Source organism: Catenibacillus scindens (genome assembly GCF_014202115.1).
Classification (GTDB): domain Bacteria; phylum Bacillota; class Clostridia; order Lachnospirales; family Lachnospiraceae; genus Catenibacillus; species Catenibacillus scindens.
Window position 1 is genome coordinate 57,672 of the sequence record NZ_JACHFW010000005.1, and the last position, 57,671, is coordinate 115,342.

Below are 57,671 nucleotides of genomic sequence, written 5' to 3' on the forward strand. Positions count from 1 at the left end.
TATAGAAATCATCAAGTTTTTCATTCTGACGGTCAATGGCCAGTGTATATTGAGTCAGATCATTGGTGCCGATACTGAAAAAGTCCACTTCCTTAGCCAGAAGGTCACTGATCATGGCGGCTGCAGGTGTCTCGATCATAATACCCTGCTCTACCTCACCGAAAGCAATCTTCTGATAGCGAAGTTCATCTTTAACTTCCTCCACGATCTTCTTAATTTGAAGCACTTCCTCCACGGAAGTAATCATTGGATACATAATAGCTACCTTGCCGTAGGCGCTGGCCCGGAATATGGCCCTAAGCTGGGTTTTAAAAATCTCCGGCTGGGTCAGGCAGATACGGATCGCCCGGTATCCCATAGCCGGGTTGTCTTCTTTGCCCAGATTAAAATAATCGGCCTGCTTATCCGCGCCAATATCCAGGGTACGGATGATGACTCGCTTTCCGGCCATAGTCTCAGCCACCGTCTTATATACTTTAAACTGCTCCTCCTCTGTGGGGAAAGTCTCTTTATCAAGATAAATAAATTCACTGCGGAACAGGCCGATACCGCCGGCATCATTTTGCATAACCATGCCAAGGTCTTTCAGATCGCCGATGTTAGCGTAAAGCATAATCTTCTGTCCGTCAATGGTGACATTTTCCCGGCCTTTTAATATCTGAAGAAGATTACGTTTTTCCACATCTTCCTCAAGTTTGGCTTTTTTCTGAGCCAGAGTTTCCTCGTCCGGCTCCACATAAATGCGGCCCTCATAGCCGTCCACAACAGCCATCTTGCCTTCTACCTCATCTAAAGGCATATCTGTGCCGATAAGGGCGGGAATATTCATGGTCTTTGCCAGAATAGCCGTATGGGAATTAGTTGAACCGTGGAGGGTGACAAAGGCAAGGACTTTCTCCTTATCCAACTGAACAGTCTCACTGGGCGCCAGATCGTCAGCGGCAATGATCACCGGCTCTGTGGCATGGAGGGCGTCCTGATGGTTTCCGTGAAGAATAGACAAAAGTCTCTCGGAAACATCCTTCACATCCGCCGCACGTCCCCGCATATACTCATCGTCCATGGAAGCGAAAATGGTCTGGAAATTGCCACTGGTCTCTGCTACAGCAAACTCCGCGTTGACAGACTGTGTCTTAATAATATTCTCAATAGATTCCACATAATCCAGATCTTCCAGCATCATCTGATGAACTTCAAAAATAGCCGCGCTGGCTTCTCCCACTTCTTTTACCGCCTTGTCATAAAGCTTTCCAAGCTGGTCAGCGGCTACATCTTTCGCCTGATGGAAACGTGCAATCTCCCCGTCCACGTCATCCACTCTGGTGCGCTTTACCTGCTGCTCTTCTTTATGATAAACACAGACTTTTCCAATAGCGATTCCTCCAAATACACTTTTTCCCTGGTAAATATCCATATGTTTCACTCCTTTACCTTCGCGCTAGTAATTCACATTAACAATCCAGACATCCGGCATGAACTGAACTGTTACGTTTCATATTAGTTATTTTATCCTACGGGCTATTGTTCGTCAATGGTAGATTTAATCCTGTCTGAGTATTTCTTTTTTAAGACGAATAATGATCTTTTTTTCCAGCCGGGAAATGTAGGACTGGGAAATTCCTAGCAGATCCGCTACCTCTTTTTGGGTTCGCTCACGCCCGTCTTTTGTGCCAATGCCGTATCTGAGCATAATGATGGTCTGCTCCCGCTCCGACAATGTCTCCAGCGCTTTTTTCAACAACATCCGGTCCACTTCGTCCTCCAGTTCTCTGGACACTTCATTTTCCTCTGTTCCCAAAATGTCCGACAAAAGCAGCTCGTTTCCGTCCCAGTCCACATTGAGAGGCTCGTCTATAGATACTTCCATGCGGGTTTTATTATTTCGCCTTAAATACATTAAAATCTCATTCTCGATACACCGGGATGCATAGGTTGCCAGTTTAATATTTTTCCCTGGGTTAAAAGAATTTATGGCTTTGATCAGTCCGATGGTGCCTATGGAGATCAGATCTTCCACCCCAACTCCTGTATTATCAAATTTTTTCGCGATATACACTACAAGCCTGAGATTATGTTCAATAAGAAGGCGCTTTCCCTGCTGCTCCCTGCTTGTACCGATCATCTCTATGGCCTGCTGCTCCGCCTCCCCCTCCAGAGGAACCGGAAGCACCTGGGCTCCGCCAATATAATAAATCTCCCCGCTTTTTGGATATAAAATACTATAAAAACCATGGAGCATTTTTGAGTGAAGCCTTTTGGATAAGTTAACATTTTTTAACATTTCAAATCCTCCTGCCTTTTTTCTTTCTTTTTCCGGAGGAAAGGGGTACCGCGCTGGCAATCACATCTCTGTGAAGGATCGCGCGGTACTGCCCTGATTTCTGAAAATGTCCGGGATAAATCCCGATAACGGCATTTTTATACTGCCATTGCCGGCCATTGCCGCGGATGGTCATGACATCCACGATCACGGCCTGAAGGGTTCCCCGCTCACATCCCACAGAGTGAAAAGGGACATACAGAAATGTTCCGGCCTTTTCTTTTGTAAAGTCCCGGCCATATTGATCCTCAAAGACCGTTTTTTCCACAATGGTCACTGGCCGCCGAGCCTTTGGCTCATAAAGCCGGTTTCCAGTATCCAAAAGGGCACGCACATGCACTTTTTTATCACCAAATTCCAGACACAGATCATATAAATGATCTGAAATTCCCTTCCACATATTTTTGTGCCTGATCAATGCCAGGCCGCAGAGAAAGGACGCCGCCGCCGAGAGGACTAACAATCCCCATGACCGGGCCATTCCCCCGATACCGGACGCCGGCTGTTTTTCTATTAATATCGGACTGTTGGATATTTGAAGATTTTCAAGGAATAAAAATACTCCTGCGGTAAACAGAGCAGCTCCGTAAAGGACAGCCACATTTTTCATCAGGAGGTATTTATTATGTATGCCAAATGCAAGAAATATCATCAGCATACACATAAGAACGTAAGAAATGATCATACTTGCAATATTTTGTAAAAAAACCCCCAGCCCGGATAAACCAAAAGCCGGGACGTCCACGACCTCCGCCGTGATCAAAGTCCATCCGCAGCAGTAAGCGCTCCCCGCGCCGGCCGCCATAAACAATCTGAAACAGGTTGTAGGCTGACCAAGCCACAGACTGACAAAAAGCAGAAGAAAACTGTTCATCATCAAATTCTCGATAAACAGAAGATCCAGATAAATATTGATCCTCCGACCACCTCCCCGATGTCCCGGCTTATTGTATGAAAACAGTATACTCCATTTTTTTAAATTAAGGTGTCAAATACAGGGATGAAATCACTCACATCTTATCTCCAATTTTCCCTAAAATTTCTATGACGCCTTTATTCCCCGCTGTGTCCGGCGGATGACTTTATCCGAAAATGATCTGACGCAGTATATGACCAGCATAATAATGCCGGCGGGGATCGCCAGAATCCCAATAAGCCAGATCAGCATCCACGCAATAACATTACAGCATATTTTTCGAAGCTGCCACATTCTCTTCGCCATACCAAAACCTCCCATCTGTTTATAAATTTATTGTAGCAAAGGTTATTTTAAGTCTCTATCGTTTTAACTTACATTTAAAAGAATAACCTTACAAAATTGCAACACTCCCCCGATTATGCTATACTAAAGCCTGGACATCCGATTCAAGTCTTTTGATCCCGGCATAAAGTTGTAACCCAAGGAGGTCTTTCCATATGAAAAAAATGTTATCACGGACGCTGTCCGCAGCCTTTCTTCTTATGTTTATTCTGTCCGTCCCGGCTTTTGCCGCGTCCTCAGATAACGCTAAAATCCCGGCGCAGGAAACCATGGCAAAAGAACAGACGGACACTGATGATAATTCCATCTCACCTTTAGTCATCGCCGTCATATTTATCCTTCCGGTAGTATCTGTCGGCCTGACCATCGGAACTGCAGTCATTGTCCTGCGCCTCCATAAGCCCTCTCCTCCCGCCCCCGAAGATCAGAGGGAGCCGGAAAATGGCGATCTTCCTACAGACGTATCGCGCAAAAACTAAAAGCACTGCCGTCCCATCAAGGCGAAAAAAACCGGCGCATAAATGTGCGCCGGTTTTTCACATGTATATGATCATTGCGTGAGATCAAAAATTGTACAGATTCAGCCCCGTCATTTCAGACGGCGGACTGAATTTATTTTTTCTGTAAGAAACTTGGAATCTGGATCGTATTGCCTGTAGGTGTCTCTTTTCTCGGAGCAAAACTGGGCTGTACCGGATGGGCTTTGCTGGCACCGCTTCTGAAAGATGAAGAGGATGCTCCCGAAAATCCTGGCTTATCAGCTTTCTTTGCATAAGAAGCTCCCTGTCCCGCGCTGGCCACTTCCTCAAGACCTGTGGCAATAACCGTGATCTTGGCAGTATCCGGCGTGGAATCATCATACATAGCGCCGAAAATAATATTGGCAGACTCGCCGGCCAGCTCCTCAACATAAGTTGCAGCCTCGTTAGCCTCAATGAGGCCGATATCGCCGGAAATATTGATAATGATATCTGTTGCGCCCTCAATCGTTGTCTCAAGAAGAGGACTTGTGATGGCCTGTTTTACAGCGTCAATGGCCTTATCATCACCGTGGCCCTCACCGATACCAATATGGGCGATACCTTTGTCTTTCATTACAGTCTGGATATCTGCGAAGTCCAGATTGATCAGTCCAGGAAGATTAATAAGGTCGGTAATACCCTGAACGCCCTGCTGAAGCACTTCGTCAGCTTTCTTTAAAGCTTCCGGCATACTTGTTCTGCGGTCAACAATCTCCAGTAACTTATCGTTTGGAATTACAATCAACGTATCTACATTAGCTTTAAGGTTCTCAATCCCCTGAAGAGCGTTGTTCATACGCTGTTTTGCCTCAAAACGGAAAGGTTTTGTCACTACACCTACAGTGAGGATACCCATCTCTTTGGCAATCCCGGCGATTACCGGAGCCGCGCCGGTTCCTGTTCCGCCGCCCATGCCACAGGTAACGAAAACCATATCGGCACCTTTCATAAGCTCGGCAAGATCCTCCTGATTTTCCTCGGCAGCCTTTGCGCCAACTTCAGGTTTTGCCCCGGCGCCCAGACCTTTAGTCAGTTTCTCGCCAATCTGAACAAGCTGTCCGGCCTTACATAACTGCAATGCCTGCTTATCTGTATTGATCCCGATAAATTCAACACCAACAATATTTTCATCGACCATTCTGTTTACTGCGTTATTTCCGGCTCCGCCCACGCCGATGACAAGAATTTTAGCGGCGGCGTCCATTTCGTTTGTTTTTATCTCAAGCAAGAGTACATCCTCCTTTAATATTAATCTTCTGGTTAAGTCTTCTATACTATATAATATATTTTTTTTTTTGATTTTTCAACTACTATTTATGATTCTTTTGAAAATTGTTACAAGTTACCATCTATCTTTCTGTAAAGATCACTGATGTCTGTGAGGAATCATAATTTTCAAGATGGAGCACCCCCTGTCTCCCCTCCAGATTTGACCACAGATTATTTACTTCAGCCATCTTATCCTCCATGTTGGACCCGGTTCCCAGCATGACCTGAATCTGACCAATTTGTAACGACAATGTCCCGTCCGTGGAAAAATCTATCGAATCTGCCGTAAGACTGTACTTTTGAAGGAGAAGGGTAATGTTAAGCAGCATATCGTATACACCGTTATCGGTAACCGTAAGCACCTGATTCAGCGCCGGAGCTTCGTACTCCAGGCCGGTAATCAGCGGAATATCTTCCGGCGGGTTTTCACTGATATCACAGACAACGCCTCCTGTGTCGATATAAATGTAACTGCCATTATCTTCAATACATCCAATGACAACTTTCTCAACAACCTCTACGTTGATTGTTCCCGCTCCGCCGATCTCCATGTAAAGAGCATCAATAAAGGGCATACTCTCCACATTAATATTTCTGTTTCTGAGATAGAAAATAATTGTATTATGATATTGCTCATCATATTGGATCAGATCAAGGATCTGCTCCTGTGTATACCGGCTATTGCCGGACACATTGACATTTTTCAGACGGAAGCCAAAAATGAAAATGAGAGCCATCACCGCCACCGCTGCCAGAAAGATAATCAATCCTTTAAGAAATCTTCTTATCTTCTCTTTTCTTCGTTCCAGCCGAATCTTGCGCCCCCGCAAAGCCGCAGGGCTTAAACTGCGTTCTTCTCTTTTCTTTTCTTTTTGTTTTCTGCTTTGTTCCCTTGCTCTGTTTTCCATGGAATATCACCTGAATTTGTAACTATTCAGCCATGTATCTTAAAATTCCCGCAGCTAACGCGGCTGAATAGTTATCTAAATTTTATATCCTGCTGATCCTGGCTCCCAACTGTCCGAGATCTTTACAAATATCTTCGTACCCCCGCTCAATAAAGGATGTACCTGCCACCTGGGTTTCTCCCTGAGCCATCAGCCCGGCAATGACCAGAGCCGCTCCACCCCGAAGATCCTGGGCTTCTACGTCAGCACCGCAAAGTGTCTGGCGGCCCTGAATAAAAGCTTTGTTTTTGTGAATCTGGATTTTTGCCCCCATCTTTTTTAATTGTGGGACGATTTTAAAGCGATCCTCAAAAATATCCTCCCGGATCTCACTGTCCCCCATAGCCGCCGTCAGACAGACCATCATCTGGGACTGCATATCTGTGGGAAATCCGGGAAAAGGCCGGGTGTGTATCGTATCCGGCGCAAGCATTGCCTGGGGAGCGATGACCTGCACACGGGAGGGGCGCACAATAATACCGCATCCCATATCCGCCAGCACATCCAGCACTGAACAGATGTCCCGCTCCCTCACACCGGCCACAGTCACATTTCCGCCGGTGGCCGCGGCCGCTGTCAAATATGTTCCGGCCACGATCCGGTCTGACATGATCCTGTATGAGACATTTTTTAGTCTTTTCACCGGATAGACAGTGATACATCCGGTTCCCATGCCGTGGATGGAGGCCCCCATTTCATTGAGAAAATGACACAGATCCACCACTTCCGGCTCTTTTGCCGCGTTTTCGATCACCGTTGTCCCCTGAGCAAGGACCGATGCCAGTATAACATTTTCCGTAGCGCCCACACTGGGATAAGGAAATTTAATATGAGTTCCCCGGATCTGAGCGCTCTGACATTCCAATCCCGCTTCTGTGGTCTTTACAGATATGTTCATCCGGGCCAGGGCATCCAGATGAAGATCTACCGGGCGTTTTCCTATGGAACATCCGCCGGGCCACGGAAGGCTGACCCTCCCCAGACGTCCTAAAAGGGCACCTAAAAGTGTCAGGGACGAGCGCATGGCCCTGCTGTCTTCCTGTGAAATTTTCCCGGTAATAGCCGACGATGTATCAATGACTGCGCACTCCCTCCCCAGACTGGTACGGCACCCCATATTTTCAAGTATTTTCAGCATATTATAAACATCCGCGATGCGCGGACAATTATAAAGCTTTGTCACACCGGGGGCCAGAAGGCAGGCTGACAGTATGGGCAGCGCGGCATTCTTTGATCCCTGGATCGAAACTTCTCCGTCAAGGCAGCACCCTCCGCAAATCTGAAAGGATGCCATACAAACACCTCCACAGGCTATGCTGTAATAACAGTTTATGCCGGCGTCTCCTTTTGTGTGCATAAGGCTACCGTTCCAGACGGATCTGACGCGAGACGCTTAAAACCAGGCCGATCTCACACAGCAAGATAGCCACAGATGTACCTCCATAACTGATAAAAGGCAATGTAATACCTGTGTTGGGTATAAAGTTTGTGGCAACGGCGATATTAATAAACGCCTGAATCCCGATCTGGGTCATAACGCCCACAACCAGGAGGGCTCCAAAAAGATCCGGCGCGTTGTTGGCAATAATCATACAGCGCCACAGCAAAATAATAAAAAGCAGGATCACAGCCGCCGCCCCGAAAAGTCCAAGCTCCTCGCAGATAATACCAAAGATCATGTCGTTGTGAGCTTCAGGAAGATAATCCAGCTTTTGGATACTCTGTCCAAGCCCTTTTCCGAAAATGCCGCCGGAGCCGATGGCGTACAATGACTGGCGGATCTGATAGGCGCTATCGTCAGTCTCAACGTTGAGCCATGCCGTAATACGGCCCACACGGTAGGGGAACATGAGAAGCCCTCCCACCATACCTGCCACGCAGACGCCAATAATTGCCAGGAAAGGTTTATATCGGTCGCTGGCCACAAAGAGGATAATAAAAGTGATTCCCAGCAAAATAATAGCTGTACTTAAATTGGTCATAACAACCACACCGATCATGGGCACAGCCATGATCAAAATCTTTCCGATCCCTGCCAGACTGTGAAGACTCTTTACCGTCCGGCTGCACACGTAGGCCAAAAACAGGATCAGAGCCACTTTGGAAATCTCCGACGGCTGAAACTGCAAAGGCCCGATGACGATCCAACGACTCTGGCCGTGAGTCTCGGCGCCGCTGCCGATAAAGGGGGTCAGAGCCTGGATGATCAACATGACAATATAGGCAAAAAAGGCAAATCTGGAAAAAAAGTGATAGTCGATCCGGCTGATGATCACCGCGCATATCAGGCCCAGAGCCGCGAATATTCCCTGGCGCACAACATAATAGAAGGAATCCCCGTTATTTTCCACGGAAGATGTATAAGCTGTCGTGCTGTAGATCATCACAAGGCCAAAACAAACTAAAAATAAAACAACAAAAAAGAGGCTGTAATCAAAAAACCGCTCCGGCTTGCCCTGTTTTCTTTTTTCTCCCCCGCTTCTGGCCCACAGGCTTTTTTTTCGCTTCATTATAAATCACTCCCTGAGCTTTTTGCTGCGGACAGCCAAACTTCTTAGCCCTGTTTTAGAAAACGGCCAAACCAGACAGTCCGGTTTAGTCTTCCAACTGGTTAACATAGTCTTTAAAGAGGCGCCCCCGTTCCTCATAGTTTTTAAACATTCCCCAACTGGCGCAGGCCGGGGACAAAAGCACGGCGTCTCCGGGTCTTGCCCGGCCGGCACAGATCTTTACAGCCTCCTCCAGAGAATCCGCTTTGACGATCTGGTCAAAGCCATGTTTTCTCGCACAGGCTTCGATCTTATCTGCGGTCTGTCCGAGAAGGACAAGGAGATGGACCTTATCCCCGAAAGACTCTATCCACTGGTCATACTCTGACTGCTTGTCATACCCGCCGCCAATGAGAAGTGTGGGGCGCACCATAGCCTCCACCGCCTTGATAGCCGCGTCAGGATTAGTTCCCTTTGAGTCGTTATAATAGGCAACGCCCTTCTTCTCCGCCACAAATTCAATGCGGTGTTCCACCGCCTTAAATTGGGTGAGGACTTTAAAAATAACGTCCTGGGGAACTCCAAGGCTTGCAGTGATAGCCACGGCAGCCATAACATTTTCCATATTGTGCAGACCCAGTATATTTAAGTCACTGTCATAGCAGATGTGGCTCTTCTCACCGTTGTGAGCGTAAATGATCTCATGATTTTTAAAATAATAGCCCTCGGTAAGTTCCCGGCGTCCGGAAAAAAAGATCACTTTTGCCTTTGTATCCCCCGCCATGGTCCGGGTCACATCATCATCATAATTTAAGACCACAAAATCGTCTTCTGTGGCATTTTCAAAAATACGCTTTTTTGTCTCTATGTAGCATTCCATGGTGTGGTGCCGGTTCAGATGATCCGGCGTTATATTTAATACAGCGCTGACATGGGGATGGAAGTTCTCAATGGTTTCTAACTGGAAACTGGAAATTTCCGCCACCGTCACACTGTCATCCTTTGTCTCAAGAACCCTCTGTGTGTAGGAGTTTCCAATATTTCCCACAACAAATACTGACGGCCGCCATGCTTCCATGATCTGTCCGGTGAGAGCTGTAGTCGTTGTCTTTCCGTTAGTCCCAGTGATAGCCGCCACAATACCCTTCCCGTAATGCCAGGCCAGTTCAATCTCACCCCAGATCTTTATACCCCTGCTCGCCATTGCCTTCACAAAAGGCGCGTCCACAGGAACCCCTGGGCTTAACACCGCCAGATCAAGGGTTGCCATCACTTCCGGTAAAAGTTCTCCGGTGATCACCTTTACATTGTCCACCGGTCTGTCAAGCCGGGATAAAATTTCTTCTTCTTTCAACGCTTCGTTGCTGTCATACAAAACCACTTTGGCGCCAACAGCGCCAAGAAGCTCTGTGGCCCCGATGCCGCTGATGCCTGTACCGGCAACAAGTACCGTTTTATTTTTTAAATCCATGATCCTTTCCTCCGATGTAATCCATTACAGCGCCAAAAATCCAATCAGGCACAAAACCGCGGTGACAATAGCAAACACTGCCACTACCTTTGTCTCCGCCCATCCACACAGTTCAAAATGATGATGGATGGGAGCCATTTTGAAAATACGTTTTCCATGGGTCGCCTTAAAATAAGTCACCTGCAAAATGTCTGACAAAATCTCTACAAGGTATACAAGACCCACGATAGCAATGAAAATGGGCATATTCAGCATAAACGCCATAGACGCCACAAAACCGCCCAAGGCCAGGGAGCCGGTATCTCCCATAAAAACCCGTGCCGGGTAAGAGTTAAATAAAAGGAAACCGAGCAAAGCACCCATAACCGCCCCGGCCACCGGATGAAGTCCACTTCTGCAAGCCACGGCAACCACCATGAAAAAGGCGGCCACAAGGACAGTTACATTGGACAGCAGGCCGTCCAGACCATCGGTGAGATTGGTGCCGTTGACAGTGCCCAGCATGATGATGAGAAAAGCCGGGATAAAAAGCCACAGCGGCAAATGGAGATAAATGCCATTTTCAAAGCCGCCGGTAAAAGGAATCAGCATGGCTGTCCCGGCGTCGCTGTAGCGGATCAGGTAAAATCCAAAAACCGCCGTGACAGCAATCTGAGCAATCAGCTTCTGTAACTCTGTCAAACCGAGATTTCTCTTTTTTACTACTTTAATATAATCATCTACAAATCCAATGATTCCAAAACCGAGAGTCGTAAACATAACCGGAACGATCTTCGGGTAATCCTTAATAAAAAACAGTGAGGCCACCATGGCGGCAAGGAGAAAGATAATACCGCCCATCGTCGGCGTTCCCGATTTTTTCTGATGTTCCTTAGGTCCGTCCTCCCGAATATACTGTCCAAATTTAAGTTTATGCAGCCATGGAATGATCACCGGCCCCAAAATGGCGCTGATGGCGAAGGCAATTAAAATTGGCAGCAAAATGGAATATTTCAGATCAGAAAACATGTATCTTACCTCTCTTATTTGTTTTTTCCCTTATCTGTCTCAGGGTACTTGGATCTTAGCGTCTTCCTGTCAGGCTATAACCTGACATAAAGATACGCCGTCCTGAATAGTCACAATTATAGTACAAATCCGTACACTTGTAAAGGCGGGGCTTACGTCTCCCATTCCGCTGCCTCCGCCGTTTTTTCAATATTCAAATAAGGCAGCACATTTTCAAAAATCTCCTTCATCACCGGCGCGGCAATAGTTCCGCCATAATAAGTCCCTACAGGCTCGTCAATAAAGATCAGGCCGATGACCTTAGGATCATCTGCCGGCGAAAAACCCAGAAAGGAAGCGATATACTTTCCTGAATTTCTCGGAAGCTTCTGGGATGTGGCCGTCTTTCCGCCAATGCGGTAGCCTTCAATATACGCCTTGTTTCCCGTACCTTCAGCCACCACTTTTTCCAGCATCATTTTTAACGTCTCACATGTAGCTGGCGACAGGCCGCTGGCTTTTGTCTCATAATCAAACACTTCCACCTGGGTCAGATCAGCGCTCGCGGCTTTTACTCCAAAGTGTGGCGTCACCAAAGTGCCTCCATTGATCACCGCGCTCACCGCCCGCAAAAGCTGAAGGGGCGTGATCTGAAAGGACTGGCCGAAAGAAATGGTGGCCAGTTCCACTTCCCCCACATTGTTTATATCATGCATGATAGACGATGATTCTCCGGGGAGATCCACCCCGGTTTTTTCAAATAATCCCAGATTGTTAAAATACTTATACAGTCCGTCGATCCCCACTCTGGCCCCTACATCCATAAACACAGGATTGCATGAATTCATAAATCCCTGTAAAAATGTCTCTGTGCCGTGGCCGGCTGTTTTATGACATCGTATCCGGCGGTCTTTTACAACGCGAAAACCCGGACAGACAAACGTATCATTTAAGCTGACTACCTGTTCTTCCAGGGCTGCCGTCGCAGTGATGATCTTAAACGTCGACCCCGGCTCATAAGTGTCATTAATGCTCGTATTACGCCACATCTGGTTTAACTTGTCGTTGTCACTAAGTTGTGCCAGGTTTTCATCTGCTGTCACAGCCGCGGTAAATGTGTAAGGTTCATTAAGATCAAACTCCGGAGCATTGACCATCGCATAGATTTCCCCGTTTTGGGGATCCATCAGTATAATGGACACGCCTTTGGCCTCTTTTTGCTCCAGCATCCGGTCAGCCACCTGTTGGGCGTAAGCCTGAATATTGTAGTCAATACTTGTATACAGATCCAGGCCATCCACCGGATCTACCCGCTTTTCGGCTGTATTGTCCACTTCCAGGCCGCGGACGTCTGTCGTGGTCAGGATCAGCCCCTCTGTTCCCTGAAGATACTGGTCATACTTGACCTCCAGACCGATGATGCCCTGATTATCGCTTCCCGTAAACCCCAAAACTTTCGAGGCCAGGGTGCCGTAGGGATAATATCTGGAATAATCTTCATCCACATTGACGCCATCCAGCTTATAGCTGCGGATACGGTCGCCAAGAGCTTTAGGCACATTAGAGAGAATGCGTTCAATAGAACTGACCTTTTCCACCCGTTTGCGAACAGTCTCTTCATCCAGGTCAAGTTCCTGGGACAGCACCTTGATCACTTTCTCAGGGTCTGTGATTTGATTGTGGATCACAGTGATGGTACACACCGACTGATTGTCTGCCAGTATTACCCCATTTCGGTCAAAGATCCTCCCCCGGGCCGCCTTAATGGTCCGCTCCCGCTCATGAAGATCATTAGCTCTCTGCTCATAGTAACCGGACTGGGGGATCATAAGAAATATGAGCCATATCAGCAGGGCCGCGGCAGTCACTATAAATACCCACATACATATCCGGACCTTTTTCCGGTGATAATAATGCACCCAGGATTCCCACCTTTTACAGTGTGCTTATGGAATTATTTTATGACTGGCCACCTTTGGCTATGCATACATTTCATAACAGTTCATTGGGATTCCTATTGGGCCTCACCTCCTGACTGGGAGTCTTCCTCAGACTGGGATTCTCCATCCGATTGTGATTCCCCGTCAGACTGGGATTCTTCTTCCGCCTGAGATTCGGATTCCGCCTGAGCGGCCGCCTCCCTCTCTTTCTCAATAGTATCCGCTCCCGGCCTTACATCAGTGCGCTCATAAACATTGTTGCGCACGCCAATATATTCATAGAGAATACTATCTTTTTCCTCGTCAGACAGATGTTTCCATACATCGGAAGCTTCCTCATCGTTTTCCACCTGGGAAATTTCACTGTCCTGAGAAGTTTCATTCTGAGAATCGCTTTCCCCGGTCTGAGTCTCTGATGTTTCACTCTCTGACGTCTCACTTTCTGCCGTCTCTGATTCCTGGGTTGTAGTTTCTGTACCGGTGTCTATATTTGGAAAAATCTGAAGATATGGAAGCATTCTCTCATAAATTTTTCGTGTCATAATAGTCGCCAGATAACTTGCCGCCTGATCTTCAAGCTGAGGTTCATCCACTACAACATAGACAACCACTTCCGGATCTTCGGCCGGAGCGCAGCTTATAAAAGAAACGGTACATTTTTCATCGGAAATCGGTTTTTTCTCCGCTGTTCCAGTCTTCCCGGCAATAGTGTATCCCTCGATATATGCCTGGTATCCACTTCCCTGAACCCAGTTGCCGTCCGCGTCTGTGGTACCTACAGTTTTTAACAGGGCATCCCGTATAAAGGCGCTTGTACTCTCTGAAATGGTGGTGCGCACCAGTTCCGCCTCCACAGTCTCCACTGTACTTCCTGACTCTGTTGTAATGGAGCGAACCATGTGAGGCTCATAGTAATACCCCCCGTTAATCACCGAGCAGAAAGCCGCGGTAAGCTGAAGAGCCGTACAGTTAAATCCCTGGCCAAAGGCGTTTGTTGCAAGCTCCACAGGTCCCATAGTGTCTTCATAGTACAACAGTGTGCTGGCGCTGGCTTCACCGGTGAGATCCACATTGGTCAGTTGGCCGAAATTAAAAATGGACTGATAATTAATAAAGTTCTTTGCCCCCAGCTTGTCTACAATCTGCATAAGGGCATCGTTGCAGGATTGCATCAGCGTCTCTTCAAGGGTCAGAGTACCATGGCCGCTTTCCTCGTTGCACCATACATAGGTCCCGTCCTCAAAGACCTGTCCGCCGTCACAGTAAAATGTATCTGAAGCTTTTACCGTATCCTCGTCCAGAGCCGCAGCCACAGTAAAAACCTTGGCTGTAGAACCCGGCTCGTAGGTGTCGGATATAGCAAAATTTCTCCATAGTTCATTATAAATAGTCATCTGCTCTTCATCAGTGTAGGCGCTCAGTTCCTCATCAGTATAATAATTGCTCAGATCTCTTGGCTCATTAAGATTAAACACCGGATAGCTAGCCATGGCCAAAATCTCCCCATTATCCGGGTCCATAACGATCACTGATGTATTTTTAGAGGGGATAACCTCATTTAATTGCCAGATTTCATCTTCAATAATCCGCTGGATATTGACATCCAGTGTGGTCTGGATATTCTCTCCGTTGACCGGAGCGATCGTTGTGCGCTCCAGGCTTGTATCCTCGGTAAGGTAGCCGTACTCCCGGCCATTCACCCCGTTTAAAGTATCATTATAATACTGCTCTAACCCGTAAGTTCCCTCATTTCCCGCCACTGTAAAACCGATGACGTCGCAGGCAAGGGTGTTGTAGGGATAGCGGCGGATATAATCATCCTCAAACCAGATTCCCTTGACATACTGGCTGACTTCCTGATCCCCCTCATCCTCTGAATTGATAAATGCATAGTAAGGCTCCAGTTCCTCATAGGTAAGCTGGCGGGATATGATCTGATATCTGCTCTCTGGATTTTCATCAACAATCGTCTCAAGTTCATCCCTGTCCAGGCCAAAATACTGTTCCAGAACATCCAGAGTCGTGTCCACACAGTCCCCCACCTCTTCCACCCGGGAATTAGTCAGAACATAGACATCAAGAATGAGATTATATACTTTCTCGCTGGTGGCCAGGATCGTGCCGTTTCTGTCGGTAATATCCCCTCTTCTGTAGGGAATGGTCGTGCTGCTGTAATTTAACTGGGACAAAACCTGACGGCTGTACTGGGTACTGCTGGTAGCGTTAATATAAGCCACCCGCACAATAAGTGTTCCCAGCAAAATAACCATGCCTCCGAAGGCAAATGCCAGTTTAATCCTGTTATTCATGACAAAACGGCGGGGCGGACGTTTTCTTCTCCGTCTCACTTTTCTGTTTCCCTTTGGCCTGTCTATGGGTACAATATTTCCTGACGGCGCAACCTTTCCCGGCCGTCTATTTGCCGGGCGCCGGCCCCTCCTGTCTTTTTCCATAAAATGCCTCCATTTCCGGGTTTCCCCTATATGGAAAACGAGGTTGCCGCATATCCATGCAACAGCCCCGTCATTATCATCTTTCATTAGTAATTTTGCCGCGCTGCAGGCGGCATAAAACGTTCACTGCCAGATCAGTTGCCGGACTGAGGGATCTCTTTATACTGCTTTACATAATCGTCACTTGTACCGGAATAATAAATGATCTGGTCCTTTGTAGGATAGTGCATCCCAAGTTCTTCGGTAGCCAGCTCATAGACTTTCTCCAGATCTATGGCATTATTCAGCCGTTCCCTGGTCGCCTGATTGGCGTCCGTAAGCGTCGTCAGTTCACTTTTAAGCCCTGAAATGTTGCTGTTAAGAGAGGTAAGACGGCTCTGAAGATTTAAATAATAAACACACATGAGCAGTGTCACCACTACAGCAGCACCTAAAAACAGCGTATATTTTAAGTCAATCTTAATTACCCTGGCCTGATTGCGCACTGCAATCTGCCGATTGTGGTCCTGCTGCGCCCTGCGGCGCCGCTCTGCCTGCTCCCTGCGGGCCCGCTCTCTTTTCCGTCGCTGATCTTCATAAGGAGCCGGCTCTAATTTGCGTACTGTATTCCCATCCACATATCCCATATTATACGTTCTTCCTGACGGGCGCTGTCTGCGCACCGTCTGTCTGTTCTGTGGCATGCCTGTCACTCCTTTTTTTAATATTCCCCGCGTTTAAGCCTGGGTCTTTTTTACAAAGACACGCAGCTTAGCGCTTTTGGACCGGGGATTTTGCTCCATCTCTTCCTCCGATGGAATAATCGGTTTACGGGTGATCACTTTTCCCTTTGATTTTTTCCCACACATACATACCGGAAAATTAGGTGGACATTCGCAAGGATTTTCATTCTTCTTAAAGATGGTCTTAACAATCCGGTCCTCAAGGGAATGAAAGGTAATAATACAAATGCGTCCGTCTTCCTTTAAAATGTCGATCATATCATTAAGGCTGTCTTGCAGCACGGAAAGTTCCTGGTTCAGCTCAATACGTATGGCCTGAAAAGTCCGCTTTGCCGGGTGGCCGCCTGTCGCCCGCATCTTCATAGGAATAGCCCCTTTTATGATCTCCGACAGTTCAAAGGTCGTCTCAATAGTTTTCATCTGCCGCGCGCGGCAAATGTGTTTCGCAATATTTTTCGCGAACTTGTCCTCACCAAAATCCCGAATGATCCGGTATAATTCCTGTTCACTGTAGCCATTGACAATATCTCTGGCAGTCATCTCCTGCCGCTGATCCATGCGCATATCCAACGGGGCGTCTTCCCTGTAAGAAAATCCCCGGTCCGCGTTATCAAACTGATAAGATGAAACTCCCAGATCCAGCAGGATACCATCCACTTTGTCAATTTCCATCTGCCACAGAAGGTCCTTCATATGGCAGTAGTTACTCCGCACAACAGTCACTTTCGGGCCAAATTCCGCCAGCCGCTTTCTGCTGGCCTCAATCGCCGCCGCGTCCTGATCAATCCCGATCAATCTGCCCTTGGGTCCAAGCTGCCTGCAAATATGCCAGGCGTGTCCGCCGCCGCCCAGTGTACCGTCCACGTATATTCCATCGCTCTTTATATCCAGATTTTTGATCACTTCATCCAACATAATGGATACATGCTTAAATTCGGTCTCCATCAACGTGCCTCCACATTAGAATGTAATTCCAATATCTTCCATATGTTCCGCAATATTGTCCATATCTTCAATATCCACATCACTGATCTTTTCCCAGTTACTGCGGCTCCATATCTCGATACGGCTGGATACGCCTACAAGCACTGCATCCTTCTCAAGTCCCGCAAATTCCCTAAGAACGGCGGGAATCAGAATTCTTCCCTGCTTGTCTACTTCACAGGAAGCAGCGCCTGCAAGGAAAAAGCGGGAAAACTGGCGGGCATCTTTTTTGGTCAGTGGGAGTTCTTTTAATTTATCGGTGAACGCTGTCCATTCTTCCATGGGATATACAAACAAACATCCGTCAAGCCCTTTGGTCACTACAAACTCATCACCTAAGGCCTCACGGAACTTTGAGGGGACGATCAGACGCCCCTTGGAATCAATTGTATGATTGTATTCTCCGATAAACATACTCCATCACCTACCCGGGAAAAGGAAGTGAAAACCACCTTCATTCCATTTTCCACCACTCTCTACCACTTTTCACCACTTATGGTACTATTGTATATTAATCCAGGAATTTTATCAATAGAAAAATTGTTAAAAAATTTTAAAATTCCCTGAGTTTATCACGGTTTGCGGGATTTTTCCCATGAATTACCATCACACTGAATCGAAGAAAATCACAGTCATTTCCCACTTGATATTCATTTTTCCCCTTATTTTTGTTTTGATAATGCACCACTTTTTTATAATCCTCAAATTTCTCTCTGTTTTTTCCCATTTCACATGATTTTATGGGATGAATCCCCACCAGTCTCCGGTGTGAATGCGGCCATGCGCCAAGGTGTGAAACACTCTTGTCAACCGCCGCTCTTTTGTGTTACAATGTCTCTCTGGAATGAATATATTATGATGAAGGCGCAAAAGCTCTTTTGACGCCTATGATATACAGATCGCGACCTGCTATCGCACTCTCACGTCTTCGCTCCGCTTCAGCCGGCGCTGGGCAGGCGTCGCTGACGCCTGGTATCATCATATTATATAATAGGAAGAAAATAGTAGCCCTGAGGGTGGATTTATACCTGGAAAGGATGAAAAGATTATGAAATTAGGAATCGTAGGATTGCCCAATGTGGGGAAAAGCACACTTTTTAACTCCCTGACAAAAGCCGGTGCTGAATCTGCCAATTACCCCTTTTGTACGATTGACCCAAATATCGGCATTGTCACTGTCCCAGATCACCGTCTAAACGACCTGGCCGGACTTTATGACTCAGCTAAGATCGTCCCAGCCGCCATCGAATTTGTGGATATCGCCGGTCTTGTGAAGGGCGCCTCCAAAGGTGAAGGTCTTGGAAACCAGTTTTTAAGCAATATCCGCGAAGTGGACGCCATTGTTCATGTAGTCCGCTGCTTTGAGAATTCCAACATTATCCATGTGGACGGCTCCATCAATCCTCTGAGAGATATTGAGACAATCAATCTCGAACTTGTCTTTGCCGATATGGAAGTCATGGAGCGGCGCTACTCTAAAGTATCCAGAGCCGCTAAAAACGATAAGAGCCAGGCTAAAGAAGCAGATCTTGTCAAACGTATCATTGACCACCTTGAGAACGGACAACTGGCAAGAAGTTTTGTTCCCGGAGACGAGGACGAGAAAGCCCTCCTTGAAAGTTTTAATCTTTTAACATACAAGCCGGTGATCTACGCCGCCAACGTCAGCGATGACGATCTGGCCGACGATGGTGCTTCCAATCCTTTTGTGGCCCAGGTCCGTGAATATGCGGCCAAAGAAGGGTCCGAAGTGTTTGTCATCTGCGCCCAGATCGAACAGGAAATTGCAGAGCTGGATGATGACGAGAAAAAAATGTTCCTTGAAGAGCTTGGGCTTAAAGAATCGGGCCTGGAGAAACTTATCAAGGCCAGCTACAGCCTTCTGGGGCTGATCAGCTACCTCACCGCCGGCCCCACAGAGACCCGGGCCTGGACCATCAAAAAGGGAACAAAAGCTCCTCAGGCTGCCGGAAAGATTCACTCTGACTTTGAACGGGGCTTTATTAAGGCTGAGGTTGTCAGCTACGAAGATCTCATGGCCTGCCAGAGCTATACTGTCGCTAAAGAAAAGGGGCTTGTACGCATGGAAGGCAAAGATTATGTTGTCAAAGACGGCGATGTGGTGTTATTCCGTTTTAATGTATAAACTGTAATTTAAGCGCGCTGGCTCGTCCCGGTGTCCGGACAAACTGCCGCAAAGTTCTCCGTAAAATATAAAAAAAGCCCCGGCAAATGCGCCAAGGGCTTTTTTTATTTGCGCGATATGTTCAAAGGGGCGCTGTGTGCCAGCGGCAAGCGTTTTGCAAAGGCCAAAAAGCAGCGAAATGAGCGGGGGGATCACATAATCGGATAAGTGAGGACACTTTTGAGGACAGATTTTTTTATGAACTTTTTAGACTTTTTTCTTAATTTTTGATATGATAAGTTTCGACATTAACTTTTTTGGAGGCCGTAAACCCATGAGCGAATTTTCTTCCTACCTGAAAGAATATATTGCCCTACATAATATTAACGTGTCCACAATGGTAAAATACTGTAACATGGATCGAGGGACCATGTACAAATATATTAACGGCAAGCTTTTGCCTCCCAGCCTTGAGCTGATACAGCGCATGGCTGAATATATGCAGCTCTCCCCAGCGGAACAGGGAATATTTTTTGAAAATTACCATATCAGCAAAGTAGGCCGCTATACTTATCTTCGCAGAAAAAAAGCGGAACAATTTCTGACGGAATTTCTGGACAGCACTGTGCATCTGTCCATGAAAAATATGTCTGCGATACCGGCTGCCCCGTCGGCGTCCGTCACGGCGCCGGACGGCTACGTTTCCTGCCTAGCCTTAAATTCCAGCAGCGCTCTCAATGGCCAGGTATGTCAGATACTGCAAAACGAGATGGGTACTAAAAATCCGTGTCTGGCCTTGTTCTTACAGCCGGAATACAGTTTCATTATGCAGTACATGGCCGCTCATATTGAAACCTATAAGTCTATGGAAATCACTCATATTTTTTGTCTGGATCAGGTCCATTCTGTCCAGAGCGGTCATACTTTTGAAAATATGGACTATTTAAAGAAAATTCTTCCTCTGTATTTTGGCTCTTTAAACTATCGTCCATATTATTATTATGAAAACATCCGCTCCCATTTTAACAGCTTCAACTTTTTCCCCTGCCTCATCCTTACAACACACGAAGCTGTCACCTGCACATCGGATTTTTCCCAGGGAATTTATTACAGCGAACCATCCGTAGTTCAATTGTTCTGGAACTTTTTCAACTACTACAAGAGCAAATGCGCCCCCCTATTATCCCCCGCTGCATCTATCCTGGCTGAATGCCACACTCTGATCCCGATGATCAGCAATATCCGCAGCTATTCCATACAAGGAGAACCTTGTGTAGTTCCCGTATTTCCGGAAAATTTACTGGAGAAATATGTACGGAAAAATATTGAACACCGGGATGAGCTGATCCAGGCCATATCCCTGTATCTTCGCTCCAGCAATGAAACTCTGTATAAATGCAAGTGCCAGATCTACTGTACCCTGGACGGGCTTCGCACATTTCTGGAAACCGGATTTCTTGACGAACTTCCTGCAGAAATCAGACAGCCCTTTGATATGGCAGACCGCCTTACTTTAGTCAAGCAGATCTACAAGGCGGCCCAGGCCGGCTGCTACTATCTTCTGAATGATATTCTCTCAAAAGTACCGGTTACTCTCCACATGAGCATCAACCCTCACGGCGGTTATTTTCTTCTGAAAAATAATCAGGGGCAAACCATCTACCTGTTAATCCAGGAGCCATGGCTGATCGAGACGTTCTATGATTATGTCAGCGAACTCCCGCCGACACATACCTATACCACAGAAGATTCCTGCCGGATGATCTGGGATCTTATCCGGGAATTTTCGGACCGTAACAGTTCAGTTATCAGGGATAGTGCGGACTGATCTGTTGCTTCATCTCCTCACCGAATTAAAAAACGCCCGGTTGTTTGCCGGCCCCACGGTCTGAGTATTTCAGACAGTGGAGGCCGGTATTTTTTACCGAGCGTTTTATATCAAAATTGACAAAATCCTTATACAAAGGGACGTGCCACACCCTTAATACTGCCGTGGAAACTTGTGATCACAGGACTTACAATGACTTGATTGTTTGGCTCGCACCAGGACTCAATCACCTGATTATTGCCAAGATAGATCGCCACATGGATCACCGCCCCGGTGGAAGCGTTCTGATAAAAGATCAGGTCGCCCCGCTGTCTCTGGGAATAGGGCACTTTCATAAATTGTGAGGAAGCCCACATGCTGGCCGACTCGTATTCATATCCCGGCTGGGAATGGCGGATGGGATTAATAGGGCTCACATCCATCCCGGCAGCATACAGGGCCTGCATAACAAGGCCGGAGCAGTCTACGCCTGTGCCGGGAGCCCCGGAAGCGCCCACCACATAAGGCGTGCCAAGATACTCGTAAGCTCTGGCAATCATAGCTTCAATACAATCGCTGCGGCCGCTGAGCGGGGTGATCTGATTGGGCGATACATAGGCACCCATATAATACCAATCATCCTTAGAAAATCCCATGGCCAGCCATGTCTCAAGATCCACAACGCCTGTCTGAGGCAGTCCTTTGGCTCTCTGGAAGCTCTGGACCGCAGACTGTACAGCATATGTATACCGGCAGGCAGTAACCATTCCTTTATACCGTCCGCCATTGACCCCAAGTCTCTCAATGACTTTGGCAACTTTCAGTCCCATATGGCCGATGGACAGATTGTAGTCGGCAGTGCCAATATTTGGCGTATCGTTACTGATCTGATAATACTGAGCCGGGTTTTGATAAAGCCGGTCGGAAGCGTCAATACTTCCCCGGGTAATGCCATATCTGGCACATAATTCCGTAAACTCCGGAGATTCCACAAATCCTTTTAAAATATAATCTTTCGGATATCCCTGATCTAAAAGAGCTACCCATTCTCCCAGTCCTTCAGCGTCCGGTTCCCGGTCCAGGAGAGTCCGGTAAAGAACAGACGCATAGTCGCTGCTGGACAAATTTTTCCCGGTAAATTCAGGGCTGTCCACAAAACCTTTGACAACATGGGCCGCAGTCTGGTTCTTATCCGTCAGCACTTTTGTCCATGATTCCCGTCCGTCCACATCAAAAGGACGCCCCAGAACCAGTTCATATAAGCGCATGACAAACCGTGCCACCTCCGGGTGCTTGTCCACGGCTGTTGTCAGGGGAATCTCTCCCACCAAAATGCCGCTCTGTTCACACAAACCTCTAAATTCCTGGGACTGTACAAACTGTGAGCAGACCATCAGGCGTCCAAAGCCTTCCTCGATAACGCCAATCCAGTCGGATTTCCCCTCTGCGTCCGGTTCGCGGCCAAGGATGGTTCTGTACAAAACAGTGATATATTCATCGTCGCTGAGTTGGTTATCCTTAAACTCATCGCTCCACAAAAAGCCGTAGACTAGATCAGCGCCGGTCTGTCCCCCGTTTTTAAGCTGATTACACCAGGCCAGAAAGCCCTCCTGATCCGGCTCTCTTCCAAGGGTAAGCTCATAGAGACGAGTGACAAAATTTCCAATAAGTTCATCTTCGCCGCCAACACCGAAAGTGCCATAATCAAAGCCGTCATCAGGAACCTCACTTTGAACTTCCGTCTGAGTCTGCTGATCCTGCACGCCCTCCATCGCCTGGGGAACGGTTACCTTCTGAGCCGTTGTCTCCGGCGCTGTTGTCTCTGGAACTGTTGTCTCCGGCGCTGTCATCTCTGGCGCCGACGTCTCTGGAACTGTTGTCTCCGGCACTGTCGTCTCTGGCGCCGACGTCTCAGGTACTGTAGTTTGCGGTACAGTTGTCTCAGGTGCCATGGTTTCAGGTACTGTCGTCTCCGGCGCCTGGCTTATTTCCAGCGTCTGCCCATTTACCTGAACCGGGACTTCAGAGGCATATACGCCGGGAAGTCCGGTCATGGACACGGATAATGTGAGCATAGCAGACATAAGCATTACAGATTTTTTCATTTTCCTTTTTCTTCCTTTCCCTGGAACTCCCTTCCTTGTGTATCTGCAGCGATCAGCCCGCCAAAAGCAGGTAGATTGAAGGCTGCGGATATCTGCTGCAAATATTGTCCAGTTTCTTCTTCTACCATTATATCATGGTATTTTTCTTTCTCAATGTATTTTCCTCAAGAGGACATTTTTGAGGAGAAAAAGCTGATTCATTTTCATAACATCAGTCTTTTGTCTCAAGAACTATGGCGATGCCCTCTCTGACAGTCAGCACTGCCCTGGCCCCGGTGATCTCATTGCTGACACACAGACTTTCCCCCTGATAAACCCGGTGGTCTTTTAAAGGATATTTCACGCCTTCCAAAGTAACCCCTTCCAGTGTCTGAGTCAGAGGGATCAGGGACAGATAATGGCCAAACTGCCCCTCCCTATCAATAGCCATAGAACCGGAGAGAAGAAAGATAAGATTATTCTTGTCCTGAATATAAGCAGGTATTCCCGCTTTAAACGGCTGCAAAAGCATGGAAATATTAGCCAGAACATGATCCAGCCGCGTTCCGGTGGCCCCCAGTATCCATATCTGAGATGTGTCGGGACATTCCCGGCACTTTGCTATGGCAAGTTTGAGGGCGATATCTGTATCCGTGTAATCTTTTTCCGGGTTAAACCGATGGATTACCGGGCCATCGGGCATTTCTCTGTAAAGCTTCAGAATCTCTGGCTCCACAGTGTCAAAATCTCCCACAATATCTGTCAAAGGCGACGCAGCCAGCCTGAAAGCCGTTTCCAGACCACCATCTACAGCGATAATCTTATCAAAACAATGCTTTTTCAAAAATCCTGCGGCAAATTCTTCGTCTACAAAGCCGCCGGAAAGCAGCAAGATTTTCATAAGCTTTCTCCTCTTTCCATTGTCTATCCTTACTATTCATGAAAGTGAACAGTAACAGTTTATCTCTTATATGTTTCAAAAATGTTTAAAAATCCTTTCACATTGTCTGAAAGAACTCCTTTAAATACCTGTGACCCAGCCACGATCACATTAGCCCCGGCCTCAATGATCTCCCTCACATTATCAAGGGTAACTCCGCCGTCCACTTCAATATCTGTGTCCAGCCCCCGCTCCTCTATTTTCCGGCGCAGTGTCCGGATTTTTTCTGTCACAAAAGGAATATATTTCTGTCCTCCAAAACCGGGATTCACACTCATAAGAAGGACCATGTCCACATCATTCAGGACATAATCCAGAGCCGACAGAGACGTGGCCGGATTGAGAACGACGCCGGCCTTTGCCCCGGCATCTTTGATGGCTTGGATTGTTCTGTGAAGATGGCGGCAGGCTTCCACATGTACCGTGATAATATCCGCGCCGGCTTCCCTGAAATCCTTTACATAGCGTGCCGGCTCATCAATCATGAGATGAACGTCAAAAACCCGGTCTGTACAGGGCCGGATTGAGCGGATCACCGGAAGCCCCAGAGAGATGTTTGGCACAAAAGTGCCATCCATCACATCAATATGGACGTACTGGGCGCCAGCCCGGTCCAGGGCCATAACATCTCTCCCAAGGTTGGCGAAATCTGCGGACAAAATTGAAGGTGCCAGTTTGAGCATAATCGTATCCTCCCTTATATTTTATAGGAAACGTCATAATAATTTTTATTATGACGTTTCCCGCGCCGATTTTTGCTGCGCAAAGCGCAGATCTTTCCTTGCAAAAATCGTGCGCATCCCCCGGAGGGTTTATAGTAAACGACAAATATATTTGTCGTTTACTATAAAGCCAGCGGTATCAGTAACGCCGCTGGCTTTTAATTTCATTATAGAACGCCACATAATCCTCGTATCTGCTGCGGCTGATCTTTCCCTGATCCAAAGCGGCTTTTACCGCGCAGTCCGGCTCGTGGATATGGACACAGCCGTTAAATCTGCACTGATCTTCATAGGGAACAAATTCCGCGAAATAATTTTTCAGATCATTGGCTTCAATATCATTAATATATAAAGACGTAAATCCGGGGGTATCCATCACATAGGTCGCCCCTTCCAGATGAAAGAGCTGGGAGTGGCGGGTAGTATGACGTCCCCGCTGGATCTTGTGGCTGATATCGCCAGTGGCCATTGCCGCCTCCGGTTTGAGAAGGTTCATCATGGAAGATTTCCCCACCCCGGAAGGGCCGGCCAGCACAGTCGTCTTGTCTTTGAGTATGTTTCGGATGGTTTCAATGCCCCTGTCCCGCTCCACACTGGTAAAGACAAGACGGCTGCCGCAGTTTTTATAAATTTCTCCCAGCCGGGCAACCTCGCTGTCATCACTGATGTCCGTCTTGTTAAAACAGATCACCGTATCCACATTCTGACGCTCCATAGTGATCAGAAAACGGTCCAGCATATTTAAGTTCGGGGCCGGGCTGGTCACCGCGAAAACGATCATGGCCTGATCCACATTGGCCACTGCCGGCCGGATCAGGGCATTCTTTCTCGGCAATATTTTAATCACATTGCCCTCCCGGTCCCCCTCATGGGTAATCTCATATTCCACCATATCTCCCACCAGAGGTTTGATCTTTTCATTTCTGAAAATACCTTTGGCCTTGCAGGCATAAACGCCTTTATCGGGATCGTGGACGTAGTAGAAGCCGGCAATCCCCTTAATGATCTTTCCCTGCATATGTCCCTCTTTCATCTGGATCAGTTATTAACCACCGCGCCACTGCTAACAGCGGCGCCGTTAATGTAAAGCTGCCATGTGGCCGGGGCCCCGTCGCTGCTGGTGACTAAATACTGGCTTTGCCAGTCTCCAGGCCCCATGGTCAGATCTCCCGTTGTCCACACCAAAGTCCCGCTGGCATTGTAGACATCCACCCGGACTGTGGCCTTCTCATTTTCCCCAAGTCCGCCGATAGGATTGCTCAGGCTGCTGAAATCCACTGTCCCTGTGTAGGTCTGCTGAGTACTGGACTGGGACTCCTCAGTGGCCTGAGTCTCCGGCCCCAGGCTGACAACAAGATCCACATAAGTGCCTTCCGCCACAGTGGAACCCTGGGTCACACTTGCCCGGATCACCCGGCCCTCAGCCATGGAATCGCTATGTTCATAAGTTACATTGCCAGAGTTTAAGTTGTACTGAGAGAGGGTTGACTGGGCATCTTCCAGAGTCATCCCCTCCACCATAGGCATCTGTGTGGTTGTCTGGGCCGCGCCCTGGCTGAAATAAATCATCACGCCCTGTCCGCTCTCCACTGTTGAGCCTGCCGGCGGATCGGTGCGGGTCACAAGATTTTCCTCCACAGTATCGCTGTTTTCATAATCAATGCCGGATATCTGGATACCTGCTGCATTGAACGCGTTCAGGGCCTGATCGTAGGTGTAATTAGTCACATCGGGGACAACCAGTTCTTCCCTTGTGTTGATCCACACGTCAATGGTATCCCCCCGGTTCACCGTCGTTCCCGCGTCGGGATTCTGATCATAAATCTGATTTGTTTCCACGTCGCTGTTTTCGCCCTGCTGGATACTTAAATACAGCCCGTAATCCCGGAGTATAGACTGGGCTTCCTCCTGGGTCCGTCCATAGAGATCCGGAACAGGGACAGTTTCCTCACTCTCGGTCTGACTTTCCGTCTCCGTCTGGGACTCGGTGGAGGCTGCGGTATCACTTACACTTTCAATAACCGTCTCGCTGTCACTCTGTCCGGCGCCGGAGAACAGGCCGGCGGCCCTGCCGATTATAAAGAAAATCACTACCACAAGAATAATGGCGCCCACAATTCCAAGGACCATCATCAATTTTTCCAGCGCCGGGTTGACGCTGTCATCATCCTCATCATCATTCCGGGACGATCCCCGACGGCTGGTATTGGTTCCGTTTGTGGAGCGGCTGACCTGGGATCGTCCGTTTTGGGACGACTCTTCCGTACGTCCACCGCTGCCGGACGTACTTGTGCTTCTCCCCGAAGATAGGGATGTACCCTGGACGCTGCTTCTGCCCGGTGCCGAACTTCCCCCGGATGACGGCGTTCGTGTCCCGTGGATTCCCGCATTATCTAATAGAACCGTCTGCTCATTGGCAATGGCTGACGGATTGTTCAGATGGACATATTCCCCGTCAGGATGGGTCAGAACCTTGCGCAGATCCGCAATCAGATCTCTGGCTGTGGCGTAGCGGCGCTCCGGCTTTTTTTGGGTACACTTTAAAATAATCTTCTCAAAGCTCCGGGGAATGGAGGGTTCTAACTTTCTCGGCGGAACCATCTCCCCCTGAATATGGAGGAGCGCCACGGCTACGTTTGTCTCTCCCTCAAAGGGAACCCGTCCGGTGAGCATCTCATACATGGTAATGCCCAGGGAATAAATATCACTTTTCGCGTCGGAATAGCCGCCTCTGGCCTGCTCCGGCGAAATGTAGTGGACACTTCCTGCGGCGTTGGTCGTCACAGTGGTAGAATCCGCCATCTTTGCAATGCCGAAATCTGTCACCTTCACCTTGCCGTCCCTGGACATAATAATATTCTGGGGTTTTATATCCCGGTGTATAATCCGGTTATCATGAGCAGCCTGGAGACCGGAAGCGATCTGTACAGAGATGTTGAGAGCCTCCTTAATGTCCAGCTTGCCTTTCATTTCAATATATTTTTTCAAGGTGATTCCCTGAACAAGCTCCATAACAATATAGTGGATACCGTTCTCCTCACCGACGTCATAAACATTTACAATATTGGGATGGGACAGACCGGCCGCGGCCTGAGCCTCTACCCTGAACTTTTTAACAAAAGTCTCATCTACACTAAATTCCTGTTTTAAGACTTTGACAGCAACCAGGCGGTTTAATTTATGGTCTTTCGCTTTATATACATCAGCCATACCGCCGGAACCGATCTTCTCAAGGATTTCATACCGGTCTGCCAAATACATACCTGGAACTACCATCAGTCCACCTCCTCATTAAAGGGATCTATCACAATGGCTGTAATATTATCAAGTCCGCCATTGGCTTTCGCTTCATCAATAAGCGCATCTGTCACTTTTTCCATGGGCGTATTTGTAATGATCTCAAGCAGGCCCGGATCATCTACCATATTGGATAATCCGTCGGAACACATGAGTATCCGGTCTCCCGGCTGCAGATCGACTTCAAAAAAATCCACACGAATATCCCAGGAAGCCCCGATGGCCCTGGTAATTATATTTTTGTCGGGATGATGCCGCGCCTCATCCGTTGTAATCTCACCGGCCCGCACCATAGCGCCCACATAAGAATGGTCCTCAGTCACCTGATGGATCTCACTGTCCACAAGATAGAGGCGGCTGTCTCCCACATTGGCCACATACAGCGTCTGGTCCATAATAAAAGCGGCCACAAAAGTAGTGCCCATGCCGCTTAACTCGGAATGCTGGCGGGCTTTCTCCAGGACAAGCTCGTTAATATAATGAATGCCATCATCCACCACCCTTATCGGTGTGTCCGGGGGCGCCTTCATCATATAATCAATGAAATTTTCCACAGACATTCGGGAAGCGTAATCTCCGGCTTTATGGCCGCCCATACCGTCAGCTACAATAAACAGGTTGGGAAGCTGGCCTACAGGCTCTTTGGAAAAATACATAAAATCCTGATTCATCTTACGCACAGAACCGATATCTGATCTGCCAAATACCCTCATTCTATTCCTCACTTTCCAGCGCATCTATGTAATTCTTTCTCAATTGGCCGCACGCGGCCTGGATATCTCTGCCCATTTCTCTTCTTATAGTAACATTTTCGCCGTATTTTTCAAGTTTATTTTTAAAATTCATTACTGCGCTGGCCTCAGACTGGCAAAAATCCCTCTCTTTTATGGGATTTACCGGGATCAGGTTAATGTGGGCATTGATCCCCTTCAAAAGGGCCGCGAGGGCCTTAGCGTCCGTCTCGCTGTCGTTGACTCCTTTCACCAGGCTGTACTCAAAAGTCAGACGCCGGTTATTATGGCTGTAATATTCCCGGCATGCGTTAAGGATCTGGTCAATGGAATAGGTGTTGGCCACAGGCATTAGCTCACGGCGGCGCTCATCGCTGACCGCGTGAAGAGATATGGCCAGAGTGATAGTCAGATCTTCCTTTGCCAGATCATAGATTCTTGGAACAATGCCGCAGGTGGACAGAGTAATGTTTCGCTGGCTGATATTAAGTCCCTGACTGTCTGAGAGCATTTTAATAAACTTCACCACATTGTCATAGTTATCCAGGGGCTCGCCGCTGCCCATAATGACCACATTGGAAATACGCTCACCCAGATCCCGCTGTATGGCGTAAACCTCTTCTAACATTTCCGATGGGGTCATATTCCGTTCCAGCCCCCCTAAAGTGGAGGCACAAAAACGGCATCCCATGCGGCATCCCACTTGGGAGGAGACACAGACTGAATTGCCGTGTTTGTACTTCATGAGAACGCTCTCAATAATATTGCCGTCGGGCAGCCGGAACAAATATTTGCGGGTGCCGTCCAGTTTGGATATGTAGCATTTTACAGTCTCAAGAACAGTCAGCGTACATGTGTCCGCCAGCTTTTTTCGCAGACTGGCGGAAAGATTGCTCATAACCTCAAAGCTGTCCGCCAGCTTTACGTGAAGCCAGTCATAGATCTGGCGGGCCCGGAAAGGTTTTTCCCCTAAAGTTTCTGTGACAAACTGTGTCAACTGGGGCAGATCCAGAGATTTAATATCTGTTTTTTCAATCATCCTTCATCCCTCCGGTTCCATTTTTCTAAATCGGGCGATAAAAAATCCGTCGCAGCCGTCGATCCCCTGGAAAAACTGGCGGGATTCTTCCAATTTAAAACCAAAATTTTTTTCAAACCACACCGCGTTTTCCATATTTTCCTCCGGCGTCACTGTGCATGTGCTGTAAATAAGAGTTTTCCCCGGAGCCACATAGTTCTGAACTACAGATAAAATCTGACGCTGAAGGGCGGCAAGCTGGGTGATCTGTTGCCGGGTAATCCGGTATTTAATATCCGGTTTTTTTCCGATAACGCCAAGGCCGGAACAAGGCAGGTCCGCCAGCACCACATCGGCCTTTCCCACATCCTCACTGTTTAGGACAAGGGCGTCCCTCACCTGCACCGTCACATTGGGAAGGCCCAGGCGTCTTACATTGTCCTCGATCAACTCCACTTTCTCATAGGACACATCTCTGGCATAAACATGGCCCTGATCCCCGGTTCCCTGGGCCATGGACAAAAGCTTCCCACCGGCATGACAGCTTTTCCCACCGGGGGCCGCACACACGTCCATCACTGTGTCCCCCCTGCAGATTCCGGCCATCTCCACCACCATCATGGAACTTTCATCCTGAACGGCATACCGGCCTTCCTGAAAACTTTTCAACTCACCGATAGAATCAAACCCGGAAATTCGCAGAGCGTAGGGAAGCAAGACGCCGGGATCAGCTTTAACCCCTTCCTGCTCCAGGATCTTAACTGTCTCTTGTACACCTTCTTCGTCCACACAGCGCACTGTCACCGGGTGGACCGCCAGGCTGTCCTTTAATATCGTCTCAGCCTGGTTAAATCCAAAAGTTTCAATAAAGTAACTGCCAAGCCACTGGGGCACTGAAAAGATAACAGACAGGTAAAGCTCCGGCTCCATTTCCCGGTCCGGCCATGGAATCTGATCCACATTTCGGCTGATATTGCGCAGCACACCGTTGACGAAGCCCCGAAGATTTTTAAATCCCCGGCGGACCGCCAGCTTGACAGCCTCATTGCAGGCCGCGCTGTGGGGAATGCTCTCCATATATAAAATCTGATAGACAGACATGCGCAGGATATTTTTAAGCACCGGTTTAATCTTAGACACTTTCACCGACGAAAACCTGCCGATGACATAATCCAGAGTGACCATCCGCTCCAAGGTTCCTTTAAAAAGCCGGCTCATAAACCGCCGTTCCTGCTTTTCCAGATATTGGTACTTCATAAGCATCTGGCTGTGGACCACATGGGACGGACGTTCCTGCCGGGTCACCTCCATAAGCATATCCAGCACCAGTTCACGTGTATTTTCTGACAATTTTTTCCTCCTACTCCCTGCGTCGGCCTCTGGTCAGGATCAGAAGGCGCAAAAGCTGCAGAATCATTCCTGCGGCGCTGGCCACATAAGTGAGTGCCGCGGCCCGCAGTACCTTTTTGGCCCCCTCATTTTCATCGCCCATAAGTATCCCGCTTCCAGAAAGAATACGCAGACCTCTGGCGGAAGCGTTAAATTCCACCGGAAGGGTAACTAAATGAAACAGTACCACCGCTGTAAACAAAACAATACCCACAGTGATCAGCGTCTGGTTAAATCCCATAAGAATGCCGATGAGGATGAGAGGCCACGAGATCACCGCTCCGAAATTGGCCACAGGCACAAGACTTCCCCGGATTTTTAAGGGCAGATAGCCTCCTGCGTGCTGAATGGCATGACCGCATTCGTGGGCCGCCACGCTGACCGCCGCCACAGAAGTGGAACTGTATACCGGGTCAGACAAAGCCAATGTTTTATTCCGGGGATCATAATGATCGTTGAGATTTCCCCGCACATGGATCACACGCACATCATAGATGCCCGACTGCGCAAGAATGTGCTGGGCCGCCTGGGCGCCGGTCATACCCCTGATGGTCGCCACTGTGGAAAAGCGGTTAAAAGCCGACCTCACCCCTGCCGACGCCCACAAAGACAGCACAACGCCGATAATGACTAAAAGATAGGTCCAGTCAAAATAAAATCTTGGGTAACCAAAACCAATATAGGCCATCATATCCATCACTCCAAACCATTAATCCGGGAGGATCTCCCCGGTTTTTAAAGAGTATCCTCTCATAAATGCCTGGGCATCCATGCGCTTCTTCCCTTCCATCTGAAGTTGGGTAACCGCCAACGCCCCTTTTCCGGTTTTAATAATAAAGCACTCTTTTGTGATTTCAACAATTTCTCCCAGCTCGCCCTCATATTCTTTATCCACCACCTGGGCTCTCCAGATTTTCAGCGTCTTGCCGTGGAGTTTTGTGTAGGCGCTCGGCCACGGATTCAGACCGCGGATGAGCCGCTCCAATTCCAGAGCCGGCTTTGAAAAATCCATCTCTCCCATGGTTTTTGTCAGCATTTTTGCGTACTGCCCCGCCTGACTGTCATCCTGGGGCGTGGCCGTCAAAGTTCCGTCGGCGATGGCGTCCAGAGTTTTTATGAGCAGATCCGCCCCCATTGCCGCCAGCTTATCATGAAGGCTGCCTCCGGTTTCATCAGGATCAAGGGCTACTTCCGTCTTCATGAGCATGTCTCCGGTATCCAGCCCCTCGGCCATATACATGGTAGTCACGCCGCTGACGTTCTCCCCGTTGATTACCGCCCACTGGATGGGCGCCGCTCCACGGTATTTTGGCAGCAGGGAGGCATGGACATTAATGCAGCCATACTCCGGAATATCCAAAATTTCTTTAGGAAGAATCTGACCAAAAGCCACCACCACAATGACTTGGGGTGCAAGATCTTTCATCGTCTGGATAAACTGAGGATCTCTTGCTTTCACCGGCTGATAGACAGGGATATTATATTCCACAGCCTTTTCCTTCACCGGCGAATAGGTCACCGCCTTTCCCCGGCCCCTGGCTTTATCCGGCTGGGTCACAACGCCGATGACCTCATGGCCGCAGTCAATAAGCTTTTGGAGGGTGGGCACAGCAAAATCCGGTGTCCCCATAAAAACAACCTTCATGATTACTCTTCGTCCCCTTTCTCCATCTCCTCTTCTTCCGGCTCATAGGTCACGTCTCTCAACGGACCTTCCACAAGTTCTGTGTAAAGATGTCCGTCTAAATGGTCAAATTCATGGCACATAGCCCTGGCAAACAACTCGGTTCCCTCCACCTCAAAAGGATTCATATCCTTATCGAAAGCTTTGGCTTTTACATAGTTTGGCCGTGTCACAACGCCGCACTTGCCGGGAACGCTTAAACATCCCTCATCTCCGGTCTGCTCCCCATCTGTAGCTATGATCTCAGGATTAATAAACACATAGGGCCCTTCCCCCACATCAATAACGACAATACGTTTTAAAATCCCCACCTGGGGAGCCGCCAGTCCTACGCCGTTGGCCTCGTACATCGTATCCAGCATATCGTCAATGAGCTGGCTCACTCTGGGAGTGATCTCTTTCACCACTTTCGCCTTTTTATTTAATATGGGATCTCCCTGATAACGTAAATTACGGATTGCCATAATCTATTCTCTCCTTTTCTACAGTTTTTTTATTCATGTAATGTAACTATTCTGCTACGGCACTGGTTTTGTATCAATACACAGACATGGGATCCATGTCAAATTGCAGGCTCACTTCCCTTGAATATTCGCTGGTTCTCATATATTTTTCCAGAAATTCCCTGGCCTGTATCAAAGCAGAATAATTTTTATGCTTTAAATAAAATACTTTTCGGTATACATCCTTGCCTTTGGAAATGGAAGCGTCCGACGGCCCCACAAGGATCATTTCACCGCCATGATTTTTCGCGGCAAAATCCTTCACCACGGCGGCCAGGGCATGGATCTGCTTTCCAACCTTTCCTTCATCTCTTCCAAGGGCCAGCACCACAAGCATATGGACAGCCGGCGGGTAATTCATCATGGCCCGGTAGTTAATCTCCTGGCGGTAAAAGGACAGGTAATCCTGACGGCTGGCGCAGACAATGCTGTAATGCTCCGGATTATAGGTCTGGATCACCACCTGTCCCGGTTTCTGGTCCCGGCCGCTGCGCCCGGCCGCCTGAGTCAAAAGCTGAAAAGTCCGCTCGGCGGCCATATAGTCGTTGGAAAACATGGAAAGATCGGCGGCCAGGACGCCCACCACGGTCACATTGGGAAAATCGTGGCCTTTGACAATCATCTGGGTTCCCACAAGGATATCCCCCTCATGGCGGCGAAACTTTTCCAGTATATTTTCCATACTGTCTTTTTGTGCCGTAGTATCCCGGTCCAGCCTGAGGACTTTCACTCCCGGCAATGTCTGATAAATAAGCTGCTCCACTTTCTGGGTTCCCAAGCCGAAGCCGGCAATATAGGGAGAACCGCACTGGGGGCATACTTTCGGCAGCGGCTGTTCCCAACCACAGTAGTGGCATTTAAGCATACCTCCTGTATGGACCGTCATGGACACGTCGCAGTGGCGACACTTAAAGACATAGCCGCAGCTTCGGCAGGACACAAATCCGGCGAATCCCCGGCGGTTTAAAAACAGAATAATCTGTTCTTTCCGGGCCAGAGCCTCCTCCATATATTTTAACAGTTTTCCGCTGAAAATACCTTTGTTATTCCGGCGAAACTCCTCCCGCAGATCTACCACGGACACCTGGGGCAGCCGGCTTCCTGACCGGGCTCTTGATGTGAGGGTATGAAGGCTGTAAATCCCCGCCTTTGCCCGGCCGTAGGACTCCACAGACGGCGTTGCGGAGCCAAGAACCAGCTTTGCCCCCGCCATCTTCACCCGCCAGGCTGCCACATCCCTGGCATGATAACGGGGCGTGTTTTCACTTTTATAGGCCCCATCGTGTTCCTCATCCACAATAATCATTCCCAGGCGGTCAAAAGGCATAAACAGGGCGGACCGGGGACCTACCACAATATCCACTTTCCCCCGCTTTGCCCGCAGATACTGGTCATACTTTTCCCCGTCAGACAGGCGTGAGTTCATCACTGCCACCCTGTCGCCGAAGCGGGCATGAAAACGGGACACAGTCTGGAGTGACAAGGCGATCTCCGGGATCAGGACAATAGCCTGGCGCCCTTTTTCCAAAATCCGGGCAATAAGGGCCATATACACTTCCGTCTTGCCGCTGCCGGTAACCCCAAAAAGCAGGTGAACCAGATGGGATGTGTCATTTAAAATATCATCCACAGCCCTCTGCTGCTCCTCATTAAGAACTACCGCCGCCTCCGGGGGCATATAAGCCTTCACGGGGCTGCGGTAACGGCGGAAGGTCTGTTCCACCAGTATTCCCTCATCAACAAGGGCCTGTACCACAGTTTTTGACGCCTTCACTCCGGCCTTTATATCCTCCATGGACAGACTAACGCCGCCGTCTTCTCCGGACAGCGCCGGAGCCAGAAAAAAGTCTATCAGCCTTTTTCTCGCCTCATACCTTTTATCATTTTTTATTTTCTCATAATACTGTGAAACTGCAAAGTGGTCCGGATTCAGGCCGTAAGTCCGCTCCACAATGGCTCTGACCTGGCGCCGCACTGGGATCACGGTCTTTAGAGCCTGGCTCATGGTCCCGCCGTAAACTTTTTTAATCTGCCAGGCCAGACGGATGAGCTGGCTTTCTATGGCAAGCTCGCTGTTGACCACCTGAGAAATTTCCTTTATTTTATTGACATCATAATCTGGCTGTCCGGTCATATTGACTACAAAACCCTGGATCTGACGGTCCCCCTTTCCAAAGGGGATCATCACCTGACTGCCGATATCCACCTGTCCGGCCAGGCGCTCCGGTATTTTGTAGGCAAAAACCCGGTCCAGGTTTCCTGCCGCAATATCCACCACAACATCCGCGTATACATCCGGCATCGCATCACACCTTGTTTTTCTCATGTTTGTCGGGATTGCGAACGCACAAAGCGGGGAGCAATCCGTGTCTAATGCCCCTTTATCTGGCAACTCATTCATATAGTATATCATTCAGAGCCTTAAACTGCAATCCGCCTTTGAAAGTTTTCCATAACAGTTGGTAACTATTCAGCCCGCCGCACTATATTTTTCTTACCGAATGTAGTAAACTGAAATTAATGAAAATCCAGAAAGGGCGAAGATGTATGATAAGTTCAAGCAGAACTTAGCTGCTCAGTTTTCAAATGACAGAAGCAGGTATATGGAGTAACCTTTCCGTCAAAAACGGCATCTCTATATAGTAAAACACTTTTGGAAGTGTCTTATGTCTAAAATCCTTATCGCCGCTGCCGGCCCGCGCTACGACAACTATGTCCGTGCGGTCCGCCGGCAGGGCGCTGATTCTGTTCTTTCCCTGTCCGCTGCCGGTCTGGCATCCTTTGACGGACTTCTCCTGCCGGGAGGCTATGACGTAAACCCGGTTCTTTACGGCGAAAAAAACACAGCATCCCGGCATATTGATGATTTCCTGGATCTCTCTCAACTCGCCCTCCTCGACCACTTTGTCCGGGCCAAAAAACCAGTTCTTGGCATATGCCGGGGGCATCAGGTGATCAATGTATACTTTGGCGGCACGCTGATTCAGCACATGGCCGGCGTAAACCTTCATCAGCATCCGGACAAAGATCTTCTCCATCCGGTGACAACCAGCACCAATTTTCGCCTCTATGATCTTTACAAAGGAAAAACTCTGACAGTTAATTCCAATCATCATCAGGCCATCGGACGGATCGGCAAAGATCTTATTCCCGTCCAGCGCAGCCCTGACGGTTGTATCGAAGCCATGATCCACAGATCTCTCCCTCTGCTGTCTGTCCAGTGGCATCCGGAACGAATGCCCTTAAAATATTCTCCCCAAGGCGAATACAGAGCAACATTGGCCGACGGTTCTCTGATCTTCAGGGATTTTATAGGAGCCTGCTCCCACCAGTAGTCCCTGCCGCCTCATCCCTGTTATTTTCCCCCTGGTTTTTCTTCTAAATACCAAATGGCCCTGTCCGGGTCAGGGAGCTTATCCGGACAGAGCCATTGGCTTATGCTTATGAGATGGTGTTGGGGGCCAAAAAGCCTTTTGACCCCCTGGCATCATGAGATTAAGTGGGCTGAGCGCCGGATCATGAAGTCATCGGACACGCAAAAGGGGCTGACACCTGGGAAATCAATTTCTCAACTCCCAGGGCCAGCCCCTTATCTGTTTTTAGTCCTTTATTTCATTTTTATCCGATGGCAGACCCAATGTCCTCGCGCATATCAATAACTGCCTGGCGTGAGGCGTCGGCAAAGTTTTCAGGTCCGAATTTGGCATACTTTTCCTGCTTGTAGGCCGCGATAATGCCTCTGGAAGAATTGACGATAGCGCCAAGGCCATCCTCGTTAAAATAGTTCACCAGATCGGAACCTTTGGCACCCTGAGCGCCGTAGCCCGGCACAAGGATATAAGTTTTAGGCATCAGCTTGCGGAGTACCGCGCCCATTTCCGGATAGGTAGCACCCACAACAGCGCCTACATAACTGTATCCGCATGTTCCCATATGCTGCTCTCCCCACTGTACAACTTTCTCGGCCACAAGTTCATAGAGAGGACGGCCATTCACTAACTGATCCTGGAACTCACCGCTGGATGGGTTGGAGGTCTTTGTCAGAATAAACATACCTTTCTTTTCAGGGACAGCCACATCAATAAAAGGCTGAACGCTGTCTGTACCCATATATGGGTTAATTGTCACGAAATCTTCATCAAAGCCGTAGTAGGATTTGCTTCCCACCATCACTTTTCCAAGGTGGCCTGTGGCGTAAGCGCCGGATGTGGAACCGATATCTCCGCGTTTAATATCACCGATCACAATAAGATCCTTGCTGTGACAGTAATCCACTGTCTTTTTAAAGGCCATAAGTCCCGGAATACCAAACTGTTCATACATGGCGATCTGGGGTTTTACTGCCGGGATCAGGTCATATGTGGCATCCACGATGGCTTTGTTAAACTGCCAGATAGCCTCGGCAGCCCCCTCCAGGGTCTCGCCAAAATCTTTATAAGCTTTTTCCTTGATATGCTCCGGCACATAAGAAAGCATTGGATCCAGGCCAACTTCAATGGGTGCCTTTGTCTTTTTAATCTTTTCTACTAATTTATCAATCACTGGGAAGCCCTCCTTTTTCTTGCATTGTAACAATTCAGCCATGCCTCTAAAAATTCCCGCAGCTAATGCTGCTTTACCGTCGCTTGTGCGGCTGAATAGTCACCTTGCATTACTGCTCACAAAGTGGACAGTAACCTCTTTGCCTCATTTTACCATAGGATAACCTGTGGCGCAACATTCTGTCATTGCTTTTCCCACAGGTTTCATGTATAATTGTAACGCTTCATCTACAAACACCGGGTTTTTCCCGGAAGCCGGCACAAACGGCGACAAAAACACTGCAATCAGGAGTAAATTTATGATATTAAATGTAAAAAATCTGAGTCATGGCTTTGGCGACAGAGCTATTTTTTCCAATGTATCCTTCCGTCTGCTTAAAGGGGAACATATTGGCCTCATTGGCGCCAACGGCGAAGGAAAATCGACTTTTATGAATATTATTACAGGGAAGCTCATGCCCGACGAGGGAACTGTGGAATGGGCAAAAAACGTGCGCACCGGTTATCTTGACCAGCACACCGTCCTTGAGCCTGGCATGACCATACGGGATGTATTAAAAAGCGCTTACAGCTACCTCTTTAATATGGAAGAAAGAATGAATGAGATATGCCAGCAGATGGGCGACGCAGGGGAAGACGAAATGACCGCCATGTTAGACGAGCTTGGCACGATCCAGGAAATGCTCACCCAGCACGACTTTTATAACATTGACGCAAAAGTTGATGAGATTGCCCGCGCCTTTGATTTGGACGCCCTGGGCCTGGACCGGGACGTGGAGGATTTAAGCGGCGGCCAGCGCACCAAGATCCTTCTGGCAAAACTTCTCCTTGAAAAACCGGACATTCTCCTTTTGGATGAGCCTACCAACTACCTGGATGAAAATCATATCCAGTGGCTCAAACGCTATTTAAACGACTACGAGAATGCCTTTATACTGATCTCCCATGATATTCCCTTTTTAAACAGCGTTGTCAACCTGATCTACCACATGGAAAATCAGTCCCTTGAGCGCTATGTGGGCGATTACGACCACTTTTTAGAAGTCTACGCCGTTAAAAAAGCCCAGCTTGAGGCCGCCTACAACCGGCAGCAGCAGGAGATCAGCGAATTAAAAGACTTTGTGGCCAGAAACAAATCCAGAGTAGCTACCCGAAATATGGCCATGTCCCGGCAGAAAAAACTGGATAAAATGGAAAAAATCCAGCTTGTCCGCGAAAAGCCGAAACCGGAATTTCATTTTAAGGAATCAAGAGCCTCAGGGAAAATGATCTTTGAAACGACAGATCTTGTCATCGGCTACGACGCGCCCCTGTCCCACCCCATTAACGTCCGCATGGAAAGAGGCGAAAAAATCGCCCTCACCGGAGCTAACGGTATTGGAAAAACCACCCTTCTCAAAAGCATTCTTGGCCTGATTCCTCCCCTGTCCGGCCGGGTCAGCCTTGGCGACTATCTTTATAAAGGATATTTTGAGCAGGAAGTCCGCAGCGATAACAAGACCACATGTATTGAGGAAATCTGGGACGCATTTCCCTCCTGGACCCAGTATGAAGTCCGGTCCGCCCTTGCCAAATGCGGACTGACCACCCAGCACATTGAGAGCCTTGTCCGTGTATTAAGCGGCGGCGAGCAGGCCAAAGTCCGGCTCTGTAAAATTCTCAACACGGAAACAAACGTACTTTTGCTTGACGAGCCTACCAATCATCTGGATGTGGACGCCAAAGATGAGCTTAAACGGGCCCTAAAAGCCTACGGGGGTTCCATACTTTTAATCTGCCACGAACCGGAATTTTATGAGGATATTGTGACCGATGTGTGGGACTGCCGCCAGTGGGCCACACGTATTTAACTTCAGTCTAAAAAAAGGGGGGCCATTGCGGCTCCCCTGGGATCATCATTTATTCTTCATCAAAATCCAGACTTTCCTCGTCGTCCTCTTCTTCATCAGAATCTTTCTCGTCATCGAAAAGTTCATCATCGTTTTCTTCCTCTTCTTCCAGAGATACGTCAAACACATCGTTGGTATGCTCAAGGATCTTGTCGTCATCCTCGTCCATATCATCCACGCTAAGGATTTTTACCTTACCTTTATATAACTCCTCCACAGCGATGGATAAAGGCTTTTTGTTCCTGCCATCTACCAAAGGCTCAGAACCGGCAATAATCTGACGCGCCCGTTTTGCCGCGGCGATAACAATGGAGTAACGGCTGGAAACAACCGGCTGCTCCCCTTCTTCCACATCACTGTTGATAACTTCCATTAAGTCTGTATAAGACGGATGTAACATATCTTTATTCTCCTTTCACTTAATATGCCACCGGACCAGAACCTCATCACCACTGATGAAGTTCACAGGTGAGCTGGTCAATAAATTCCTCCCGGCGGCACACTCTGTCCTGCTCATTTTCAATAATCTGATGGATCTGGTGAACCGCCCGCTCCACTTTATCATTGACAACAATATAATCGTAATCTTTCATATACACGGCTTCCTGAGCGGAACGTCTGAGCCGTCCCTCGATCTGCTCTTTTGTCTCTGTCCCCCGGTTTATAAGCCGGTCCAGCAGATCACTGGCCTTAGGCGGGACGATGAAGATCAGAAGGGTATCGGGGTACTGTTCTTTTATCTTTAACGCGCCCTGCATCTCAATTTCGAGGATCACATTGATCCCCTGGCTTAATTTCTCCCGGACAAAATCTCCCGGCGTGCCGTAATAATTATCCACATACTGAGCGTATTCCAGAAGCTTTCCCTCACGGATCATTGTCTCAAACTGCTCCCGGCTGACGAAAAAATAATTTTCACCGTCTTTCTCCCCCTCTCTGGGGGCTCTGGTCGTAGCAGATATGGACAGGCAGTACTCTTTCGGGTACTCACGCAGGAGGGCGGACACAATGGTTCCCTTCCCCACACCGGAAAAACCGGAGATGATTGTAAGTATTCCCTCTTTTTTCATAACCTCATCATCCTTATCTTTATAGAATGTATAATACCGGTAACAGTTCAGCTCACCAAACTGTTACGAATACCGCTGTTTCAGTTTTCAGCGATCCCCACGCCGCTGTGGGATTCCCATCGGCTTGAAATCGTCTCCGGCAGTAATGCGGACAATAAAATATGACCGTCATCCATGACCAGAACTGCCCTTGTTCTCCGGCCCTGAGTGGCGTCAATAGCCATCCCCGTATCCTTGGCGCTCTGAACAAGACGCTTGACCGGTGCCGAATCCGGGCTGATCATGGCCACGATCCTTGTGGCGTTTACAATATTGCCAAAGCCAATATTAACAAATCCAGTCATTGGCAGCCTCCCTATTATTCAATATTCTGTACCTGCTCACGGATCTTTTCAATCTCTGTTTTCAGATCAATGGCACAGTTGGACAATGCCAGATCGTTGGACTTTGACAGGGTGGTATTGGCCTCCCGGTTCATCTCCTGAGCGATAAAATCCAGTTTTCGCCCCACACTGTCCTCACCTTCCAAGGTTTCCTTCATATTTTCAATATGGCTCTTTAAGCGGACGATCTCTTCGTCCACACAGATCTTATCGGCGAAGATCATCACTTCCGTCAAAAGTCTGGCCTCATCCACCGCAGTATCTCCCAAAAGCTCCTGAACTTTCTGATGGAGCTTTTGCTGGTACTCCTTCAAAATCTCAGGAGAACGGGCTTCAATAAATGCTACTTTTTCAAGCATACCGTCGAGTTTAACCAAAATATCCGATTTAAGCCGGGCTCCCTCATCTATACGTGTCTGTACAAATTTCCGGCAGGCTGCATCTACCGCTTTCTCAACCAGCTTCCACAGTTCCTCCTCGTCAATGCTCTGCTCCTCAAGAGTAAAAACTTCCGGAAATCTTGCCAAAGTAGTCACTGCGATATCATCTTTAATATGGAGCTGATCTCTCATATCTTCCAGGCATTCAAGATATTCCCCAGCCAGCGCCCTATTGTATTTCAGACAGACATTATGTTCTGTATAATCTTCATAAGTAATAAATACATCCACCTTGCCCCGCTGAATGTACCTTTTGATCAGACTGCGTATAGAAGATTCAAAAAAGCCCAGCTTTTTTGGAAGCTTCACATTAATATCGCAGTACCGATGGTTCACAGCCTTGATCTCAACAACAATCTTGCGTTCATCGGCCTCTATCTCGCACCGGCCAAATCCAGTCATACTCTGTATCATCGGGTCACCTGCATTTCTCTTTTCTTTTATCATAATGAAGTTATCCCATGGCTTTATATGCTCCTGTATAACTATCTAAAACATTATAAATGAATTTGAATGCTCCGTCAATGGACATTTCATTTTTTTTCTGATACAATGAAGCCACGCCGGTTACTGTTCTGACGCTGGCTTGCCAGTGAACAGTAACCGCCAAGCGTTTACTATATAAAAAGGAGACTTAACTATGGCATTTGACGGACTGGTCATCGCGGCATTGACCCATGAACTCAATGAGGCTCTTGCCGGAGGCCGTATCAATAAAATTTATCAGCCGGAAGCTGATGAACTGATCCTTACCGTTAAAAACAACCGGACAAATTACCGGCTTTTAATCTCAGCCAGCGCTTCCCTGCCGCTGATCTATCTCACCGGCGAAACCAAATCAAACCCCATGACAGCCCCTAATTTCTGCATGCTTTTGAGGAAACACCTATCCGGCGGCAAAATTTTAAGAATTGTTCAGCCCGATATGGAGCGGATCATCCGGTTTGAAATCGAGCATCTGGATGAGATGGGGGATACCTGTATGAAATATCTTATCGCTGAGCTTATGGGCAAGCACAGCAATATTATATTCACCCAGCCTGACGGGACCATTATCGACAGCATTAAACATATTTCCTTAAATGTCAGCTCTGTCCGGGAAGTTTTGCCGGGACGAACTTACTTCATCCCTAAAACTGTAGAAAAGAAAGACCCCAAGTCTGTTGATCGGGACACCTTCTTTTCCTTTGTCTTAAACCGCCCGGCGCCGGTGAGCAAAGCCATCTACACATCTCTCACAGGCATCAGCCCTATCGCTGCCACGGAGATCTGTTATCGCAGCCACATTGATGGTGATCACAGCACAGACACTTTGACATTGGAAGAAAAAGAGCAGTTATTTAACGGATTTGAGGCGTTTATGGATTTGATCCGCCAGTGCCGCTTTGATCCCGCCATCATCTACCGCGACGGCGAGCCGGTGGAATTTTCCTGTCTCCCCCTGACCTGTTACGGGGACTTAAAAACACAGTTCTTTGACTCCATGTCCGCCCTTCTGGAAACTTATTATTCCCAGAAAAATACCATCACCCGGATACGGCAGAAATCCTCCGATCTGCGGCGCATTGTAAACACATCTCTGGAGCGGAGCCAGAAAAAATACCAGCTCCAGCAAAAACAGATGGCGGACACAAAAAAGATGGACAAATACAAAGTTTACGGGGAACTGATCAACACTTACGGGTACAACCTTGAACCTCAGTCCAAATCTCTTACCTGTGAAAACTATTACACCAATGAGACGATCACTATTCCTTTAGACCCTCAGCTTACCGCCCATGAAAACTCCGTCCGCTATTTCGAGAAATACAATAAACTGAAACGGACAAGTGAAGCCTTAAACACCCTTCTTGTGGAGACAAAGGAGGAGATCGACCATCTGGAATCCATACGTACGGCCCTGGATATCGCCCTCTACGAGGAAGATCTGGCCCAGATCAAGGAGGAGCTGACAGAATATGGCTACATCCGCCGCCACGGCCCCGCCAAAGGGGCAAAACGGCCGTCAAAAAGCCGACCTTTCCATTATATATCCTCGGCCGGCTATGACATTTATGTGGGCAAAAACAATTTTCAAAATGAAGAGCTGACCTTTAAGGTGGCCACAGGAAATGACTGGTGGTTCCACGCCAAAGGCATCCCCGGCTCCCATGTCATTGTCAAGAGCAACAACGAAGAACTGCCCGACGAAACTTTTGAGGAAGCTGCCCGGCTGGCTGCCTACTATTCATCCGGCCGTGGGGCTGATAAAGTGGAAATCGACTATATCCAGAAAAAGCATGTAAAAAAAGTCAGCGGTGCCAAACCTGGATTTGTTATCTACCACACCAACTACTCCATGATCGCAGCCCCAAATATTGACGGCATCCGGGACGCTTCTGCCAATTCTTAATTTGAAGCTACCACATCTTCCAAAATGGACAAAAAACGTCTCAATGGCGGATTAAGGGCGCTGCGAAGATAAGATACCCCGTAAGACAACGTGGGAAACTCTGTCACCGGAATATATTTAAGTCCATGCTGGCGGGCCAGAGGTATATCCGGCAGCAGAGCGGCGGCATAACCTGCTTCCACCAGAGTGTATACAATTTCCAGGTTATCGCAAAACATGACCTGCTCCGAGTCCAGACCGGAGATCACCCTGTTCTGGGCGGCCAGCAGAGCCGGCGGATGGACCGTGGGAGGGCAGACGGCGATCTTATGCCCCTCCCTCATCTGGCCCACAGTGAGGACAGACTCTCCTGCTAAAGGGTGATCCGGGGCACAGACACATACAATGGAACACTGTAAAAGCTCCTGGTATACCGCTTTTCGGGGCGCGCTGTCCTTAAAACAAGATATCACCTGCACATCCTCTTCCTCCAAAAGATTTTCCAGGGAGGCAAAAGGAATCAGGCGGACAACAGGATCAATCTGAGGCAATTCCCCGCGCATTCTGGCAAGCACCGGGCGAAGAAACTGCAGTTCCACAAAATTCCGGCATCCAATCCCAAGCCGTACTGTCATCAGCTCCCGGCACTCCTTCAGCCGGGCTTTGGACAAAGATGAAAGTCTTAAAATTTCGCTGGCATACTGAGAAAATATCAGGCCGGCCTGGGTCAGGCGCACGCTCTTGCTGGATCTTTGAAACAGCTTCACTTCCAGCTCATCTTCTAATGTGCTGATCTGATGGCTCACTGCCGGCTGGGTGATCCTAAGCTGCTCCGCCGCTCTGGAAAAATTAAGAAAATTTGCAACTGACAAAAAGCATTCTAATTGAGTCGTATTCACGCGGCTCTCCTTTCTTTACAAGCACTTACAGGGACTCTCCCTTTCAAAAAAGATGTAATCATAAGCATGTATTATAAAAATTTTTTATCAATTATAACATATTTGTATTTTACATACAAGGAATGATATGCTATAAAATATATGGAATCAAATAGTTATCATGCGAACAAATAACTAGCAAACGAGGTGAGTTCATTATGGAACCAGATCTGAAATCCATGGTTCATGATAACCGCAAGATCAGCATCCAGTTGGAGTGCCTGACGACAAAAGAGCTGGGCGCCCAGGGCTTTACTACTGCTCAGGCTTATGTTCTTTTGTATATCCTCGAACATCCCGACGGAACCTTCCTGACAGACATCCACCAGGAGCTTGGCGTATCCATGGCCTCACTGTCAAGTATCCTGAAGCGTCTGAAGTCTGCCGGCTACGTCCGGACAGAGCAATGTCCGGGGGATGACCGTCGAAAACTTCTCTTTGGCACAGACAAAGGGGAAAACGCCTGGGATTTTCTTCAGCAGGCCATTACCCGGTCCTGCAGTCAGGTTTTTGACGGTTTTTCAGCCCCGGAAATTTCCGAGCTGGACCGTATGCAGAAAAAGATGCTGTTCAATCTTTCTAAGTATGCGCAAAATCAACAACAGGAGGTATTGTAACCGTGAGAAAAGTTTTACAACAGCTCAAACAATATAAAAAAGACACATTCCTGTGTATCGGTTTGACCGCTCTGGAAGTTATCATGGAAATACTGTTGCCTTTTGTCACATCCATGATCATCGACCAGGGGCTTGAGGCCGCCAACCTTTCAGCGGTATACCGTTACGGAATCGTTATGGTCATTATGGCGGCATTAAGCCTGACCTTCGGCGCTCTTGCCGGAAAAAACGCCGCCAGCGCTTCATCGGGGCTTGCAGCCAATCTCCGTGAAGCCATTTATTCAAACATCCAGACCTTTTCATTTTCCAACATTGACAAGTTCAGTGTTCCCGGACTTGTCACCCGTATGACTACGGACATTACCAATGTGCAAAACGCTTATATGATGGTGATCCGGGTGGCCGTCCGCGCCCCGTTAAATATCATCTTCAGTTATGCCATGTGTCTGGTCATCAGTCCCCATTTAAGCGCCATGTTCCTCATCGCCGTAGTTTTCCTGGTGATCGTCATCGGCGGCATTATGCTCGTCACCCTGAAAATCTTTACTCAGGTGTTCCGCAGCTACGATGACTTAAACGCCAGTGTTCAGGAAAACGTATCCGCCATCCGGGTAGTCAAAGCCTTTGTCCGTGAAGATCATGAAAATATCAAATTCCACAAAGGCGCAAAAAAACTCTATGATCTTTCCGTAAAAGCCGAAGGACTTCTGGCCTTCAATAACCCGGCCATGATGGTTGCTGTTTATTTCTGTATTATTTCTGTATCATGGTTCGGTGCCAAATTTATTGTGGGCGGCACTATGACTACCGGTGACCTGACCAGCCTTTTCAGTTACATTATGGCCCTGCTCATGAGTCTGATGATGCTGTCCATGGTTGTTGTTATGATCAGTATGTCAATGGCCAGTATCCGACGTATCAGCGAAGTTCTCAATGAAAAGCCGGATCTGACCGACCCTGAGAATCCTGTGATGGAAGTGCCTGACGGACGTATTGATTTTAACCATGTCAACTTCTCCTACAAACACGGCAGCGGCAAAAACGCCCTGTCTGACATCAATCTCCACATTAAAAGCGGCGAAACCATCGGCGTTATCGGAGGCACCGGTTCAGGAAAGAGCAGCCTTGTCAATCTTATCTGCCGCCTTTATGATGTGGACGACGGTTCTGTCTGTGTCGGCGGCGTGGATGTTCGCAAATATGATACCGAAGTACTGAGAAATCAGGTATCTGTAGTGCTTCAGAAAAACACACTGTTTTCCGGTACGATTCTGGATAATCTCCGCTGGGGAAATCCTAACGCCACAGACGAAGAATGTATTGACGCATGTAAGGCCGCCTGCGCCGATGAATTTATCGACCGTATGCCAGACGGCTACAATACCCGCATTGAACGGGGCGGTGCCAATGTTTCCGGCGGTCAGAAACAGCGCCTTTGTATCGCCAGGGCCCTGCTAAAAAAACCGAAAGTCCTTATCCTCGACGATTCTACCAGCGCTGTGGATACAGCCACTGACGCCAGTATCCGCGCCGCGTTTGCCAGAGAGATTCCGGGCACAACAAAGATCATTATCGCCCAGCGCATCTCCAGCGTCCAGGCCGCAGACCGCATCCTTGTTCTGGACGACGGACAGATCAACGCTTTTGATACCCATGAAAACCTGCTCAAGACCAACGCCATTTATCAGGAGATCTATACATCACAGCTCCAGGGCGGCGGCGACTTTGACCAGCCAGCGTAAAGGAGGGAAAGATAACTATGAATGATAAGAAATCCAGACCCGAAGTGACCGCGGCAACCCGGTTGATCAGCAGGGTCATCCGATATATGCTTCATTATTATAAATTTCCGTTTTTACTGGTGATTGTCTGCATTTTGGTCACGGCCATCGCAACGGTTGTTGGTTCTACATTCTCACAGAGACTTGTAGATGACTATATTATACCTATGCTCAACACCGGTTCTGACGACTTTGCCAACCTTGCCAGAGATCTCATACAGCTTGTCTGCCTCATGGCAGTGGGCGTTGTCACAGCCTTTGCCTATAACCGTATCATGATTAATGTAAGCCAGGGAACCATGCTCCACCTCCGTGACGATCTGTTTAGCAAGATGGAAGCTCTCCCAATTAAATATTTTGATACCCACGCCCACGGCGATATTATGTCCGTGTACACCAACGATGTGGATACATTGAGACAGCTTTTAAGCCAGAGTATCCCCCAGATCATCAACTCCTCACTGACCATGATCGCCGCTTTGATCACCATGATCATCCTCAACCCGGCGCTGACGGTGATCTCCATTTTGACCGCCGTTGTCATGCTTATCGTTACCGCTAATTTCTCCAAGCTGTCCGGAAAATATTATATCCGCCAGCAGATGGATCTCGGCGCCGTGGACGGTTTTATCGAGGAAATGATGGACGGCCAGAAAGTTGTCAAAGTTTTCTGCCACGAGGAAGCCGCAAAAGCGGATTTCCACAAGATCAACGATCAGTTGAGAAACAGTTCCAATAAAGCGAACCGCTACGCCAACCTGCTCATGCCTGTCAACGCCAACATCGGCTGGCTCAGCTACGCCCTTGTGGCCATTGTCGGCGCAATGCTCGGCATCAACGGCCTGGCCGGCGTGACTATCGGTACAGTTATCACATTTGTCGGCTTAAATAAGAGCTTTACCAACCCGATCACCCAGGTCAGCCAGCAAATCAACTTCGTTGTCAACGCCGCAGCCGGTGCCCAGCGTGTATTCGACCTGATGGATCAGGAGCCTGAGGAAGACGAGGGCTATGTTGAGCTTGTCAACGCCAACATCGACGCTGACGGCAATATTACAGAATCTGAGAAACGTACAAATGTATGGGCCTGGAAACATCCTCACAAAGCTGAGGGCACAGTTACCTATACAAAACTGGAAGGCGGCGTTGTCTTCGATGATGTGGACTTTGGCTACGATGAAAACAAGATCGTCCTCCACAATATCAGCCTCTGGGCAAAACCCGGTCAGAAGATCGCCTTTGTCGGTGCCACCGGAGCCGGAAAGACGACGATCACCAACCTGATCAACCGTTTTTACGACATTGCCGACGGCAAGATCCGCTATGACGGCATTAACATTAACAAGATCAAAAAGCCGGATCTGCGCCGATCTTTAGGTATGGTTTTACAGGATACTCACCTGTTTACCGGAACAGTTATGGATAATATCCGCTACGGCAAGCTGGACGCCACCGATGAGGAATGTATCCAGGCCGCCAAACTGGCCAACGCCGACAGCTTTATCCACCGTCTCCCTGACGGATATCAGACCATGCTTACCGGCGACGGCGCCAATTTAAGTCAGGGACAGCGCCAGCTTCTTGCCATTGCACGGGCGGCTGTAGCCGATCCGCCGGCACTGATCCTGGACGAGGCAACATCCTCCATTGATACCCGTACAGAGAAGCTTGTCCAGGACGGTATGGACGCTCTGATGAAAGGCCGCACAACCTTTGTCATTGCCCACCGCCTCTCCACGGTCAAAAACTCCGACTGCATCATGGTTATGGAACAGGGACGTATTATCGAGCGCGGTACCCACGACGAGCTGATCGCCAAGAAAGGCAAGTATTACCAACTCTACACCGGCAACTTCGCCGACAACGCCTGATCACGCTTACACAAACTTTCAGGCCGCCTTTTGCAGCGGCCTGAAAAATAGTTTTCTTATAAATAAAAGAAGCCTCTCAAACTCTTTTTGAATTTGAGGGGCTTCTTTACTTTACAGCATCCGGTACAAATCTTCATAACGCCTTGCCGATGTATTCCAGGAAAAATCTCTGGCCATACCACGGTCAATAATCTTATGCCACTCCCGCTTGTTATTGTAGAACACATGCTTTGCGTAATTAATCGTATTGAGCATCTCATGGGCATTGTAATTAGCAAAGCTGAAACCTGTACCTGTGGACTCATACTCATTGTAAGGTTCCACAGTGTCCTTCAGGCCGCCGGTCTCACGGACAATAGGCACTGTGCCGTAACGAAGGCTCATAAGCTGGCTTAAACCGCAGGGCTCAAAAAGAGACGGCATGAGGAACGCGTCGCAGGCCGCGTAAATCTTGTGGCTACGCTCATTGGAATAAAAAATGTTGGCGGACACGCGGCCCGGATATTTCCACGCAAAATAACGGAACATATTTTCATACTTGGCATTGCCTGTTCCGAGAACTACAAACTGAACGTCATCGGCACAAATCTGATCCATAACATAATCCACAAGATCCAGACCTTTCTGGTCTGTCAGCCGGGACACAAGGCCGATCATAAACTTATCAGCGTTTACTTCCAGTCCCAGCTCTTCCTGGAGGGCGCATTTATCTTTATATTTTTCCTTTCGGAAAGTAATGGCGTTGTAGTGAACCGGAATCATAGGATCCGTCTCAGGATTCCACTCATCGTAATCAATACCGTTGACAATTCCCATAAGGCAGTTATTTCTCGCCCGCATCAGGCCGTCCAGGCCCTCACCATAAAAAGGCATCTGGATCTCCTGGGCATAAGTCTCGCTGACAGTTGTAATATAGTCCGCATAAACAATACCGCCTTTTAAATAGTTGGCGTCTTTGTAGGCTTCCATCTTATCCGGGGTAAACAGATAGGACGGCAGACCGGTCATACCCATAATAGTCTTGGGATCCCATGTTCCCTGGAATTTAAGATTGTGGATGGTCATGACCGCCTTAATATTCCAGTAAAATTCGTTATCATTAAATACATTTTTCAAAAATACAGGAACCAGACCGGTCTGCCAGTCATGGCAGTGGATGATATCGGGGTGGAACCCGATGGCCGGGAGGCAGGAAAGAGCCGCTTTGCTGAAGAAAGCAAACTTTTCCAGATCCCACAGACCGCCTTCATAAGCCTGATCGCCGGAAAAATAGTGTTCATTGTCTACAAAATAAAAAGTGACGCCATCGTACTGCATCTCAAGGATGCCCACATACTGATTCTGCCATCCGAGATCCATATAAAAGTGGGTGCGGTACTGCATCTGCTGTTTCAGATAATCTGGTATAATACGGTACTTTGGAATGATCACCCGAACGTCAAATTCGTCCTTATTAAATGCCTTGGGCAGGGAACCGGCTACATCCGCCAGACCTCCTGTCTTTATAAAAGGTACTGCTTCAGATGATACAAATAATATATTTTTCATCTTTACAAAATCCTCCCAGCCTGTAAATCTTTTTATATCTGACATCAATGGCATTATAAATTTCGGATATGTCATTACTGTCCATTACCCAGTCATTATACCATGTTTTTATGCATTTTAAAAGATATTTATTGTGTTTTATCATTTTTTTTATGTAATTTGACGATGTTTTCCGGCGATCCGCTCCGGGAAGAGCGCCCCGCACTTCTATCCACGCTTCTTATAATCCAGACGTATTTTATCGGAGATCAGAGCGATAAATTCAGAGTTTGTCGGTTTGCCTTTCCCTGTGTTAATGGTATATCCGAACAGATCGTCAATGGTATCCATTTTCCCCCGGCTCCATGCCACCTCAATGGCATGGCGTATGGCCCGTTCCACCCGGCTTGGTGTAGTCTTATTCATCTTCGCAATCGTTGGGTACAGCACTTTGGTAATGGAATTGATCACATCCCGGTTATTGACCGCCATAATGATGGCATCCCTTAAATATTGATAACCTTTAATGTGGGCCGGTACGCCGATTTCATGGATAATATCCGTAACGTCTGTTTCCAGATTATGTCCATTCGCCATATTGCCATCCTCCCCCTGAGATTGTCCTGCCGGGCGGATCGCCGCCGCCCTCTGGCTTTTGCTTAGCGAAACCTGTTTGATCTTATTGATAACCACGTCATTGTCGAAAGGCTTCATAATATAATACACCGCCCCCTGACAAAAAGCGTCCTCAGTAATACTCTCTTTCCCAATGGCCGAGATCACTATAAATGCCGGATGCTTCTTTATCGTCGTATCTTTATTGATCTTATTCATCACACCCAGGCCATCTAACTTTGGCATAATCAGATCCAGCAGAACAATATCCGGTTCCTGCTCCTTGATCAGCGACAGGGCCGCGATACCGTCGGAAGCTTTCCCCACAACCTCAATACTGTCGTCAGTATGCAATATATTGTCAAGCACATGAACCATTCTCTCATTATCGTCAACAATAGCAACATTAATTTTACTCATAACGGACTCCTCCTATATTTGTTATGAGTATTATATTTTCTCCAAAATTATTTATCAAGAATCAATGCTCGCATAATTCGCCATGAGTCACATATTTATCACAAATTTATATTTTTTCCGGCACAACATGAAAAAACTTTAGTATGTACTGTCTTAATACGGATAAAGCAGGCAATACCATGAGATTACTCCCTGTATTGCCTGCTTAAAATCATTCTGCCGCTTCCAGCATATTTTCAATAAAAATGCCATACCCCCTTGTGGGATCATTGACAAAAACATGGGTTACCGCCCCCACCAGCTTCCCATCCTGAAGAATCGGAGAACCGCTCATGCCCTGGATGATCCCGTTGGTCTTTTCCAGCAAAATAGGGTCTGTGATCTCAATAATAAAATCTTTATTGTCACCGCTGCTATTATAATCAATATTTGTGATCTTTATTTCATAATCTTTCACTGTCCCGTCCACACAACAGCGGATCAGTGCCGGACCTGCATGGACATCCTGCTTATATCTCAACTCCACAGCCCTGGAAGGATCATAGAACCACTCCCCGGCAGATATTGTGCCATAAATTCCAACGTCTGTATTTTTTTCAATAGTTCCGATACGGTAGTCCTGACTGTAATAAATCGTTCCCACCATCTCCCCCGGAGATCCGTCAGCGCCTTTAATAATACTCCCCACAGAGGCGGGGTAGAGAGCGCCGCCCTCAATCTGGATCATGAGACTTGTATCCACGTCGGTGATGCCATGGCCCAGGGCAGCAAAACGGTTGTTTTCATCCACAAAACTCAGCGTACCTATGCCCTGAGTGTCATCCCGCACCCAGATTCCGGTTTTATATTCGCCGCCAGGGCACAGTACAGGCTGTATGTCCAGTTCCAGCGGCTGGCCGTCACGAAGAACCTGGAGGATGGCCGTCTTTCCCCCACATTTTTGGATCTCATCAGTCATTTCAGAAATAGTATCGACAGCAGTGCCATTGACCGACTGAATGTAATCTCCAGATTTTACGATCCCCCTGGCCGGCTCACGGCTGTTTCCGCCAGCGTCCGTCACCTTTCCCGTACCCAAAACCATCACGCCGCTGGTGCGTATATGAATACCAACCGGAACTCCCACAGGCATAACCTTTTTAGACTGCACTGCTTCAACATTGATCTTTTTTAATGTAATTCCAAGAAACTGGAGATCTACACTGTAAGTCCCCGTCTCTGACAGTTCCACGCTAAAAGGCGTACTCAGATCAAGGGTAATATCCGACTTAGCCAAAGGCTTCTGATCAATGGAGACAACGCTTACATCCTCCACATGGGTTTTAGCTGTCAGAGGAAGCTCAAAGTCAAAATTTTCCGATGTTCCCACTTTCACTTTAAGCTGATCCGGTATTTTTTCATTTAACAGGTAATAAGCCCATGTAAAAATGCAGATAATATTCACAAAAAGAACTATAAAAAGCAGATACCGGTATTTTCGCCGGATATTCATGTTCCTCATCCTTTCGTACATTTTTCATCCACGAAATACCGCAGATTTTTTTAACCGCAACAGTTTTACCGCATTCCTGATTGCTAAACGGTTGCCGAAAATCAGGAAAGGATGATACTCTTTGTTAAGTACCATCCTTTCTTAGTATGTGAATGAGGCTCAATTTTCAAACCAGAATTTATTTTCCAGAAACTTTGCCGCTCTTTAACTGATCCGCCAAAGCCTTCATTTCTCTAGCGTTTTCGAGGACTGTGTCTGTAATCTGTACACCGCCAAGTAATCGGGCAATTTCTTCCACCATCATCTCATGGTCCAGAGGTGTAATGTGGGTTGTCGTCAGCGCGCCCTTAGGTTCTTTTTCAATGCGGTAATGGTTGTCCGCCATGGCCGCGATCTGAGGCAAATGGGTGATACAAAGCACCTGATGCTTTCTTGAGATCAAAGCCAGTTTTTCAGAAACTTTCTGTGCGGTGCGGCCGGAAATACCGGCGTCAATTTCATCAAAAATCAGCGTCTCAATGGAATCCACATCCGCCAGAACAGATTTTATAGCCAGCATAATTCTGGATAATTCGCCGCCGGAAGCTACCTGAGCCAAAGGCTTCATATCCTCCCCCGGATTGGTAGAAATCATAAAGCAGGCGTCATCAATGCCGTTGCGGGTATAATCCGGCAGACGGTCAAACTTCCATCCAAAACGGACATCAAGAAAATTCAGGTCTTTTAGTGCCTGAGTAATCTCCTGGGCCAGCTTCTCCCCTGAGGATCTGCGGATCTGTGACACTTCCTCAGAAATTTTTTTAAGTTCCTCTCGTGCCTTTTCCACATCCTTTCTCAGATGGTCCAGATAAATATCATAATTTTTCAGCTTGTCCAACTTTTTCTCCGTCTCACGGCCATAGGCCAGAATATCCTCAATGGTCTGGCCGTATTTGGCTTTTAAGCCGTTAATAAGATCAAGGCGCTGCTCCACCTGATGAAACTCATCATCGTCAAAGGAGAGCTGGGACATATAACCGGAAATTTCCCTGTTAAAATCATTGACTAAATTATCAATATCTTCAAGCTGCTGGCGAAAACCGGCCAACTCTTCGTCATAATCTTCCACACCGATCAGTTCCCGAAGGGCCCGGCCCACCTCGTCTCCTGCGCCGCTCTCATAGCCGGTGAGCCGGTAGGCCGATGAAACCGCCTCCATGATCTGGCGGCTGTTGCTCATCTTTTTATACTGAGCCGTCAGCAGATCATCTTCCCCCAAAGAAAGCCGGGCCGACGCGATCTCATTTTGCTCAAATTCAAGAAAGGAAATATCCCTGCGGCGGGCTTCCTCATCAACAACGCTCTGATCCAGCTCTCTTTTCAGATCCATATACCGATCGTAAGATTTTGCCATGACTTCTTTTTTTTCTTTAAGGCGCCATTTAGAGAAAAAGTCAAGAATTTCCAGATGGTGGTGCTTATGTAACAAAGACTGATGCTCATGCTGGCCGTGAATATCCACAAGCATCTCCCCAAGAGCTTTTATCGCAGCCGCAGACACAATCTCCCCGTTAATCCGGTTGACGCTGCGGGCCGGCGTAATCCTGCGGGACACAATGACCTGACTGTCCTGGACAGGAACCTGAATCTCATCCAGATATTGTAAAATATGTTCATCCTTAACATCGAAAAAAAGCTCTACCAAAGCCTCTTTCGCCCCTTTGCGGATCATATCCTTTGATACCTTTTTTCCAAGAGCGGCGTTGACCGATCCGATGACAATAGACTTTCCGGCACCGGTCTCACCGGTAAGGATATTTAAGTTAGGGGAAAAATCAACTTCAATTTCATCAATCAGCGCCAGATTTTTTACATGTATTCCCGTTAGCATGTTTCACCTCTGCAATTCTGTTCTGCAAGACATCTGTTACATTTTCTGGGCCACGACACGGTCAATGATCTCCATCACTTCCTGGGCCTGGGCCTCACTGTAAATGGCACAGAAAATCGTGTCATCTCCGGCGATACAGCCCACCATTCCGGGAATATCCATAGCGTCCAGAGCCGCAGCCACAGCCATGGCCATCCCTGATACGGTCTTAATAACTATAAGGTTGGTTGCCATGGAACGGGACACAAAGCCGTCCTGGAGAACACGTGTATATTTGTTGGCGTTGGTATTTTCTGATCCGGTAAGGGCGGCATATTTTGACCGCCCGTTATGACCGGCCACCTTTGAAAGTTTCAATTCCCGTATATCTCTTGAAATTGTCGCCTGAGTCACATTAAATCCGGCTTCAATAAGGCGCTGTGCCAGTTCTTCCTGAGTCTCAATCTCATACTGGCGAATCAATTCAATGATCTTTGCGTGTCGTTTTGCTTTCATGAAATCTCCTCACATCTTAATTCAAAACCCGCTCACGAGTTCAGCTATCAGGGATAGACATACCAAACTGTTGCTTTTGGATGGCTAACCTGTTATATAACGCCAAAAATTTATATTTTCATTCTCAGAATCTCATAAAATGTGCGGGAATTAACTTTGACTAAATGCACCCGCTCGCCGGCCCGGCGGATACGGATATAATCGCCGGACTGGAGTTTGACTACCGTCTGTCCGTCGAATGTAACCAAGGCTTCCTCCGGCTGAGTTTTCTGCCGGTGGCCGATCTCTATCTGCACTCTGTCCTGAGCGGAGACAACTATACTCCTGGCCGACAGGGAGTGGGGACAGATGGGGGTGATGACCATCAGTTCACTCTCTGGAAGGACTACAGGTCCTCCGGCGGACAGATTATAGCCGGTGGACCCAGTGGGCGTAGATACAATAACCCCATCCCCGGCATAATTGTCCATGACCACGTCGTTGATAAACATCCTCGTCTCCACCAGCCGTGAAAAACCGGACCGGGTGACAATAATATCATTGAGTGCCAGAGACTCTTCCACTTTTTTCCCCTGTTTATACACCGCTCCCCTCAGCATCATTCGCTGTTCAATGCGGTAATCGTCAGAAATAAGTTGATCAAGTCCGGGGTAAACTTCGTCTTTTTCCAGATCTGTCAAAAAGCCCAGGGTTCCCAGATTAATTCCGAGAATGGGAATATCATAGGCCACATAATCCAAAGCGGCGTGAAGCAGTGTGCCGTCACCGCCAAGGACAATAAGACACTGAGTTTGAGGCGGCAGAGGGCCATCCTTTGGCGTCTCGCACACACAGCCCCGTTCTCTGAGATAGTTCTGTATCCGCCTTGTGCTTTCGTAATTTTTATCCTTTTCCTTATTGGCGATAATATAAAATTTATCCATAATTTTTATCCATCATTCATCCAGCTTGTCATGGGCCTGCCTGACAACAGTCTCCACCAATCCGTCATTAAAACTGTCTTCTTCTTTATCCGTCTTTTGAATATAAAGAAGATACTCAATATTTCCTTCCGGCCCTTTAACCGGGGAAAAATCCAGGCCCATGACCGAAAACCCGATGGACCGGACATGATCCACGATCTTTTGGATCACTTCTTCATGGACTTTGGGGTCGCGGACAACTCCCTTTTTTCCCACTTTTTCCCGGCCGGCCTCAAATTGAGGCTTGATCAGGCAGACCATACAGGCCATAGGCCGCAGCAGTGTGCAGGCCACAGGCAGCACCTTTGTCAGTGAAATAAAAGACACATCCACAGAGGCAAAATCCAGAGGCTCGCCAATATCTTCCGGCGTCACATACCGGATATTTGTCTTTTCCATACAGACCACCCGTGGGTCCTGGCGAAGTTTCCAGGCAAGCTGTCCGTAGCCCACATCCACGGCAAAAACCTTCACAGCCCCGTTCTGAAGCATACAGTCGGTAAATCCACCGGTGGATGCGCCAATATCCATACATACTTTGCCGGACACATCAACGCCGAAAACTTCCACCGCTTTTTCAAGCTTTAAGCCGCCCCGGCTCACATATTTTAAACCTGGCCCTTTCACTCTTATGCGGGATTTTTCCGGGTCAAAACAGTCCCCCGGCTTGTCCTCCCTGTTGTCATTGACAAAAACATCCCCTGCCATGATCATGGCTTTGGCTT

At 48.0% G+C, this 57,671-nt stretch carries 49 protein-coding genes and 1 pseudogene (2 of these 50 cut by a window edge); 9 read left to right on the forward strand and 41 right to left on the reverse strand.

What is annotated here, in order from left to right:
• The 4 genes from ptsP to HNP82_RS07740 form a co-directional block, all read right to left on the reverse strand.
• A protein-coding gene (gene ptsP, locus HNP82_RS07725; RefSeq protein ID WP_183773024.1) for a phosphoenolpyruvate--protein phosphotransferase crosses the window boundary here: on the reverse strand, window positions 1-1,414 show its 5' portion. The gene continues 242 nt to the left of window position 1, outside the view; the window shows 1,414 of its 1,656 coding nt (coding positions 1-1,414); it begins with the start codon at window positions 1,412-1,414; its stop codon lies beyond the left edge, outside the window.
• 126 nt (window positions 1,415-1,540) lie between these two features.
• Window positions 1,541-2,281: an RNA polymerase sporulation sigma factor SigE gene (gene sigE / locus HNP82_RS07730; RefSeq protein ID WP_183773026.1), complete on the reverse strand. Its 741-nt coding sequence runs from the start codon at window positions 2,279-2,281 to the stop codon at window positions 1,541-1,543.
• A gap of 1 nt (window position 2,282) precedes the next feature.
• Entirely contained in the window at window positions 2,283-3,284 is a 1,002-nt protein-coding gene (locus HNP82_RS07735) for a sigma-E processing peptidase SpoIIGA (RefSeq protein WP_330599505.1), read from the reverse strand.
• Window positions 3,285-3,362: 78 nt separating this feature from the next.
• Complete coding sequence (locus HNP82_RS07740) at window positions 3,363-3,542, reverse strand: hypothetical protein (RefSeq protein ID WP_183773030.1); 180 nt, start codon at window positions 3,540-3,542, stop codon at window positions 3,363-3,365.
• Between the two features lie 194 nt (window positions 3,543-3,736).
• On the opposite strand from HNP82_RS07740, the gene HNP82_RS07745 reads away from it, so the two are divergent.
• Window positions 3,737-4,060, forward strand: coding sequence for a hypothetical protein (locus HNP82_RS07745; protein ID WP_183773032.1), 324 nt, complete (start codon window positions 3,737-3,739; stop codon window positions 4,058-4,060).
• 133 nt (window positions 4,061-4,193) lie between these two features.
• Here HNP82_RS07745 and ftsZ read toward each other — a convergent pair whose 3' ends face one another.
• The 11 genes from ftsZ to mraZ all read right to left on the reverse strand — a co-directional run bounded on the left by ftsZ (window position 4,194) and on the right by mraZ (window position 17,778).
• Window positions 4,194-5,330, reverse strand: a complete 1,137-nt coding sequence (gene ftsZ / locus HNP82_RS07750) for a cell division protein FtsZ (protein WP_183773034.1) — start codon at window positions 5,328-5,330, stop codon at window positions 4,194-4,196.
• Window positions 5,331-5,451: 121 nt separating this feature from the next.
• Window positions 5,452-6,279, reverse strand: coding sequence for a cell division protein FtsQ/DivIB (locus HNP82_RS07755; protein WP_183773036.1), 828 nt, complete (start codon window positions 6,277-6,279; stop codon window positions 5,452-5,454).
• Between the two features lie 82 nt (window positions 6,280-6,361).
• Window positions 6,362-7,612, reverse strand: a complete 1,251-nt coding sequence (gene murA, locus HNP82_RS07760; protein ID WP_183773038.1) for a UDP-N-acetylglucosamine 1-carboxyvinyltransferase — start codon at window positions 7,610-7,612, stop codon at window positions 6,362-6,364.
• Between the two features lie 67 nt (window positions 7,613-7,679).
• A complete protein-coding gene (gene ftsW, locus HNP82_RS07765) occupies window positions 7,680-8,828 on the reverse strand; it encodes a putative lipid II flippase FtsW (RefSeq protein ID WP_183773040.1) in 1,149 nt (382 codons plus the stop codon).
• Between the two features lie 85 nt (window positions 8,829-8,913).
• Complete coding sequence (gene murD, locus HNP82_RS07770) at window positions 8,914-10,278, reverse strand: UDP-N-acetylmuramoyl-L-alanine--D-glutamate ligase (protein WP_183773042.1); 1,365 nt, start codon at window positions 10,276-10,278, stop codon at window positions 8,914-8,916.
• A 24-nt stretch (window positions 10,279-10,302) separates the two neighbouring features.
• Complete coding sequence (gene mraY / locus HNP82_RS07775) at window positions 10,303-11,274, reverse strand: phospho-N-acetylmuramoyl-pentapeptide-transferase (RefSeq protein WP_183773334.1); 972 nt, start codon at window positions 11,272-11,274, stop codon at window positions 10,303-10,305.
• Window positions 11,275-11,438: 164 nt separating this feature from the next.
• A complete protein-coding gene (locus tag HNP82_RS07780) occupies window positions 11,439-13,148 on the reverse strand; it encodes a peptidoglycan D,D-transpeptidase FtsI family protein (RefSeq protein WP_183773336.1) in 1,710 nt (569 codons plus the stop codon).
• A gap of 131 nt (window positions 13,149-13,279) precedes the next feature.
• On the reverse strand, window positions 13,280-15,658 hold the full coding sequence (locus tag HNP82_RS07785; protein WP_183773044.1) for a peptidoglycan D,D-transpeptidase FtsI family protein: 2,379 nt from the start codon (window positions 15,656-15,658) through the stop codon (window positions 13,280-13,282).
• A 134-nt stretch (window positions 15,659-15,792) separates the two neighbouring features.
• On the reverse strand, window positions 15,793-16,341 hold the full coding sequence (locus tag HNP82_RS07790) for an FtsB/FtsL family cell division protein (protein ID WP_183773046.1): 549 nt from the start codon (window positions 16,339-16,341) through the stop codon (window positions 15,793-15,795).
• A gap of 33 nt (window positions 16,342-16,374) precedes the next feature.
• A complete protein-coding gene (gene rsmH, locus HNP82_RS07795) occupies window positions 16,375-17,325 on the reverse strand; it encodes a 16S rRNA (cytosine(1402)-N(4))-methyltransferase RsmH (protein ID WP_183773048.1) in 951 nt (316 codons plus the stop codon).
• Between the two features lie 15 nt (window positions 17,326-17,340).
• Window positions 17,341-17,778 carry a division/cell wall cluster transcriptional repressor MraZ gene (mraZ, locus tag HNP82_RS07800; protein WP_183773050.1) on the reverse strand — a complete coding sequence of 146 codons (438 nt, stop codon included), beginning with the start codon at window positions 17,776-17,778 and terminating at the stop codon, window positions 17,341-17,343.
• Window positions 17,779-18,412: 634 nt separating this feature from the next.
• Here mraZ and ychF point away from each other — a divergent pair.
• Complete coding sequence (ychF, locus tag HNP82_RS07805) at window positions 18,413-19,510, forward strand: redox-regulated ATPase YchF (protein ID WP_183773052.1); 1,098 nt, start codon at window positions 18,413-18,415, stop codon at window positions 19,508-19,510.
• A gap of 313 nt (window positions 19,511-19,823) precedes the next feature.
• Window positions 19,824-21,317 carry a helix-turn-helix domain-containing protein gene (locus HNP82_RS07810; RefSeq protein ID WP_183773053.1) on the forward strand — a complete coding sequence of 498 codons (1,494 nt, stop codon included), beginning with the start codon at window positions 19,824-19,826 and terminating at the stop codon, window positions 21,315-21,317.
• 128 nt (window positions 21,318-21,445) lie between these two features.
• Here the strand turns inward: HNP82_RS07810 and HNP82_RS07815 are convergent, their stop codons facing one another.
• From HNP82_RS07815 to priA, 13 genes are all read right to left on the reverse strand, one after another.
• Window positions 21,446-23,401, reverse strand: coding sequence for a DUF4214 domain-containing protein (locus HNP82_RS07815; RefSeq protein ID WP_183773055.1), 1,956 nt, complete (start codon window positions 23,399-23,401; stop codon window positions 21,446-21,448).
• Window positions 23,398-23,529, reverse strand: a complete 132-nt coding sequence (locus HNP82_RS18210) for a hypothetical protein (RefSeq protein WP_279288894.1) — start codon at window positions 23,527-23,529, stop codon at window positions 23,398-23,400. The genes HNP82_RS07815 and HNP82_RS18210 overlap by 4 nt, the downstream gene beginning before the upstream one ends.
• Before the next feature lie 83 nt (window positions 23,530-23,612).
• Window positions 23,613-24,281 (reverse strand): thiamine diphosphokinase, encoded by a 669-nt coding sequence (locus HNP82_RS07820; protein ID WP_183773057.1) that lies wholly within the window; start codon window positions 24,279-24,281, stop codon window positions 23,613-23,615.
• Window positions 24,282-24,340: 59 nt separating this feature from the next.
• On the reverse strand, window positions 24,341-25,003 hold the full coding sequence (gene rpe / locus HNP82_RS07825; RefSeq protein ID WP_183773059.1) for a ribulose-phosphate 3-epimerase: 663 nt from the start codon (window positions 25,001-25,003) through the stop codon (window positions 24,341-24,343).
• Window positions 25,004-25,181: 178 nt separating this feature from the next.
• Window positions 25,182-26,060: a ribosome small subunit-dependent GTPase A gene (rsgA, locus tag HNP82_RS07830; protein WP_183773061.1), complete on the reverse strand. Its 879-nt coding sequence runs from the start codon at window positions 26,058-26,060 to the stop codon at window positions 25,182-25,184.
• A gap of 20 nt (window positions 26,061-26,080) precedes the next feature.
• Window positions 26,081-28,318 carry a Stk1 family PASTA domain-containing Ser/Thr kinase gene (gene pknB, locus HNP82_RS07835; RefSeq protein WP_183773063.1) on the reverse strand — a complete coding sequence of 746 codons (2,238 nt, stop codon included), beginning with the start codon at window positions 28,316-28,318 and terminating at the stop codon, window positions 26,081-26,083.
• Window positions 28,318-29,052: a Stp1/IreP family PP2C-type Ser/Thr phosphatase gene (locus tag HNP82_RS07840; protein WP_183773065.1), complete on the reverse strand. Its 735-nt coding sequence runs from the start codon at window positions 29,050-29,052 to the stop codon at window positions 28,318-28,320. The genes pknB and HNP82_RS07840 overlap by 1 nt, the downstream gene beginning before the upstream one ends.
• A gap of 1 nt (window position 29,053) precedes the next feature.
• A complete protein-coding gene (gene rlmN, locus HNP82_RS07845) occupies window positions 29,054-30,109 on the reverse strand; it encodes a 23S rRNA (adenine(2503)-C(2))-methyltransferase RlmN (protein WP_183773067.1) in 1,056 nt (351 codons plus the stop codon).
• Window positions 30,110-30,112: 3 nt separating this feature from the next.
• Complete coding sequence (gene rsmB / locus HNP82_RS07850; RefSeq protein WP_243164693.1) at window positions 30,113-31,438, reverse strand: 16S rRNA (cytosine(967)-C(5))-methyltransferase RsmB; 1,326 nt, start codon at window positions 31,436-31,438, stop codon at window positions 30,113-30,115.
• 10 nt (window positions 31,439-31,448) lie between these two features.
• On the reverse strand, window positions 31,449-32,165 hold the full coding sequence (locus HNP82_RS07855; RefSeq protein WP_183773340.1) for a zinc metallopeptidase: 717 nt from the start codon (window positions 32,163-32,165) through the stop codon (window positions 31,449-31,451).
• A gap of 21 nt (window positions 32,166-32,186) precedes the next feature.
• The gene (gene fmt, locus HNP82_RS07860) at window positions 32,187-33,122 is read right to left on the reverse strand and encodes a methionyl-tRNA formyltransferase (protein WP_183773069.1); all 936 of its coding nucleotides are present in this window, start codon (window positions 33,120-33,122) and stop codon (window positions 32,187-32,189) included.
• Window positions 33,123-33,124: 2 nt separating this feature from the next.
• The gene (gene def, locus HNP82_RS07865) at window positions 33,125-33,625 is read right to left on the reverse strand and encodes a peptide deformylase (protein ID WP_183773071.1); all 501 of its coding nucleotides are present in this window, start codon (window positions 33,623-33,625) and stop codon (window positions 33,125-33,127) included.
• Window positions 33,626-33,698: 73 nt separating this feature from the next.
• Window positions 33,699-35,966 carry a replication restart helicase PriA gene (gene priA, locus HNP82_RS07870; RefSeq protein WP_183773073.1) on the reverse strand — a complete coding sequence of 756 codons (2,268 nt, stop codon included), beginning with the start codon at window positions 35,964-35,966 and terminating at the stop codon, window positions 33,699-33,701.
• Between the two features lie 364 nt (window positions 35,967-36,330).
• On the opposite strand from priA, the gene HNP82_RS07875 reads away from it, so the two are divergent.
• Complete coding sequence (locus HNP82_RS07875; protein ID WP_183773075.1) at window positions 36,331-36,999, forward strand: gamma-glutamyl-gamma-aminobutyrate hydrolase family protein; 669 nt, start codon at window positions 36,331-36,333, stop codon at window positions 36,997-36,999.
• Window positions 37,000-37,282: 283 nt separating this feature from the next.
• On the opposite strand, the gene pyrF is transcribed toward HNP82_RS07875, so the two are convergent.
• Window positions 37,283-38,206, reverse strand: coding sequence for an orotidine-5'-phosphate decarboxylase (pyrF, locus tag HNP82_RS07880; RefSeq protein WP_183773077.1), 924 nt, complete (start codon window positions 38,204-38,206; stop codon window positions 37,283-37,285).
• A 298-nt stretch (window positions 38,207-38,504) separates the two neighbouring features.
• Between pyrF and HNP82_RS07885 the strand changes: the two genes are divergently transcribed.
• Window positions 38,505-40,055: an ABC-F family ATP-binding cassette domain-containing protein gene (locus HNP82_RS07885; RefSeq protein ID WP_183773079.1), complete on the forward strand. Its 1,551-nt coding sequence runs from the start codon at window positions 38,505-38,507 to the stop codon at window positions 40,053-40,055.
• A 187-nt stretch (window positions 40,056-40,242) separates the two neighbouring features.
• On the opposite strand, the pseudogene rpoZ reads toward HNP82_RS07885, so the two are convergent.
• The 4 genes and pseudogenes from rpoZ to HNP82_RS07905 form a co-directional block, all read right to left on the reverse strand.
• Window positions 40,243-40,494: pseudogene (rpoZ, locus tag HNP82_RS18620) on the reverse strand (DNA-directed RNA polymerase subunit omega); the annotation flags it as partial.
• A gap of 46 nt (window positions 40,495-40,540) precedes the next feature.
• Window positions 40,541-41,164: a guanylate kinase gene (gene gmk / locus HNP82_RS07895; protein ID WP_183773083.1), complete on the reverse strand. Its 624-nt coding sequence runs from the start codon at window positions 41,162-41,164 to the stop codon at window positions 40,541-40,543.
• A gap of 80 nt (window positions 41,165-41,244) precedes the next feature.
• Window positions 41,245-41,508 (reverse strand): DUF370 domain-containing protein, encoded by a 264-nt coding sequence (locus HNP82_RS07900; RefSeq protein ID WP_183773085.1) that lies wholly within the window; start codon window positions 41,506-41,508, stop codon window positions 41,245-41,247.
• A 14-nt stretch (window positions 41,509-41,522) separates the two neighbouring features.
• Window positions 41,523-42,401: a YicC/YloC family endoribonuclease gene (locus HNP82_RS07905; RefSeq protein WP_183773342.1), complete on the reverse strand. Its 879-nt coding sequence runs from the start codon at window positions 42,399-42,401 to the stop codon at window positions 41,523-41,525.
• Window positions 42,402-42,627: 226 nt separating this feature from the next.
• On the opposite strand from HNP82_RS07905, the gene HNP82_RS07910 reads away from it, so the two are divergent.
• Complete coding sequence (locus HNP82_RS07910) at window positions 42,628-44,379, forward strand: Rqc2 family fibronectin-binding protein (protein WP_183773087.1); 1,752 nt, start codon at window positions 42,628-42,630, stop codon at window positions 44,377-44,379.
• Here HNP82_RS07910 and HNP82_RS07915 read toward each other — a convergent pair.
• A complete protein-coding gene (locus HNP82_RS07915) occupies window positions 44,376-45,257 on the reverse strand; it encodes a LysR family transcriptional regulator (protein WP_183773088.1) in 882 nt (293 codons plus the stop codon). The two genes, HNP82_RS07910 and HNP82_RS07915, sit on opposite strands and share 4 nt — an antisense overlap.
• A gap of 197 nt (window positions 45,258-45,454) precedes the next feature.
• On the opposite strand from HNP82_RS07915, the gene HNP82_RS07920 reads away from it, so the two are divergent.
• From HNP82_RS07920 to HNP82_RS07930, 3 genes are read left to right on the forward strand one after another with little or no spacing between them, the layout of a single operon-like run.
• On the forward strand, window positions 45,455-45,913 hold the full coding sequence (locus tag HNP82_RS07920; protein WP_183773090.1) for a MarR family winged helix-turn-helix transcriptional regulator: 459 nt from the start codon (window positions 45,455-45,457) through the stop codon (window positions 45,911-45,913).
• Window positions 45,914-45,915: 2 nt separating this feature from the next.
• Entirely contained in the window at window positions 45,916-47,655 is a 1,740-nt protein-coding gene (locus HNP82_RS07925; protein WP_183773091.1) for an ABC transporter ATP-binding protein, read from the forward strand.
• A gap of 17 nt (window positions 47,656-47,672) precedes the next feature.
• Window positions 47,673-49,565: an ABC transporter ATP-binding protein gene (locus HNP82_RS07930; RefSeq protein WP_183773092.1), complete on the forward strand. Its 1,893-nt coding sequence runs from the start codon at window positions 47,673-47,675 to the stop codon at window positions 49,563-49,565.
• 111 nt (window positions 49,566-49,676) lie between these two features.
• Here HNP82_RS07930 and glgA read toward each other — a convergent pair whose 3' ends face one another.
• From glgA to HNP82_RS07965, 7 genes are all read right to left on the reverse strand, one after another.
• Window positions 49,677-51,113, reverse strand: a complete 1,437-nt coding sequence (glgA, locus tag HNP82_RS07935; protein WP_183773093.1) for a glycogen synthase GlgA — start codon at window positions 51,111-51,113, stop codon at window positions 49,677-49,679.
• A 207-nt stretch (window positions 51,114-51,320) separates the two neighbouring features.
• Window positions 51,321-52,127, reverse strand: a complete 807-nt coding sequence (gene spo0A, locus HNP82_RS07940) for a sporulation transcription factor Spo0A (protein WP_183773094.1) — start codon at window positions 52,125-52,127, stop codon at window positions 51,321-51,323.
• Window positions 52,128-52,338: 211 nt separating this feature from the next.
• Window positions 52,339-53,619: a SpoIVB peptidase gene (gene spoIVB / locus HNP82_RS07945; protein WP_183773095.1), complete on the reverse strand. Its 1,281-nt coding sequence runs from the start codon at window positions 53,617-53,619 to the stop codon at window positions 52,339-52,341.
• A gap of 178 nt (window positions 53,620-53,797) precedes the next feature.
• Window positions 53,798-55,489, reverse strand: coding sequence for a DNA repair protein RecN (gene recN, locus HNP82_RS07950; protein ID WP_183773096.1), 1,692 nt, complete (start codon window positions 55,487-55,489; stop codon window positions 53,798-53,800).
• 36 nt (window positions 55,490-55,525) lie between these two features.
• Entirely contained in the window at window positions 55,526-55,984 is a 459-nt protein-coding gene (locus HNP82_RS07955; protein ID WP_183773098.1) for an arginine repressor, read from the reverse strand.
• 110 nt (window positions 55,985-56,094) lie between these two features.
• On the reverse strand, window positions 56,095-56,907 hold the full coding sequence (locus HNP82_RS07960; RefSeq protein ID WP_183773100.1) for an NAD(+)/NADH kinase: 813 nt from the start codon (window positions 56,905-56,907) through the stop codon (window positions 56,095-56,097).
• Between the two features lie 12 nt (window positions 56,908-56,919).
• Window positions 56,920-57,671 carry the 3' portion of a TlyA family RNA methyltransferase gene (locus HNP82_RS07965; RefSeq protein ID WP_183773102.1) on the reverse strand. 58 nt of this gene lie beyond the right edge of the window, so 752 of the gene's 810 nt are visible here — the last part of the coding sequence; its start codon lies off the right edge, out of view; it ends in the stop codon at window positions 56,920-56,922.

Bases quoted from the DNA above. Each gene is read 5' to 3' on its own strand.
- HNP82_RS07740 (WP_183773030.1), bottom strand. From the start codon at position 3,542: ATGGCGAAGAGAATGTGGCAGCTTCGAAAAATATGCTGTAATGTTATT.
- glgA (WP_183773093.1), bottom strand. From the start codon at position 51,113: ATGAAAAATATATTATTTGTATCATCTGAAGCAGTACCTTTTATAAAG.
- gmk (WP_183773083.1), bottom strand. From the start codon at position 41,164: ATGAAAAAAGAGGGAATACTTACAATCATCTCCGGTTTTTCCGGTGTG.
- HNP82_RS07810 (WP_183773053.1), top strand. From the start codon at position 19,824: ATGAGCGAATTTTCTTCCTACCTGAAAGAATATATTGCCCTACATAAT.
- ftsW (WP_183773040.1), bottom strand. From the start codon at position 8,828: ATGAAGCGAAAAAAAAGCCTGTGGGCCAGAAGCGGGGGAGAAAAAAGA.
- HNP82_RS07785 (WP_183773044.1), bottom strand. From the start codon at position 15,658: ATGGAAAAAGACAGGAGGGGCCGGCGCCCGGCAAATAGACGGCCGGGA.
- rpe (WP_183773059.1), bottom strand. From the start codon at position 25,003: ATGCTCAAACTGGCACCTTCAATTTTGTCCGCAGATTTCGCCAACCTT.
- HNP82_RS07920 (WP_183773090.1), top strand. From the start codon at position 45,455: ATGGAACCAGATCTGAAATCCATGGTTCATGATAACCGCAAGATCAGC.
- HNP82_RS07780 (WP_183773336.1), bottom strand. From the start codon at position 13,148: ATGTGGGTATTTATAGTGACTGCCGCGGCCCTGCTGATATGGCTCATA.
- mraZ (WP_183773050.1), bottom strand. From the start codon at position 17,778: ATGTTTATCGGAGAATACAATCATACAATTGATTCCAAGGGGCGTCTG.
- rlmN (WP_183773067.1), bottom strand. From the start codon at position 30,109: ATGATTGAAAAAACAGATATTAAATCTCTGGATCTGCCCCAGTTGACA.
- spo0A (WP_183773094.1), bottom strand. From the start codon at position 52,127: ATGAGTAAAATTAATGTTGCTATTGTTGACGATAATGAGAGAATGGTT.
- recN (WP_183773096.1), bottom strand. From the start codon at position 55,489: ATGCTAACGGGAATACATGTAAAAAATCTGGCGCTGATTGATGAAATT.
- fmt (WP_183773069.1), bottom strand. From the start codon at position 33,122: ATGAAGGTTGTTTTTATGGGGACACCGGATTTTGCTGTGCCCACCCTC.
- murD (WP_183773042.1), bottom strand. From the start codon at position 10,278: ATGGATTTAAAAAATAAAACGGTACTTGTTGCCGGTACAGGCATCAGC.
- rsgA (WP_183773061.1), bottom strand. From the start codon at position 26,060: ATGCAGGGAAAGATCATTAAGGGGATTGCCGGCTTCTACTACGTCCAC.
- HNP82_RS07875 (WP_183773075.1), top strand. From the start codon at position 36,331: ATGTCTAAAATCCTTATCGCCGCTGCCGGCCCGCGCTACGACAACTAT.
- HNP82_RS07885 (WP_183773079.1), top strand. From the start codon at position 38,505: ATGATATTAAATGTAAAAAATCTGAGTCATGGCTTTGGCGACAGAGCT.
- HNP82_RS07755 (WP_183773036.1), bottom strand. From the start codon at position 6,279: ATGGAAAACAGAGCAAGGGAACAAAGCAGAAAACAAAAAGAAAAGAAA.
- HNP82_RS07790 (WP_183773046.1), bottom strand. From the start codon at position 16,341: ATGCCACAGAACAGACAGACGGTGCGCAGACAGCGCCCGTCAGGAAGA.
- HNP82_RS07840 (WP_183773065.1), bottom strand. From the start codon at position 29,052: ATGAGGGTATTTGGCAGATCAGATATCGGTTCTGTGCGTAAGATGAAT.
- HNP82_RS07900 (WP_183773085.1), bottom strand. From the start codon at position 41,508: ATGACTGGATTTGTTAATATTGGCTTTGGCAATATTGTAAACGCCACA.
- murA (WP_183773038.1), bottom strand. From the start codon at position 7,612: ATGGCATCCTTTCAGATTTGCGGAGGGTGCTGCCTTGACGGAGAAGTT.
- spoIVB (WP_183773095.1), bottom strand. From the start codon at position 53,619: ATGAATATCCGGCGAAAATACCGGTATCTGCTTTTTATAGTTCTTTTT.
- HNP82_RS07820 (WP_183773057.1), bottom strand. From the start codon at position 24,281: ATGAAAATCTTGCTGCTTTCCGGCGGCTTTGTAGACGAAGAATTTGCC.
- ychF (WP_183773052.1), top strand. From the start codon at position 18,413: ATGAAATTAGGAATCGTAGGATTGCCCAATGTGGGGAAAAGCACACTT.
- HNP82_RS18210 (WP_279288894.1), bottom strand. From the start codon at position 23,529: ATGGTAGAAGAAGAAACTGGACAATATTTGCAGCAGATATCCGCAGCC.
- HNP82_RS07930 (WP_183773092.1), top strand. From the start codon at position 47,673: ATGAATGATAAGAAATCCAGACCCGAAGTGACCGCGGCAACCCGGTTG.
- rsmH (WP_183773048.1), bottom strand. From the start codon at position 17,325: ATGGAGACCGAATTTAAGCATGTATCCATTATGTTGGATGAAGTGATC.
- HNP82_RS07905 (WP_183773342.1), bottom strand. From the start codon at position 42,401: ATGATACAGAGTATGACTGGATTTGGCCGGTGCGAGATAGAGGCCGAT.
- HNP82_RS07745 (WP_183773032.1), top strand. From the start codon at position 3,737: ATGAAAAAAATGTTATCACGGACGCTGTCCGCAGCCTTTCTTCTTATG.
- sigE (WP_183773026.1), bottom strand. From the start codon at position 2,281: ATGTTAAAAAATGTTAACTTATCCAAAAGGCTTCACTCAAAAATGCTC.
- HNP82_RS07910 (WP_183773087.1), top strand. From the start codon at position 42,628: ATGGCATTTGACGGACTGGTCATCGCGGCATTGACCCATGAACTCAAT.
- def (WP_183773071.1), bottom strand. From the start codon at position 33,625: ATGGCAATCCGTAATTTACGTTATCAGGGAGATCCCATATTAAATAAA.
- HNP82_RS07855 (WP_183773340.1), bottom strand. From the start codon at position 32,165: ATGGCCTATATTGGTTTTGGTTACCCAAGATTTTATTTTGACTGGACC.
- HNP82_RS07960 (WP_183773100.1), bottom strand. From the start codon at position 56,907: ATGGATAAATTTTATATTATCGCCAATAAGGAAAAGGATAAAAATTAC.
- HNP82_RS07955 (WP_183773098.1), bottom strand. From the start codon at position 55,984: ATGAAAGCAAAACGACACGCAAAGATCATTGAATTGATTCGCCAGTAT.
- HNP82_RS07815 (WP_183773055.1), bottom strand. From the start codon at position 23,401: ATGAAAAAATCTGTAATGCTTATGTCTGCTATGCTCACATTATCCGTG.
- pknB (WP_183773063.1), bottom strand. From the start codon at position 28,318: ATGGTAGTTCCAGGTATGTATTTGGCAGACCGGTATGAAATCCTTGAG.
- priA (WP_183773073.1), bottom strand. From the start codon at position 35,966: ATGCCGGATGTATACGCGGATGTTGTGGTGGATATTGCGGCAGGAAAC.